The sequence below is a fragment of the Halopseudomonas bauzanensis genome, from assembly GCF_900114735.1.
Lineage (GTDB): Bacteria > Pseudomonadota > Gammaproteobacteria > Pseudomonadales > Pseudomonadaceae > Halopseudomonas > Halopseudomonas bauzanensis.
Window position 1 is genome coordinate 230,687 of sequence record NZ_FOUA01000003.1, and the last position, 56,841, is coordinate 287,527.

Sequence of the window (56,841 nt, forward strand, 5' to 3'; positions counted from 1 at the left end):
TCTGCTGCAGACCGAACAGGCCGTGGCCGCGCTGGCGCGTGTCGATACCCGCCACTGGCCGCAGCCACCAACCGCGACATCCATAACGGAGGAAACCAGGCTGCGCGTCCTCACCGAAGGTGCGGTACGTGATGCATTACTGCAGATAATCGACAGCGCCGCGCCCGGCGACCAACTCGATATGGAAGTCTTCTATCTTTCGCACCGGTCACTGATCGAGGCACTGATCGCCGCCCGCCAGCGGGGCGTGATCGTCCGCGCCCTGCTCGACCCCAACCGCGATGCCTTCGGCCGCGAGAAGAACGGCATCCCCAACCGCCAGGTCGGCTGGGACCTGCACCGCGCTGGCATCCCGGTGCGCTGGTGCAACACCAGCGGCGAGCAATGCCACCGCAAATGGCTGCGTCTGGATCGGGCCGATGGCAGCAGCGAGCTGATCAGCGGCTCGGCCAATTTCACCCGACGCAATCTGGATAGCCTGAACCTGGAAACCGATGTGCAATTGGTTGCCGGGCATGATGACCCGACCATGATGCGGGCGAGGAACGTCTTCGAGGCGCTGTGGAATAACGCGGATGGGATCGAATACAGCCTGCCCTACGAGGCTTTCGCCGATCACAATGTCGGCCGCTATGGGCTGTATCGGTTGATGGAGGCGGCGGGGTTGTCGACGTTCTGAGAGGCAAAGCCCGCCTCAGGCAGGCTTCAACGCTGCTCGCAACGAAGTGGACGCATCGGCCAGTGCTTCGACATCCACAGTCGCGCCAGCCTGCACCAACGCTTTGGCCTGGACAAAGTCCCGCGCCAGATTGACGCTATCCACTGCCAGCACCCGCCCCTGACGTAGATAGACCAGCGAAAAGCTGCGATTGGCCGGGTCGCCCCGCATTACCGTCTGGTCATGTCCCGCTGACAACCCGACCGTTTGCAGTTTCAGATCGTACTGATCCGACCAGAACCAGGGCAGCGCGGTATAGGGCTGCGGCTTGCCTGTCAGGCTATCGGCCACGACCCGCGCCTGGTCATTGGCATTCTGCACCGACTCCAAGCGGATCGGACCGTCCAGCGCCGAATGGCAGTTGCGGTGGGCGGCGCAATCACCGATGGCGAAAATATTCGCAGCACTGCTGCGACAATACTCATCCACCAGCACACCTCCAGCGGCCTGCGTCAGCCCGGCCTCGGCCAGGGGGGCCACTGACGGCTCGATACCAATACCGACGACCACCATCTCGGCGGGCAATAGAGTGCCATCCGCCAAAGCCACACCAATCACCCTGCCAGCCTCACCGATAATGCGGTCGACACGGGTACTGAGCCGTACATCGACACCTCGGGCGCGATGCTCGGCTTCATAAAAGCGAGACAGGGATTCGCCTGCGACACGCGCCAGTACCCGGTTCTGCACCTCCAGCAGGGTCACGCTCCGGCCGAGTTGCTGCAGCACCGCCGCCGTCTCCAAACCGATATAACCGCCACCGATGACTACCACCTGCCGGGTGTGATCAAGCTCGGCCCGCAGCCGATCAACGTCCTGCCGGGTCCGCACATAATGAATGCCGGCCAGCTCGTGGCCGGGACAGGTGAGAGGCCGCGGCGAGCCGCCAGCGGCCCAGATCAGATTGCCATAGCCGAAGCACTCACCCGAGCCGGCATACAGGCGCCGTGCCTGGACATCAACTCTGTCGATACGAGTGCCGCGCAGTAGCTCGATATCATGGTTGCGCCAGAAATCCTCCGCTCGCAACAGCAGGCGTTCGAATGGCTTCTCCCCCGCAAGATAGTCCTTGGACAGGGGCGGTCGTTCGTAGGGGAGTTCCGGTTCATCCCCCAGTATCCCCAGCGTTCCCGCGAACCCCCGTTGGCGCAACAGGCTGGCGGCTTGAGCGCCCGCATGTCCCGCGCCGATGATGGCCACATCGAATACTTGCATCACGTCCCCATAGCGTTTGCAGGTTGCTTTCACTCTTCAGAGTTCAGCCAGACACCCGGCCATAATAGCCATCCCCTCTTCCACTTCCGCATCCGTCGCGGTAAGCGGCACCAGGATACGAATCACGTTGGCGTACTGGCCGCAGGACAGCAGCAACAGCTGCTTCTCCCGCGCGCGCATTACCAGCCGGCTGGCCAGCTCCGGATCAGGTGCGCCGTCCGGCTTCATCAATTCAAAGGCCACCATGGCGCCGAGACCACGTACTTCGGCGATGCGCTTGTCGCTCTCGGCCAGTTGGCGTAACCGACTGGTCAACATGTCGCCCAGGGTACGGGCACGCGCCAGCAGGTTTTCTTCCTCGAACACATCCAGCACGGCCAGCGCCGCGGCGCAGGATACCGGGTTGCCGGCATAGGTACCGCCCAACCCGCCCGGAGCAATGGCATCCATCAGCTCGGTGCGACCGCAGACCCCCGCCAATGGGAAGCCGCCGGCCACCGATTTGGCGAAGGTGGTCAGGTCCGCAGTCACGCCCATCTGCTCCATGGCGAAAAAGCTCCCGGTACGGCCAGCGCCGGTCTGCACTTCATCGGCAATCAGGAGGATGCCATGCAGGTCGCACAGTGCCCGCAGGCGCTGCATGAACTGCGGCGAAGCCACGCGGAAGCCACCCTCGCCCTGCACCGGCTCGACCACCAGTGCCGCAATGTCCCGGGGTTCGGCATCGTTCTTGAAGATCTGCTCGATGCTGTCGATCGCATCGTCCTCGCTGACGCCGTGCAGCGCGTCGGGGAAGCGGGCGCGAAACACGCCGCCCGGCATCAGCCCCATGCCCGAGGCATAGGGCATGACCTTGCCGGTCATCGCCAGGGTCATCATGGTGCGGCCATGATAGCCGCCGGCAAAGGCAATCACCCCGGCGCGACCGGTGGCGGCGCGGGCGATCTTCACCGCATTTTCCAGCGCCTCGGAGCCGGTAGTGACCAGCAGGGTTTTCTTGGCGAAATCACCGGGCACCAACGCATTGATGCGTTCACACAGCTCGACATAGGGTTCATAGGCCACTACCTGGAAACAGGTGTGGGTATACAGCTCCAGCTGGCGCTTGACCGCATCGATCACCTTGGGGTGGCGATGACCGGTATTGAGCACAGCGATACCACCGGCAAAATCGATGTACTGGCGGCCCTCCACATCGACGATGGTGGCGTTTTCCGCATGTTCGATAAACACCGGGTGAATCTGTCCGACGCCCCGGGGCACCGCCTGCTCGCGCCGCTGCATGAGGGACTCATTGTTCTCTGCCATGTCGCTGTCCTCCATTCTCTGCCGGCGGGTCAGATGCCGCCCAGGCACACATATTTGATTTCCAGATATTCATCCATGCCGTACTTCGAGCCTTCGCGGCCCAGCCCGGAAGCCTTCATGCCGCCGAAAGGCGCCACTTCGGTGGAGATGAGCCCGGTATTCACCCCGACCATACCGTACTCCAGCGCCTCGGCCACGCGGAATACCCGGCTCAGGTCGCGAGCATAGAAATAAGCGGCCAGGCCGTATTCGGTATCGTTGGCCTGGTGAATCACGTCGGCTTCATCAGTAAAACGGAACAGCGGCGCCACCGGACCGAAGGTTTCCTCTCGGGCGATCAGCATGCTGCTGTTCACCTCGGTGAGAATGGTCGGCTCGAAAAACAGGCCGCCCAGGGCATGGGGGTGGCCACCGGCGAGCAGGGACGCACCGCCCGCCACCGCGTCCGCAACGTGGCGCTGCACCTTCTGCACCGCCTCGGCATTGATCAGCGGGCCGGTGGTGACACCCTCGCGCATGCCATCGCCCACCTCCAGCCGGCGCACCGCCACGGCGAGCTTCTCGGCGAAGGCGTCGTATACCCCGTCCTGCACATAGAGGCGGTTGGCGCAGACGCAGGTCTGACCGGCGTTGCGGTATTTGGAAATCATCGCGCCTTCCACTGCCGCATCCAGATCGGCATCGTCGAAGACGATAAAGGGCGCATTGCCCCCCAGCTCCAGGGACAACTTCTTCAGGCTCGGCGCACACTGCTGCATCAACTGGATGCCGACGGCGGTGGAACCGGTGAACGACAGTTTGCGCACCACCGGGCTGGCGCACAACTCAGCCCCCACGTCCCGGGAATTGTCCACCCCAGCGGTGACCACACTGAGCAAGCCGGCCGGCAAGCCCGCCTGCTCGGCCAGGGCGACCAGCGCCAATGCGGAGAAGGGCGTCTGCGGCGCGGGCTTGAGCACCATGGCGCAGCCCGCCGCCAGCGCCGGCCCGGCCTTGCGGGTGATCATCGCCGAGGGGAAGTTCCACGGCGTGATCGCTGCCGTCACACCGACCGGCTCCTTCTGCACCAGAATGCGCTTGTCGTTCTGATGAGCGGGAATCAGGTCGCCGTAAACCCGCTTGGCTTCCTCGGCGAACCATTCGATAAAGGAGGCGGCATAGGCAATCTCGCCCCGGGCCTCGGCTAGCGGCTTGCCCTGCTCGGCGGTCATGATCCGCGCCAGATCTTCCTGATGCTGCATGATCAACTCAAACCAGCGACGCAGAACGCCCGCGCGCTCCTTGGCTGTGCGCCGACGCCAGGCCGGCTGCGCCGCCTGCGCTGCAGCAATGGCCCGGCGGGTTTCCTCGACACCCATATCCGGTACGCTGCCCAACCGCTCGGCCGTGGCAGGATTGAAAATCTCGGTACGCTGGCCGCGCTCGGCCTCGCACCAGGTGCCATTGATGAAAGCCTGCTGGCGGAACAGTTCGGGGGCGTGCAATTCCATGGAGAGTCCTCATGTCCAGAAATGGCATCATGCTTTGCCATATCGGCGTTTGATATTTCAAACATGCTATGTCGCCGAGGAAATTCAGACAAGGCGCATTGTGACCCACCTCCCAACCACACGATAAACCTTTTGACCCTCCTGATGGTTCATCGGGATCATTGCAGCTCCCGGGGCATAACCGGTTTCCAAGGCACAGGGACAGTGATGATCAAGATAGGCATAGGCTCAAGGACGTCCACCGGCGGGGCGGTTATTGAAGGTAATCCCGGCATCATGTTCGATGGTCTGGTAGCGAGCTCGGTGGGACACATGGCCAGTTGCCCGAAATGCAAGAAGGGTGTCGGCCCCATTGTTGCGGTTGGCCCACGAACGATTATGCTGCCCGCCGGCCCTGCCGCCCGTGCCGGGGATTATGTAGCCTGCGGTTGCCCGGCCGGATCAAATACGCTGCTGGCAGAGGGTACGGTGTTTATCGGCAGCGGTAGCGCCGCGGGCTCTGCATCTCGCAGCGGATCTGGCAGCTCGGGCAACACGGCATCGGCTCAGACCCTTGCCAAAGCAAGTGGCGCCAGTCTATTAGCTCCTGGCACCGGCGCGCCAACGCCTGGGCAATTCCGACAAAATGCGGTTGGCGATAATCCGCCTCATTCCTTTGAAGAGGAAGAAGAGGAGGAAGAACGCGAGCTGCCGATGAAGCAACGCATCACCCTGCGCCTGGGCATGTTCTTCGACGGCACCGGCAACAATCTGGGCAACGCCGCCCTTACCGCCGAGTGCCGTCGCCAGGATCTGCATGAATTCGATGAACAGACCCTGAGTAATATCCGTCAGCTGTGCGAAACCCATGATTACCGGGACACCAATGGCGATGGGCTTTATGATCAGTTGCCCGGCAGCAGTTATGGCAATGAATTGAGTAACGTGGCGCTGTTGTATGACCTGTATGAAGATCAGGCCGATGCCCTCGTGGAAGAAAATACCAAGGCAGCAAGCCTTAAAGTCTATATCGACGGAATAGGTACAACTGGCGGCAGCGAAGATTCCACCACGGGGTTGGCAATGGGACAGGGCCGAACGGGGGTGGTCGCTCGTGTCAGCGAAAGCCCTACGCTGATAATGGCAAAGCTGCGCCGATTACTGAACGGGAATCCGCAACTGCTTATCGAAAGAGTCGAGTTCGATATCTTCGGTTTCAGTCGTGGGGCTGCCGCTGCACGGCATTTTGCCAACGAAGCACTCAAGCCCTCAGGTGGTGTAATGGCCAGCCAATTGAATCATGAACTGCCAGCAATGGCTGCCGACTTTGACTGGTCAACCCACGTGAGTATCAACTTTATCGGTCTGTTCGACACCGTCGCCGCGGTTGCCGCCCCTTTGAGCGGCAATCTCAGTGTCGGAGACAGCCACAACCCCGGCGTCAATCTGCACCTGCCGCCCGGCTGCGCCAGAAAGGTGGTTCACCTGACCGCGGCCGATGAGCACCGGCATAACTTCAGCCTCAACCGGGTGCATACCAGTCATGAAGAATTGGCGTTGCCTGGAGTACATTCCAATCTCGGTGGCGGCTATCCGGCCGTGCTACGTGAGCGCCTACTGATCGGACGGCCGCGCCTCTGCCGCGCTGCGTATTATTCGATGGAAAGCGTCGATCGGGCCAAAGTGGAACAATCACGGGAATGGCGGGCCAGAGAGGCGGAGGAGCGCGAACTACGCGCCAGAGGTTTGCCCGGAGAGGGCAAGTTCATTCATGAAAATATTGCCCTGCCGCCCTCGACGGGTAGCCAAAATGGGCACCGGCAAGCCAGGGATGTCCTCTTGGCTCTGGGGCTAGATCGGATGGTGCGGGGCGAGCTGTCGCGGGTTGCGTTGCGGGTGATGCATGCCAAGGCAATCCAGCATAATGCCCCGCTTGGCGCAATCGACGAATTGGATCGGCGAATGAACATACCCGCCGACTTGCAACCTATCGCCCATAAAGTCATCAGTTCTGCCATGACCGGTCAGAGTGCAGAACTGAGTCAAGCGGAGAAACGCTTTCTGCACAGTCGCTACATCCACAGTTCGGCCAACTGGACATCGACATATGGCTTTATGGTGAACAAACCACGCAGCGGGAATCAGCGTGCGGTTTATAGCGATCAGCCACAGAGAGGCTATCCAGTATGAGACGTTTTCTGCTGGCTTGCAGTCTGTTGATACTCATGGCCGGTTGCACCAGCCAATCTGTCCAGGATCCGCTGCATCCGCCGCCACCGGACCTGCCCTACCGCACCTGGGAAATCGGCCTGCTGGCACCCAACTATATGGAGGTCTGGGTCGAGAGCGTCGATGTGCTGGATCAGCGCGGAGTGGGCTATTACCGGGTACATGGCGGTCTCGCGTCCATCCAGAGCCCACCCAACAATCGGGGCAACCCGAGCGGTTGGCCAGCCAGACCAGGAGCCGGCGCTACCCGCCCCATGACCGGTATCGACCTACCCGAAATTGTGTTTGTACGTTGGCAATCATTGGCCGAGCCACAGACCTACCGGGTGCGGATCGATATACCAGAGGCTATACGAAAGGAAATGGTCACCACCTATCCCACCTTCTGCCATTTTGATGGTCAGTATATTCAGGACTACAGAGCCATTATTACTGTTGGACTAGCGCCGGGTGGCATTGCCAAAGCATGGTTGAGTGGGGACTGCCTAGAGCCTCTGGAAATCGGCCGCTTCACCGGCTCCATTCATCCTGAAGGGCCTTACGACGGAACGTCAGGCGGCCAGCATAGACCGCTCTCTCCCGCCGCCAAAAGCTATGTCGACACTCACGAGATCCCCTTCGACAGCTGGTAGGCTAATGCTCGCTTCTATCCGCCAGCCCGCTACACCAACGGCTCGTCATCCATCAACACATGGGAGGACTGCTGTCCTTCCTCGAATAATCCGGCCACCCGCTGCAGGCTGGCCAGCAACATCAGCTGCTCCCAGTCGGCAAGCTTGCCGAAACGCTCGAGAAAAGCGCTGGGCAGCAATGCCGGTTCGGCCTGGATGGCCGCCTCGCCTTTGGCTGTCAGGGTCAGGTGCACCTTGCGCTTGTCGCTCTGGCTGCGTACGCGTTTGAGCAGCTCGCGGTTTTCCAGGCGGTCGATGATGGTGCTGAGCGTCGCCTGGGACACGCTGACCTGTTTGGCCAGGGCGCCGAGCGTGCCTTCACCCATCGCCTGAATGCTGTGCAGGATCAGCAGCTGGATAGGCGTCAGGCCGCTATGGCGGCCCAGCCGCTTGGCGTGAATCTCGGTGGCGCGCTGCAGCCGCCGCAGGGCCAGATACAAGTCGTGCATCATGTGGTTTCGCTCCCGGCAAACAAACGGCCTCGGTGGGCGGGCATTCTGCCACAGACCCCGCTCCCTTTGGCCAAAAAACCTTTAAACCAAACCGCGCCCGCGGTTTCCAAGGATTGAGCAATGGAAAATCGGCAGATTAATTCCACTTCAAACTATCTTCATTGTAGGTCGCCATGACGACCTCACCCCAAACCAAGGAGTAGTAGATGTGTGGATTGGCGGGAGAATTTCGTTTTGATGGCCAGTTGGCGGACCTGACTGCCCTGGCCCGAATGACCGGACAAATGGTCAGCCGTGGCCCGGACGCCGCCGGTATCTGGTCCACCGGCCCGGTCGCCCTGGGCCATCGCCGACTGAAGATCATGGACCTGGCCGAAGCCTCCGGTCAGCCCATGACCGATCCGCAACTGGGTCTGAGTCTGGTCTTCAACGGTGCCATCTACAACTATCCAGCCCTGCGCGGCGAGCTGGAGATCATGGGTTACCGGTTCTTTTCCGATGGTGATACCGAGGTAGTACTCAAGGCCTATCACGCCTGGGGCGAAAAGATGCTCGAGCGCTTCAACGGCATGTTCGCCCTGGCCATCTGGGAGCGCGATACCCAGCGCCTGTTTCTGGCCCGTGATCGCCTGGGCATCAAGCCGTTGTATCTGTCCGAGACCAGCCAGCGCCTGCGCTTCGCCTCCAGCCTGCCGGCGCTGGTGCGCGGCGGTGATCTGGATACCTCAATCAACCCGGTGGCGCTGAATCACTATCTGTCCTTCCATTCGGTGGTGCCAGCACCGCTGACCGTCCTCAACGGCGTGCAGAAACTGCCGCCCGGCCACTGGCTGCGGATCGATGCCCAGGGCCAGCGCGAACAACAGTGCTGGTGGACGCTGGAATACGGTGCGCGCGCCGATGAGCGGGAATTGCCCTTCGAAGCCTGGCAGGACCGCGTGCTTGACAGTCTGTGTGCGGCAGTCAAACGGCGCAATCTCGCGGCGGTGGACGTGGGTGTGCTGCTCTCTGGCGGGGTGGATTCCAGTCTGCTGGTGGGCCTGCTGCACGAGGCGGGCGCCCGTGACCTGCAGACCTTCTCCATCGGCTTCGCCGACGTCAACGGCGAAGCGGGCAACGAGTTCCGCTACTCCGACCTGATCGCCGAGCATTACGCCACCGACCATCATCAGCTGATGATTCCCGAGCAGGAGATCCTCAGCGGCCTGCCCGATGCACTGACGGCCATGAGTGAACCCATGGTCAGCCACGACTGCATCGCCTTCTACCTGCTGTCCCGTGAGGTTTCCAAGCACTGCCGGGTGGTGCAGAGCGGTCAGGGCGCCGACGAAATCTTCGCTGGCTATCACTGGTATCCCCAGGTCGATCAGGCCGCCGATCCGGTCGCCGCCTACCAGCAGGCGTTCATGGACCGGGACTTCAACGAGTACCGCGACACTGTCCAGCCTGCCTGGGTCCAGCAGGACCATGCCGGCGATTTCATCCGCGATCACTTCGCCCGTCCCGGCGCCGCGCAGGGCCTGGACAAGGCACTGCGCTTGGACAGCACCGTGATGCTGGTGGAAGATCCGGTCAAACGGGTCGACAACATGACCATGGCCTGGGGCCTGGAAGCACGGGTGCCCTTTCTCGACCATGAGCTGGTGGAGTTGGCCGCACGCATCCCGGGGCGCTTCAAGCTGCCCGGCGATGGCAAATACGTACTCAAGGAAGCAGCGCGCAAGATCATTCCCGCCGCGGTGATCGACCGGCCCAAGGGCTACTTCCCGGTGCCGGGACTGAAATACCTGCAGGGCAGCACCCTGGACTGGGTCCGCGACAGCCTCACCAACCGCCGCGCCCGGGAACGCGGGCTGTTCAATGAAGCCTACATCGATACATTGCTGCGCAATCCCATGGATCACATCACCCCCCTGCGCGGCTCCAAGCTGTGGCAGTTGGCGGTGCTGGACCTGTGGCTCGACGCCCAAGGGGTGTGACCATGAGTCGACCGATGCCACCCGAACAACAACGCCTCAAGCGCGGCCAGACGCCCACCTGGGAGCGGCTGCAGGCCGGTCATGCCCAGCAGGGCCAACCCCCTGCCGAAGAGTTGCGCGACGTCACCCTCGATTGTGGCTGGGGTCGCTTGCTGATCGGGCATACCTTCAAGGACCCACAGCGGCTAGCCGACACGCTGCTGCAGGAAACGCCCGGCGAGCGCGATATCGCACTCTATGTCGCCGATCCGCATGTGGTGCTGTCCTTCGCCCCGCAGCAACTGTTCCTCGACCCGTCCGACACCCTGCGCCTGTGGCTGAGCAATTACCGCCCGGCGCACAACGGCATGCGCGGCTTTCACATCCGCCGCCCGCAATGCGATGCGGATTGGCAGGCAATCAATACCCTGTATCTGTCCAATGGCATGGTCCAGGTCAATCCGCAGCGCCTGACGCCACGAAAATCCGGTGGCCCGGATTTCTGGCTTGCCGAGGATGCCGACAGCGGCGAGATCATCGGCACGGTAATGGGCCTGAACCATGCCCGCGCCTATGACGATCCCGACAAGGGTTCCAGCCTCTGGTGCCTGGCAGCGGACAGCAAGACCCAGCGCTTCGGCGTCGGTGAAATGCTGGTGCGGCACCTCGTGGAGTATTTCATGAGCCGGGGCAGCGCCTATCTGGACCTGTCGGTGCTACATGACAATACCCAGGCCAAGGCGCTGTATCACAAGCTCGGCTTCCGCCAGCTGCGCACCTTCACCATCAAACGCAAGAACAGCATCAATCAGCCGCTGTTTCTCGGCCCGGAGCAGGATGAAGGACTCAATCCCTACGCCCGCATCATCACCCGGGCAGCCCGACGTAGAGGCATCGAGGTCACCGTCAATGATGCCGAAGCCGGTTTGTTCACCCTGACCCAAGGCGGGCGTAGCATCCGCTGCCGCGAGTCGCTCAGCGATCTGACCAGCGCTGTCAGCATGACCCTGTGTCAACAGAAGCAGCTGACTCATCACTGTTTGCAGCGCCACGGGCTGAACACACCCGCCTACCGTCTTGCCGCCGCCCCGGAGGCAAACGCCGCCTTCCTCGCCGAGCATGGCGCGCTGGTGGTCAAGCCCGACAACGGCGAACAGGGTAATGGCGTGGCGGTCAATATCCGTGACCCGCAGACCCTGGAGCAGGCCATCGAAGCGGCCCGCCGTTTCGACAGCCGCGTGCTACTGGAGAGCTTCCACGAAGGCGACGACCTGCGCATAGTGGTGATCAACTTCCAGGTGGTCGCCGCCGCCATCCGCAAGCCGGCGCAGATCTGCGGCGACGGCCGCAAGACCATTCGCGAACTGATCGAGAAGCAGAGCCGCCGCCGGCAGGCCAGCACCGATGGCGAAAGCCGCATCCCGCTGGACGACGAGACCTGCCGCACCGTGGCAGCGGCCGGCTTCACCCTGGACAGCGTCTTGCCCGCCGACCAGCATCTGCAGGTACGCCGCACCGCCAACCTGCACACCGGCGGCACCCTGGTGGATGTCACCGATGAACTGCACCCCACCTTGCGCGAGTGCGCCATCACCGCCGCCCGCGCGCTGGACATTCCCATGGTCGGCATGGACCTGCTGGTCCCCGCCGTCGACCAACCCGATTACGTCATCATCGAGGCCAATGAGCGCCCGGGGCTGGCCAACCACGAGCCCCGCCCTACAGCAGAGTGCTTCATCGACATGCTGTTTCCGCTCAGTCAGCCCGGTTCGTCAACCTGATGGAGGACTCATGCAACCCAGCCCCGGACCCGACATGCAATATCTGCGGCAGGTGCTACTGGAAATGCTCGCCATTCCCTGCCCGACCGGTTTCACCGACGGCATCGTGCGCTATGTCGCCGAACATCTCGACGCCATGGGCGTGCCCTATGAATTGACCCGGCGCGGCACTATCCGCGCCACGCTCAAGGGCCGCCAGCGCACACCCGACCGCGCCATTGCCAGCCACCTGGATACCGTGGGCGCCATGGTCAGCGAAATCAAGGACAACGGCCGCCTGAAACTCACGCCCATCGGCTGCTGGTCAAGCCGCTTCGCCGAGGGCAGCCGGGTCAGCCTGTTCGCCGAGCATGGCTGTTTCCGGGGCAGCGTACTACCACTGATGGCTTCCGGGCACGCCTTCAATACCGAAGTCGACACCCTGCCGGTGAACTGGGACACCATCGAGCTGCGCCTGGACATTCGCACCACCAGCCGCGCCGAAACCGAAGCCGAGGGTATCGCCATCGGTGATTTCGTGGCCTTCGACCCGTTACAGGAGTTCACCGACAACGGCTTCATCAGCGCACGCCATCTGGACAACAAGGCCGGCGCCGCTGCCCTGCTCACGGCCATCAAGTATATTGTCGACAGTGGCCAGGCCCTGCCCCTGGACTGTCACCCCCTGTTCACCATCACCGAGGAAACCGGCTCCGGCGCGGCAGGCGCACTGCCCTGGGATGTCAGCGAATTTGTGGGCGTGGATATCGCGCCGGTGGCTCCCGGGCAGGCGTCCACCGAGCATGCCGTGACTCTATGCATGCAGGATTCCAGCGGGCCCTACGATTATCATCTGAGCCGGCATCTGCTGAACCTGTGCGCGCGGGACGAGATTCCGGTGCAGCGCGATATTTTCCGTTACTACCACAGCGACGCCGAATCGGCGGTCCGCGCCGGCAACGACACCCGGGTGGCATTGATCGCCTTCGGCACGGACGCGACCCATGGCTACGAACGCACCCACCGCGACAGCCTGGAAGCCCTGACGCGCCTGCTGATTGCCTACGTCTTCAGCCCGCCGGTGTTCGAGCATGATGACCGCGACAGCGCGCCGCTGGAGAACTTCCACCTGCAGACCGATGCCGACATGCCATTGACCGGCGAAACCCCGCTGCCGCCCCTGGAACAGATATTTGCCTGTGACAGGGAGAAGGAATAGGTTGCGGCCATCCCCCGCATCCTGACAGCGATTCGGCCACCGCTGTTTGAGAAACACCCTAGTCTAAACGTGACCATCGGGTTACATTCCTCGTCTGCCTATGCAATCAAACCCAATTCGATGCCTGCTGGTCTTTGGACGATACTCTCGAGTATCCGTCAGGATGTCAGCCCGCTCCGGTCGCTACGTACCGGAGCCACGCAGCGAAACAGCGAGGAGTCTTGCTTGATGTCGCGTTTACCGGTCATTGTCGGCTTCGGTGGTTACAACGCCGCCGGCCGCAGCTCGTTTCACCATGGCTTTCGGCGCACCGTGATCGAATCACTGCCCGCCGCCGAGCGTCAGGAAACCCTGGCGGGGTTGGCCGTGCTGATGGGGCTGGTACGCGCAGAGAATGATCGTTACCTGGATGACGCGGGGCAGATTCTCACGCCAGCGGACATCGAGCAGCGCTTCGGGCAACAGATTCTCGATGGCACTCTGGTACGCCGCATCGAGAAGCGTCACCTGGACGTGGACGCGGCCCATTGGCACAAGGCGCTGCCGGTCGGCCTGGAAGCGGATCAACCCCTCTCCTTCATTACCCTGGCCAAGCAATTGCCGGAGCCCTTGCCGGCCGGCTGGACCGCGGAGGTGCTGGATAACGGCGAAGCCCGTGTCACCATCGCCGGCAATTGTGAGCTCAAGGTCGACAGCTATCGGCCCCTGGCGGTCAAATCCGCCGGTCAGCTGCCCACCGGGTTTGAGCCGGGCGAACAGTACAATTCACGCTTCCACCCCCGCGGCCTGCAGATGGCCATCGTTGCGGCGGCAGATGCCCTGCACTCCACCGGCCTGGCCTGGCAGCACATTCTCGAGCATGTCGAGCCCGACCAAGTCGCTGTGTTTGCCAGCAGCATCATGAGCCAGCTGGACGAGTTCAGCTTCGGCGGCATGATGCAGTCGCGCCTGAAAGGCCACCGGGTCAGCGCCAAGCAACTGGCCCTGGGGCTGAACAGCATGCCGGCGGATTTCATCAACGCCTATGTACTGGGCAGCGTCGGCACCACCGGCGCCATTACCGGCGCCTGCGCCAGCTTCCTGTACAACCTGCAGAAAGGCATCGAGATGATCGGCAGCGGCCGCGCCCGGGTGGTGCTGGTCGGCAGCAGCGAAGCGCCCATCACCCAGGAATGCATCGAGGGCTACGGCGCCATGAGCGCCCTGGCCACCGAAGAAGGCCTGCGCAATATCGAAGGTCGGGATGAGGTGGACTTCCGCCGGGCCAGCCGTCCGTTCAGCCAGAACTGCGGCTTCACCCTGGCCGAGTCGGGGCAGTTCTTCATGCTCATGGACGATGAACTGGCGCTGGAGCTGGGTGCCGATATCCATGGGGCGGTGCCGGATGTGTTTGTCGGCGCCGATGGGTTCAAGAAGTCCATTTCCGCTCCCGGCCCGGGCAACTATCTGACCATGGCCAAGTCCGTCCACAGCGCCATGCAGATTCTCGGCCCGGAGCGGGTCCGCCAGCGCAGCTTCGTACATGCCCACGGCTCCAGCACCCCGGCCAATCGGGTCACCGAGTCACAGCTGATCGATGAGGTGGCAGCCGCCTTCGGTATCGAAGAACTGCCCGTGGCCGCGGTCAAGGCCTTTGTTGGTCATTCCCTGGCCAGCGCCAGCGCCGACCAGCTGGCTTCGGCCCTGGGCACTTTCAAGTATCAGATCATTCCCGGCATCAAGACCATCGACAGTATTGCCGCGGATGTCCACCAGCAGCACCTGCGCTTCAGCACCACCGATGTATCACGCGCGGATAATCCGCTGGAAGTGTGCTTCATCAATTCCAAGGGTTTTGGCGGCAACAACTCCAGTGCAGTGGTGCTGGGCCCCCAGCCGGTCGAGCGCATGCTGCGCAAGCGTTACGGCGCCGAGCGCTTTGCCGATTATGAAACCCGCCGCGAGGAAGTGCGCAAGGTTGCCGCCGCCTATGAGCAGCGGGCATTGCTGGGTCAGCTGGATGTGATCTACAACTTCGGCAAGGACATGATCGACGAGAGCGATATTCAGATCAGCACCGAGCAGATGCGCATTCCCGGTTTCAGCCAGCCGCTGGTGTTCAAGCAGGACGCGCGGTTTTCCGACATGCTCGATTGAGCAGACTCATTGTAGGATCGGTCTTGGCCGCGAACAGGGTCAGCAGCAGTCCCTTCGCAGCCAAGGCCGCTTCCACACAGGCCGGCCAATACCCGAAATAATCGGGCTCAGGTGCATAACACGGAGGGCTGCGCGACAGCCTCCGCCATAGGCGGGGCGGAGACTCCTGTCAGCCTAGCACCGCGGCCACCGCCAGCAAGATACGAGCTGGCGCCCGAATCTCCCAGGAGTTCACTCCAGTCATGGCCCGCCCTGGGATTGTCGAGCACCAGCTCGACAGCTCTCCCGGATACGCGCGCAATCAGAGCTTACTTGCGCTGACCGGCCATAGCGGCAATAAAGGCGGCCATTTCGGCGTTCTTGTCCGCAGCGATGCTCTGAACATGGGGGTTCTGGTTGAGCAGCTCCAGCAAGGCCTGGGCCTCTGGCCAGTCACCCAACAGGTCGATGCCGAACAGTTTCTTGCCAACGATCTGCGCCAGGTCGATGCTGTAGAGGAACAGGATATCGGCGATGGTCATTTCGCTACCCGCCACATAGGGCGCGAAACTGCCATGGCGACGCAGGGTGGCGACGCCGGCCTGCAGATCGGCCTTGGCCTTGTCTTTCACGCTCTGTTCCACCTTGCCACCGAAGAATACCTCCGGGTAGCAGCTGCGCGCCGGCAGCTCGATATACAGTTCGACTTCCTTGGCCAGCGCCCTGACGGTCGCCCGAGCGAAGGGATCGCTTGGTAGCAGCGCCTTGCCGCCCTGGGTCTCTTCGATATATTCCAGGATGACGTTGGTTTCGCTGATGAAACCCTGCTCGGTTTCCAGAAAAGGCACCTTGCCGCGCGGGCTCTTGGCCAGAAACTCGGCATCCTGACTGCTGTGGACGGTGTTGATTTCGAAATCTGCGCCTTTTTCCAGCAGCGCCAGTTTGGCCATATTGAAGTAATTGCTGACTGCAAATCCGTGAAGTCTGAGCATCGTCGTTCTATCCGTCTTGTTTTTGAAAGATGCCAGTGTTGATCAGGAACCCGGGGCACGTCCAGTCCATCACAGCCATGAATTTCACCAGAGCGGATAGCCGCATTGCTACCGCGTTCCCTGCTGGCTAGACTGCAGATGTAGTTTACCGTCTATCAGAAAAGGTACTGCCCATGTCACTGACTTCCGAAGAAATCGACGATATCAATCTGCTGGTCCAATACGATCTCGCCAATACCCAGGCGGGGCTCAAGGTGCATCAGCGGGAGGCGTCGGCCACTACGGTGGAGACGGCCGCGCGGTTGTATCGGCGGGGACTTACCACGATGGATGATGGCGGCTATCTGACCAGCCTCGGGCTGGAAGCGGCGGAACATGCCCAGGCGCTGATGACCATACTGCGCGCGAAATAAGTCAGCGATATCTCGATGGATCGCCGCTCGGCATGAGGAGCGGCGATGGCTCATCTTACTCGTCCAGATCCAGCTCCACCTCATCTCCCGACAGATCTCCCAGCACCTGCGCCAGCACGATACCGAGTGCTTCACCGTCGCTGTCATGGATCCATCCGTGCGCTGGCTGGTAGCCAAAATGCAAGGTGCCATCCGGGGTCGCCACCCATAGCTCGCGCGAAGCCGGCTGTCGGCCGATGACCAGCCGCGGGCCGGCGGCCAGCATCAATATCAGTGACCCTTCGGTCTGTTCCATGTCCAGATCCAGGTCGGCAGCGTCCAGCGCCTGCTCGATACGGTCCTGAATCAGATCAACCTGACGGTGGAATTCGCTTTCATTCAACTCTTGCATTGCCTTCCTTTCCTGCTTCTGCGGCGGGTGCGCCGGACTCCCGGGCTGGGTATACTGCCGGATATTGTCCGTTTATCAACCAGGATTCCACCATGAAACAATCCATTGCGGCATTCTTCATGCTTCTGATCCTCGCCGGCTGTGGCCAGAAAGGCCCGCTATACATGCCCGAAGAGCCAGCCGGCCAGCCGGTTGATCCGGCCCGGGAAGAAATGACCCAGCAACCTACCGGAAACTGAAATATTTCATGAGTGAATTTCAATACCAGAACGGCGAACTGCACGCCGAAGCCGTTGCCCTGTCCGCCATCGCCGAGCAGTATGGCACGCCCTGCTACGTCTATTCGCGCCGCGCCATCGAGCAGGCCTTCCTGGCCTGGGATTCGGCCCTGGCTGGCCAGCCTCACCTGGTCTGCTTCGCGGTAAAGGCCAATTCCAACCTGGCAGTGCTGAACGTGCTGGCTCGCCTGGGCGCCGGCTTCGACATCGTGTCCGGCGGCGAGTTGGAGCGGGTATTGGCCGCCGGTGGTGATCCGGCGCGGGTGGTGTTCTCCGGCCTGGGCAAGACCGAGGACGAAATGCGCCGCGCGCTGCAAGTCGGCATCAAGTGCTTCAACGTGGAATCCACCGCCGAGCTGGAGCGCCTGCAGAAGGTCGCTGCCGAGCTGGGCGTGCAGGCGCCGGTATCCCTGCGGGTCAACCCCGATGTGGATGCCATGACCCACCCCTACATCTCTACCGGCCTCAAGGAAAACAAGTTCGGGATCGATATTGCCTCAGCGCTCGCGGTATACCGCCGGGCTGCAGCTCTGCCAAATCTGGACGTGCAGGGTGCGGACTGCCATATCGGCTCCCAACTGACCGATGACACCCCGCTGATCGATGCCCTGGATCGCATGTTGCTGCTGGTCGATCAACTGGCTGCCGAGGGTATCCAGGTCCACCATCTGGATCTGGGTGGCGGGCTGGGCGTGACCTACGACGACGAAACCCCACCCACGCCGGGTGAGTATCTGGCCAAGGTGCGGGAGAAAGTGGCTGGGCGCGATTTGACCCTGCTGTTCGAACCGGGCCGTTCGATCGTTGCCAATGCCGGCCTGCTGCTGACCCAGGTCAACCTGTTGAAGCCGACCGAGCACAAGAACTTCGCCATCATCGACGCGGCCATGAATGACCTGATCCGCCCGGCTCTGTACAGCGCCTGGATGGGCATCGATGCTGTGCGCCCACGCACCGACGTGGCGGCCAAGCCCTGGGATCTGGTCGGCCCGGTCTGCGAAACCGGTGATTTCCTCGGCAAGGACCGGGAGCTGGCCTTGGCCGAGGGTGATCTGCTGGCGGTGCGTTCGGCCGGTGCCTACGGCTTCGTCATGAGTTCGAACTACAACACCCGCCCCCGTGCGGCCGAGGTGATGGTGGACGGTGCGGCAACACATCTGATTCGCCGCCGGGAGACGGTCAGCGAGCTGTTCGCCGGCGAGTCACTGCTGCCCGAGGCCTGACATGCTGCTGCGATTCACCAAGATGCACGGCCTGGGCAATGATTTCATGGTCATCGACCTGGTGACCCAGCATGCCCAGTTGTCGCCGAAACTGATCCGCCAGTGGAGCGATCGGCACACCGGCATCGGCTTCGATCAGTTGCTGGTGGTGGAACCGCCGGGCCATCCCGATGTGGATTTCCGCTATCGCATCTTCAATGCCGATGGCAGCGAAGTGGAGCAGTGCGGCAACGGCGCGCGCTGTTTCGCCCGCTTCGTGCAGGACAAGCGCCTGACCGCGAAATCGGAAATCCGCGTGGAAACAGCCGGCGGCCTGATCACCCTGAATGTCCGCCGTGACGGCCAGGTCACGGTGGACATGGGCGCGCCGCGCTTCACCCCGGCGCAGATCCCCTTTGCCGCCGATCATGAAGCCGTGAGCTACCCGCTGGAGGTCAATGGCCAGACGCTGGAAGTGGCCGCGCTATCCATGGGCAACCCCCATTGCGTGACCCTGGTGGATGATCTCGACCACTATCCGGTGGCTGACATCGGCCCGCTGATCGAGCATCATCCGCGCTTCGCCAACCGGGTCAATGCCGGTTTCATGCAACTGGTGGATCAGCATCAGGCGCGGCTGCGCGTCCATGAGCGCGGTGCCGGCGAGACCCAGGCTTGCGGCACCGGTGCCTGTGCGGCCGCGGTGGCGGGTATCCGGCTCGGGCATCTGAAATCCCCGGTGACCATGCGCCTGCCAGGTGGCAACCTGAAAATCGAATGGGCCGGCCCCGGCCAGCCGGTAATGATGACCGGACCCGCCGCCCGGGTCTACGAAGGACAGATACGCATATGAGTAAAACCAGCCAGCCTCCAACCACTGAGCTGGATTCCAGCGTTGTGGCCGATTATCTGCTGCGCCATCCGGCTTTTTTTGTCGAGCACGACGAGCTGCTGCCCGAGTTGCTCATTCCGCACCAGTCCGGTCAGGCCGTATCGCTGGTGGAGCGGCAGGTCAAGCTGCTACGCGAACGCAATATCGACGTGCGCCATCGGCTCGGCCAGTTGATGGACGTGGCCCGGGAAAACGACCGGTTGTTCGAGAAAAGCCGCCGGCTGATTCTCAACCTGCTGGAATCGCCAGACGTGGAAGAGGTAATCGCCACCATCGAAGACAGTCTGCGTGATGACTTCCAGGTGCCCTTCGTCGCCCTTATCCTGTTCAGCGAGACACCACGCATCGGCAACGCCCGCTACACCACGCACGGCGAAGCCCGCGAGGCCATCGGCCATCTGCTGGACAGCGGCAAGACCCTCACCGGAGTGCTGCGCAGCCATGAGCTGACCTTCCTGTTCGGTGCCCAGGGCGAGGAAGTCGCCTCCACCGCTCTGGCACCGATTCAGCATCAAGGGCTGCATGGCGTGCTGGCGCTGGGCAGCCGCGACCCGCAGCAGTACAAGAGCGCCACCGGCACCCTGTTTCTCGGTTATATCGCCGACGCCCTGGCCCGGGTGCTGCTGCGCCAGCGACCGCTGAGCAGCGAGCCGCGGAGCCTGTAGTGAGCAGCGCGCCGCTGCTGACGGAGCTGGAGGCGTTCCTCGGGCATCTGCGCAGCGAGCGGCAACTGTCGCCCCGCACGCTGGAAGCCTATCGCCGCGACCTGGACAGCCTGTGCCGGTTTCTGGCCAAGCGCCAGGTCAGCGATTGGAACGCGGTGGACAGCGCCCTGCTGCGGCTCTATATCGCCAGCCGGCATCAGGCCGGATTGTCCGGTCGCAGCCTGCAACGCGAGCTGAGCGCGGTGCGCAGCCTGTATCGCTACCTGTTGCGCGAACGGCGTTGCCGGCACAACCCGGCGCTGGACCTGCGCCCGCCCAAGTCCCCCCGCAAGCTACCGCGCACCCTGGATGCCGACCTGGCGGCACAGCTGCTCGATACCGGCGAGGAAGAAGACTGGCTGACGATCCGCGACCACGCCATGCTCGAACTCTTCTATTCCTCTGGTCTGCGCCTGTCGGAACTGGCCAGCCTGGACATGGGCCGGCTGGATATCGACACCGGCGAAGTCCGGGTCATCGGCAAGGGCAACAAGACCCGGGTGCTGCCGGTGGGCCGTATGGCACGCCAGGCCTTGCGCAGCTGGTTCAAGGTACGGCCGGTAGTGGCGGACACCAACCAGCCGGTGTTCGTAGGCATGCAGGGCCGGCGGCTGACGCCACGGGCTATCCAGTTGCGGGTTCGGCGTTACGGGGTCGAGCATATCGGCCAACATCTGTATCCGCATATGCTCCGGCATTCCTTTGCCAGCCATCTGCTGGAGTCATCAGGCGATCTGCGCGCGGTTCAGGAGCTGCTGGGCCATACCGATATCAGCACCACCCAGGTGTACACTCATCTGAATTTCCAGCATCTGGCCGAGGTGTATGACAGCGCTCACCCCCGTGCCAGACGCAAGTCTGAAGGCTGACCGGATTGCTTATCATGTTTCAATTGCTGACCTTTGATCTGGACAACACCCTGTGGGAGACCGAGTCGGTGGTTGCGGCTGCCGAACAGACCCTGCTGGAGTGGCTGGACCGACACGCCCCTCTGTTCACCCAGCGGCTGGACCGGGAAGCCCGACGGGCTCTGCGCCATGAGGTGCTGGCTGGCGACCCCGCGCTGCGTCACCGCGTCACCGCGCTACGCATCGCCGTGCTGGAACATGGGCTGCGCAAGGCTGGTTATACCGCCGAGCAGGCGGCAGAGCTGTCGCTGGCCGGCTTCGAGGTGTTTCTCGAGGCGCGCCATGCACTGACCTTCTTTCCCCACTGCGAGCCGCTGCTGGAAGAGCTGGCCCGGCATTATCAGTTGGCGACCATTTCCAATGGCAATGCCGACGTGCGCCGGCTGGGGCTGGAAAAGTATTTCAAGATCATCGTTTCCGCCGATGAGGTCGGTCTGAGCAAACCCGATCCCGCGCCCTTTCTCGTCGCGCTGGAGCGCGCCGGGGTGGAGCCGCACCAAGCGTTGCATATCGGTGATCATCCGATAGACGACATCCAGGGCGCCCGTGAAGCTGGGTTGCATACCCTGTGGTTCAACCGTTTGGGGCTGGAGTGGGCGGAGGCGGAACGCCCCCATGGCGAGGTGCGCTGCCTGAGCGAGATTCCCGACTGGCTGCGCAACTATCGGGGCTGAGCCTCAGCGCCCGATGGAAATACAACGAGCCCGCGGCGACCGACGGGCTCGTCAATACCGCGATACGTCAGATCGGCCGGCTGCCGTACTTCCCTTCTGGCTTTTTCGGCGGATCACCCAGTGCGTTGTTGTCGACTTCCTGGACCTTGCCGCCGCGTGCAAGGAACTCCTCCATCTGCCGCGCCAGCATTTCACGCTCCCGAGCCTTGGCTTCCAGGGATAACCCTTCCAGAGGGTCTTCCTGATTGGCCGACTTCTTGCGCGGTTTTACCGCGGGCTCATCATCGCTCTCCATGGCATCGGTTTCATCAACATCACTGTTGTCCACCTCTTCTTCCTGCAGGTCATCATCTTCGATATCGTCTTCACTCATGGCGTTCCTCCGCTTGAAACTTGGCTATATATAGCGCAACAGAGGGATTTGAACAGAGGGTAAGGAAAAAAATTTGCCTCATCGAGATGATGTTGCCTGCCCGGCAGGGGCCCGGCCCGTGGATCAGAGGTCCTGCAGGCGCCCGCATTGCTCGGCCAGGCGGCGGGTCTCCCCTTGCTCCAGCGCCAACATGTTGCGCATCAGTTCAGCCGCCGCCGGGATCGCCGCGCGACCGGTCATCGAGGTGTACACTTCGATCAGCTGACCATGCAGCTCGAACAGCTGTTCATTGATTTCATTGAAATCCTTACCGACGAAGCTCAATTCCCACCTGGCTCTTGGCGGCAGGTCTTCGCCAATATGCTCATACAGCCAGGTCCGGCTTTCCGCCTTGCCGGCCTGCGCCCGGAACTGATCCACCTTGCGGGCGATATCACGCTCATGGCCGGCCACGTACTCCATCAACCACCGGCTGCGCTGGTCGGTATCAGGGGTGATGGCCTGTTCCAGACAGTCAGCAATGATGGTGTGCAGATCGCTAGTCCATTCCAGCAGATAATCGAACGTCTCGGCTTTCATGCAAATCTCCCTTGGCGAATGATGCGTTCACAACTTGTGACTCTGTCGGAGCCGGCAAGTTTTGCAGTTTTTGCCCAGGTAAAAACGCAGACAGGGCGCATATGCGCCCTGTCTGCCATCAGCCATCACTTGTTGCCGGTGAACTCGGGGTAGGCTTCCATCCCGCATTCGGAGATATCCACACCTTCGTATTCTTCCGCCTCGGAGATCCGGATGCCGATCACCGCCTTGATAACGCTCCAGATAATCAGGCTGGCGAGAAACACCCAAGCGAAGATGGCGATCACGCCCAGCAGCTGCCCACCGAAGGTCGCCTCGGCATTGCTCAGCGGTACCGCCAGCACGCCCCAGATACCAGCCGAGCCGTGGGCGGAGATGGCACCGGCCGGATCGTCGATTTTCACCCGGTCCAGCGCCAGCACGCTGAAGACCACGATCACACCACCCACCGCACCGACCAGCAAAGCACCGAAGGCCGTGGGCGACAACGGATCGGCGGTGATGGACACCAGCCCCGCGAGCGCACCGTTGAGCAGCATGGTCAGGTCAGTCTTGCCGAACAGCAGGCGCGACACGATCATCGCGGCGATCAGCCCACCCGCTGCCGCCAGGTTGGTATTGACCATCACCTGGGCCACGTTATTGGCCGACTCGATGTCGGAAATCTTCAGCTCGGAGCCGCCGTTGAAGCCGAACCAGCCCATCCACAGGATGAAGATACCCAGGGTGGACAGGGCCAGGTTACACCCCGGAATGGCATTGATCTGACCATTCGGGCCGTACTTGCCCTTGCGCGGCCCCAGCAGGATGACCCCGGCCAGCGCTGCGGCAGCACCTGCCATGTGCACGATGCCGGAGCCTGCGTAATCGGAGTAGCCCATCTCGCTCAACCAGCCGCCACCCCAGCTCCAGGCGCCCTGAATGGGATAGATGAAGCCGGTCATGATCACCGCGAACAGCAGGAATGCCCACAACCGCATACGCTCGGCGACGGCGCCCGAGACGATGGACATGCAAGCCCCGGCAAAGACGATCTGGAAGAAGAAATCGGCGCGGCTGGAATAATACGGCGCGTCGTCCCCTCCGGCCATGACTGCATCAAGGGTGTTTTCCTGCCCAATCAGCATGCCCAGGCTTGGAAAGATCGGCCCCGTGGATGAGTACATGATGTAGTAGCCGACCATCAGGTACATGATCGACGCGATGGCGAACAGTGCGATGTTCTTGGCAAGAATCTCGGTTGTACTCTTGGTGCGCACCAGGCCGGCCTCGAGCATGGCAAAACCGCAGGCCATCCACATTACCAGCACGGCACACATCAGAAAATAGAACGTATCAAGCGCGTACTTCAGTTGTACGATGTCTTCCATAATCAAGCCCCCCAGATAGGCTTTATTACTTTGTAAGCGAATGCAGCGACGCGTTAGATAGCGTCGGTGCCGGTCTCGCCTGTCCTGATGCGGATGGCCTGCTCCAGCGCCACAACGAAGATCTTGCCGTCGCCGATCTTGCCGGTGTTGGCCGCCTTGGTGATGGCTTCGATGACGCGGTCGAGCATGTCGTCGCCGATGGCCACTTCAATCTTGACCTTGGGCAGGAAGTCCACCACGTATTCAGCACCCCGATACAGCTCGGTATGGCCCTTCTGCCGACCAAATCCTTTTACCTCGGTGACGGTAATGCCCTGAACGCCGATCTCGGAAAGCGATTCCCGAACGTCGTCCAGCTTGAATGGCTTGATTACAGCCGTTACTAATTTCATGTTGATACTCCCGTTAGATGGACTGCCCTGGGGGACAGGACAAGTCTATGCCGAGTTAAAGCCTTTTAAAATCGGACTTTGCACGGATGCGTGCAGAAAACCCGCAGCACACCGCCCCGCGCGGCCTGATGCAGTTGCCCACCGCATCGTGCACCGGATCACATTTTCGGCACTGCGCTATTCGGTTCCGCGGGTGATCCGGATACTCTGGCTCTTTGCAGAAACCCTGCCATATTTGAAATATCTTTTATTTTCAATTGGTTGAATAAATTCCGGGATGAGAATGGCAATGATGGCGGCCGGAGCCGCACCAGCGTGGTGCGCTGCAGTCGCGTCAATGCGCCAGAGTCGGGCAGCGCAGCGGGTGCCGTTTTGGGGCGTGGGGCGGCGGATGTTAGACTCGCACAGCCAGACCGGCCGCGGCCGGCTCCTTTCAATTACCGGAAACGGAACGCATATGCTGCATAAAGTCTTGTTTGATACCGTCGGCAATCAGGCAGCAAAACTGCTGATGAGCGATGGAACACGGCCCACCGCCGAAGTCGAGCGCCAGCTCAAGGCCATGCTGCAAAGCGCACTGGCCAAGCTGGATGTGGTGAGCCGGGAGGAATTCGATACCCAGCAGACCGTCCTGCTGCGCACCCGGGAACGCCTGGAAGCGCTGGAGAAGCGGGTGGCGGAGCTGGAACAGCAACCCTGACGGCACCGCCGTCGCAGCCTCCCGGGCGGAGGCGATCAAGGAGTGATCATGTCCCTGGCGATTGTCCACAGCCGCGCCAAGCTGGGTATCCAGGCGCCACCGGTGATGGTGGAGGTGCATCTGGCCAACGGCATGCCGAGCCTGACGCTGGTCGGACTGCCGGAAACCGCCGTACGGGAAAGCAAGGACCGGGTGCGCAGCGCCCTGCAGAATGCCCGGCTGGAATTTCCCAGCCTCAAACGCATCACCATCAACCTGGCGCCGGCCGACCTGCCAAAGGAAGGCGGGCGCTTCGATCTCGCTATCGCCCTTGGATTACTGGCCGCCAGTGGCCAGATACCTCCCGCCAGCCTGGAGCGCTGCGAAGTGTTGGGCGAGCTGGCCCTCTCCGGCGAACTGCGCCCGGTCCAGGGCGTGTTGCCTGCCGCTCTGGCCTGCCGGGATAACCAGCGCACCCTGCTGCTGCCCCGCGCCAATGCGGCCGAGGCGGCGCTGGTGCAGGGGGTGGAGATCATCGCTGCCGAACATCTGCTGGAGCTATGCGAGCATCTGCGCGGCGAGCAGCTGTTGCCAGCGGTGGCGGCCGGCTCACGACCACCACCGGCCGGCAACCTGCCCGATCTGCGCGACGTGCAGGGACAGGCCCAGGCCAAGCGCGCGCTGATCGTGGCCGCCGCCGGTTCCCATAATCTGTTGCTGTTCGGCCCACCGGGTACCGGCAAAACATTACTCGCCAGCCGCCTGCCCGGTATCCTGCCGGCGCTGGAGGAAGAGCAAGCGCTGGAAGTGGCGGCGATCCAGTCCGTCTGCGGACGCGGCATGTTGCAGCATTGGCCGACCCGCCCGTTCCGCGCGCCCCACCATGGGGCATCCGCCGCGGCGCTGGTGGGCGGCGGCAGCCAACCACGGCCGGGGGAGATCAGCCAGGCACATCACGGCGTGCTGTTTCTCGATGAACTGCCGGAGTTTGATCGCAAGGTGCTGGAGATGCTGCGCGAGCCGATGGAGTCGGGCGAGATCCATATCGCCCGGGCACGCGAGCAACTGACCTTTCCTGCGCGGTTTCAGCTAATCGCCGCGATGAATCCGTGCCCCTGCGGTTATCAGGGCGACCCGTCCGGGCGCTGCCGCTGTTCACCGGAACAGGTGGAACGTTACCGCAGCAAACTGTCCGGCCCGCTGCTGGATCGTATCGATCTGCATCTGGCCATGCACAACGAGGCGTTCAGTCTCACCGGGCAGACCGTCGGCAAACCCGACAGCGCCGAGGCTGGCGCTGCAGTCGCTGCCGCCCGTCAGCGTCAGCTCGACCGTCAGGGCTGCCTGAATGCCTATCTGGATCTGTCCGATGTGCGCCAGCATTGCGCGCTGCCAACGGCCGACGCGAGCTGGCTGGAAAAGGCGGTGGCGCAGCTGGGATTATCGCGGCGGGCCAGCCATCGCGTCCTGAAGGTGGCACGCACCTTGGCCGATCTCGAACAGCAGCCGGTGATCGGGCGGCCGCACCTGGCCGAGGCATTGCAGTATCGGCAACTGGATCGCCAGCCGCTGGATCGCCTGCCACTCAGCTAGCAGGGGAGCACTGAGGCGTGCCGCTCAGCACGTTATCCCGGCCCATACTGTAGGCATCGGCGAAATAACACAGTTCGTCAAAGGGCAATGCCGGACTGATGAAGAAACCCTGGATCTGGTCGCACCCCATCCCCCGCAGGATTTCCATTTGTACCCGTTCTTCCACCCCTTCGGCCACCACCTGCAAACCGAGGCTGTGGCCCATATCGATCATCGCTGCGACCAGTTGCCGGTCTGCCGGGCGCTCGGCGATGCCGCGAACGAAGCTGCGATCGAGCTTGAGCAGATTGATCGGCAAGCGGTGCAGGTGTACGAAGGAGGAAAAGCCGGTGCCGAAATCATCCAGCGAGAAACGAACGCCTAGTCCGGTCATGCCCACCATGGCCTGCTGCACTTGCTCAGGGCGCTGCATGACGGCGGTTTCCGTCAGCTCGAACTCTAGCTTGCGCGGATCGATACCGGTCTTGGCAACCAGCCGCTCGATGGTCGCCAGCAAGCGCCCATCGAGAAACTGCCGGAAGGACATATTGACCGCCACGTGCAGATCTATCCCTTGCCGCTGGAGGATGCTCAGGTCATGGCAGGCGCGGGCGATGACCCAATAACCCATCGGCACGATCAGGCCGTTCTCCTCGGCCAGTGGAATGAACTCGTTGGGCCCCAGCAACCCCCGTTCGGGATGGCGCCAGCGAATCAGCCCTTCCACCCCAACGATCCTGCCACTGCTGAGCTCAACGCGCGGCTGATAATGCAGCTCCAGTTCGTTATTGCGCAACGCCCGCCGCAGCTCCCCCTCGAATTCGATCTGGCGGGACGCCTGCAGATTGATGCGTTCATCATAGAAATGGAAATGACAGCCACTCTGCGCCTTGGCCTGCTGCATGGCCAGGCCAGCACGCAACAGCAAATCATCGACTGTCTGCCCCCCTTCGGGGAAGGTCGCGATACCGATACTGCAGCCCAGCAGCAGGCTTTCCTCATCCACCCGGTACGGCTCGGCCAGCCCGTCGATAACCTTTTTCATCACATGCATGAGGTTGGCGTGAGAGTCGTAATCTTCGAGGATGACGGTGAATTCATCACCGCCCATGCGTCCAACCGTATCGGTGGAACGCAGGAGATGTCGCAGCCGATCGGCTACCTCGCGGATGATGGCGTCGCCGGCCACATGACCGAGGCTGTCATTAACATGGCTGAAATTGTCCAGATCCAACGACAATACGGCCAGGGGCTGGTTGGTGCGCGCCGCGCGACACATGCCCTGTTTGAGACGATCCTGCAGCACCTGCCGGTTGCAACAGCCGGTCAGCGGATCATCACTGGCGGCACGGGTGAGTGCTACCTGCAGGGCGGCTCGTTCGCCGGCATAACGCAGACAGCGGAACAGTTCGCCGTCGCTGGCCTGATCCGAAATGCTATCCACCACGCCAACGGGCAAAGCATCGGCAGTCCCGTGCGTCAACAAAATCACTGGAACACGGCATTGAGGGATGGGAAGGAAGGTCTCGCGGGCCAGTATCACTGACTCCAGGTCGGGCACCAGCAGGTCCATCGCCTGTTGCCAGTTCCGGGCAACAACGACCGAAGGAACGCCGTCTACCGCCAGACGAATGGACAGCTGTTTCGCAGCGGCGCCATTGTCTTCCAGCAACACAATCCGTTGTAGCGGCCTTTCCACAGACAGCAATTTCACCTCATCTCAGACCTGGAAAAAACAAAGCCTGCCTCAGACTAGCTTTTGGCCATTATCATGTCGAGCGTTTCCGGCCCGGCCAGTAGCATACCCTATGCTAGAATCGCGCACCCGGTTTTGCGTGAGGTCAATGTGTCGCAACTCAATCCCCGTCAACAGGAAGCAGTCCACTATATCGGTGGCCCCATGCTCGTGCTGGCCGGCGCCGGAAGCGGCAAGACCAGCGTGATTACCCGCAAGATCGCTTACCTGATCAAGGAATGTGGCCTGCGCGCGCAAAATATCGTCGCGGTCACCTTTACCAACAAGGCCGCCCGGGAAATGAAGGAACGCGTCGGCTCACTGCTGCGCGGCGCCGAGGGGCGGGGCCTGACGGTATCGACCTTTCATAACCTTGGCCTGAACATCATCCGCAAGGAGCACAAACGCCTGGGCTACAAGCCCGGCTTTTCGATCTTCGACCAGAACGATGCCCAGGCGCTGATCAATGACCTGATGCACAAGGACTACGGCGCGGACGACGGCGTCGAGGGCATCCAGGCGCAGATCTCCGCCTGGAAGAATGACCTGATCACCCCCGAAGAAGCGCTGGAGCATGCCAAGACGCCGCAACAGCAGACCGCTGCCAGCGTCTACATGCACTACAACCGCACGCTGAAAGCCTACAACGCTGTAGATTTCGACGACCTGATCCTGATCCCGGTGTTGCTGTTCCGCGACCACCCTGACGTGCTGGAAAAGTGGCAGTTTCGCATCCGCTACATGCTGGTTGACGAGTATCAGGACACCAACGCCAGCCAGTACCTGCTGGTGAAGATGCTGGTGGGCAGCCAGGCGCGCTTCACCGTGGTGGGGGATGATGACCAGTCGATCTATGCCTGGCGCGGCGCTCGCCCGGAAAACCTCGCCCAGCTGAAAGAGGATTTCCCGGCGCTGAAGGTCGTCATGCTGGAGCAGAACTACCGCTCCACCAGCCGCATCCTCAAGGCCGCCAACACCCTGATTGCCAATAACCCGCATGTGTTCGAGAAACAACTGTGGAGCGAGCTGGGCTATGGCGATCCGATCCGGGTGATCCGCTGCCGCAACGAGGATGCCGAGGCCGAGCGGGTGGCCACTGATATCCAGAATCTGCATCTCAAGCAGCGGATTCCATGGAAGGACATTGCCATCCTCTACCGGGGCAACCACCAGTCCCGGCTGATCGAACTCAAGCTGCAGCACCATCAGATTCCCTATCACCTGTCGGGTGGTACCAGTTTCTTCAGCCGCCAGGAGGTCAAGGACGTGATGTCCTACTTCCGCCTGCTGGTCAACCCGGATGACGACAACGCCCTGCTGCGGGTGATCAACGTACCGCGCCGGGAAATCGGCCCGGCGACCCTGGAAAAGCTCGGCACCTACGCCAACCAGCGCGAGATCAGCCTGTTCGCCGCCTGCACCGAAATGGGCCTGGCCGAGCATATGGAACCGCGTTACTGCGAACGCCTGCAGCGCTTCGGCCACTGGCTGGAAAAGGTCCGCCAGCAGTGCGCCCAGAACGAGCCCATCGCCGCCCTGCGCAGCATGGTGATGGATCTGGACTATGAGAACTGGATACGGCAGAACTGCTCCAGCGACGAGATCGCTGCCAAACGCATGGGCAACGTCTGGTTCTTGCTGGACTCGCTGAAAACCACCATGGATCGTGATGAAACCGGCGAAACCACCTTCGAGGATGCCATCGCCAAACTGGTGCTGCGCGACATGCTCGAACGCCAGGAAGAGGAAGAGGACGCCGATCGCGTGCAGCTCATGACCATGCACGCCTCCAAGGGCCTGGAATACCCACACGTCTATGTGCTCGGCATGGAAGAAGAGATCCTCCCGCACCGCTCCAGCATCGAAGCCGACAGCGTGGACGAAGAACGCCGGCTGGCCTACGTGGCCATCACCCGCGCCAAGCGCAACCTGACCTTCACCTTCGCCGCCCGCCGCCGTCAGTTCGGCGAAATCATCGACTGCCTGCCCAGCCGCTTTCTCGACGAGCTACCGCCAGATGATCTGGAATGGGAAGGCACCGAGGACGTCCCGGTGGAAAAGAAACAGGCCCGTGGCAATACCGCCCTGGCGGACATCCGCAGCATGCTCGGGCGCTAATTGGTTTAGCAGATTGCTTCTTGTGGGAGCGGCCTTGGCCGCGAAGCTTTTCCATCAGCCCTCACCCATTCGCAGGCAAGCCCCGGCCCCATAATCCAGCCGCCAGAAACAGAAAAACCACCGCAATGGGTGGTTTTTCTCAAAGCACAGCTCGGCTCAGTTGAGGGACAGAATCCACTCAGCCAGCGCAGCGGCTTCTTCATCATTGACCGCATTCGGCGGCATCGGGATCGGACCCCAGTTACCGCTGGAACCGTTCTTGATGCTGGCAATGATATGGTCCGCATCACCCGCGTACTTGGCCGCCACTTCCTTGAGCGCCGGGCCTACTACCTTGTTGTCGACGCTGTGGCACGCCACACAGGCCTTGGCACTGAACAGCGCCTCACCCTCAGAACCACCACCGGCAGCCGCATCGCCACCGGCCGCAGCAGCAGGTGCAGCGGCGACTTCGTTCGCGCACTCATCACCGGTCACGCACACAGTACCGTAAGGCTTGATGCGCTCAGCAATGGCCTCGTCGGTGGCCGCAAAAGAGTTGCCGGCAACCAGGGCAAGCATGGCGGCGGACGCAGCCAGATATTTTTTCAAGATCGTCACTTATACATCCTCATCATGGCTATAGGTATGAGCCCAAGTACAGTGCCCGGACAATTGCGCGAGTATACCGGTAAACCCATAAGCAGCAAAACAGCAACCGCGTGCAGCGACAAGCCGCCGCACCTGGGCGGGGCTCGGCGACACGGCCGGTATTGTACCGAAACCATGGACGAATGCCTTATCTATGCGTATCATGGCCGCGCTTACGCACCCGTAGCTCAGCTGGATAGAGTACTGCCCTCCGAAGGCAATACTCATCGACTTGAACCCCGGTGCGGCTAAGTGTCAGAATGCAGCGTTTCTTCTATAACGCACCCGTAGCTCAGCTGGATAGAGTACCGCCCTCCGAAGGCGGGGGTCACAGGTTCGAATCCTGTCGGGTGCGCCATTCCCCTTTAAAATCAACAACTTACATCCTGACCACCCTGTTTTCATGGGTCCAAAATCTCTGATCACAGAAAATAAGTACTCATTTTCTTCTTTCAACCAGAACACTCCCCGTGACACCTGCCCCAAACTGATAAAAATCAGCTGAAAATGCCCTGTGTCCAAAATGTGTCCATTCTGTGGCCGCGTATTTTTTTGCCCTGTCGTCGTCTTGGCGGTTTTGAGTATTGCCCTCAAAACCCACCGCGATACAAATGGCCACCGAGTATTGACCGCTTCACAGCAAAACCTACGCACAGTCACCCGTAAACTTATTTTACACTGAATCGCCCCTAGTTTCGTAGACACCTCCAGGCCTTATACTGAAGGCACCTAGGAGGGCCCATGAGCCGAGTACGATACACAGAAGAATTCAAAATCGAAGCCGTCAAACAGGTGGCAGACCGAGGTCACCGTGTTGCTGACGTGGCTACTCGACTGGGCGTTTCCAGTCACAGCCTGTACCAGTGGATAAAGCTTTACTCCAAGCCCGCCGAAGCGCGCCAACAGGATGCTGACTTGCAGGCCGAGAACCGTCGATTGAAAGCAGAGCTGAAGCGCGTTTCAGAAGAGCGAGATATTTTAAAAAAGGCTACCGCGTACTTCGCCAGAGAGTCCGACTGAGGTACGCGTTCATTGAAGCCCATTCGGATCAGTACCCGGTACGTCGGCTGTGCAGAGTGATGTCTGTTCATCCAAGTGGTTATTACACCTGGTGCCAGAACAAGCTGTCGCAGCGCGCCCAGGAAGACCAACGTCTTCTCGGCCAGATAAAGCACGCGTGGCTGGAAAGCGGCGGGGTGTATGGGTACCGCAAGATCCATCAGGATTTGCGTGAAGAAGGTGTTCGCTGCGGTAAGCATCGAGTCGCCCGCCTCATGCGCAGCGAAGGGCTGCGATCGCAGACCGGTTATCGACGCCGTCCAGGGCACTACAGTGGCAAACCGGCGGTTGTTTCCCCCAACCATCTTGATAGGCAGTTTGATGTGTCTGCGCCCAATGTGGCCTGGGTTACCGATATCACCTACATCCGCACCTATGAAGGCTGGCTCTACCTGGCAGTCGTTATCGATCTGTTCTCTCGGCAGGTTGTCGGCTGGTCGATGAAACCCCGGATGACTTCCGATCTGGCGCTGGATGCTCTATTGGCGGCCATGTGGCGACGAAAGCCGTCAGGCCAGGTCATGGTTCATTCTGATCAGGGCAGCCAGTTCAGCAGCAGTGACTGGCAAAGCTTCCTGAAAGCCAATCGCCTTGTAGGGAGCATGAGCCGGCGTGGCAACTGCCATGATAATGCTGTGGCCGAAAGCTTTTTCCAGTTGCTCAAACGTGAGCGAATCAAACGGCAGATATACCCAACACGGGAGGCTGCCAGGCGCGATGTGTTCAATTACATCGAAATGTTTTATAACCCGAGACGGCGCCATGGTACGACCGACAACCTGTCACCGGTTGAATATGAACGTCGCTATTTCCAGAGCCTGACGGGTGTCTAGAATACTAGGGGCGATTCACCAGTAAGCTCGCAAGCGTTCGCCTTATGCTTAACGGCCTGCGACACTATCAAATTGACACTTTTTGAATTTATGTCTACTTTCATCGAACCAAAATCCAAAACCTGCTTAATTCGAGGACATCAATGCGTACATGGCTAATCACGGGTGCAAATAGAGGCATTGGTTGGCACATAGCTAATGCCGCCATTTCGGCCGGTGACAACGTGGTAGTAACCGGAAGGACACTGGCGAAGATAATCGAAGCGTTTCGCGGCTACGACGTAAATAAAGTCCTGCCGCTTGCACTTGATGTCACAGCAATGGATCTGATCGAGAAGACAGTGGAAGCTACTGTCGCCACTTTCGGTAAAATCGATATTTTGGTAAACAACGCAGGCTATGGCCAGTTGGGCCCGTTTGAAAACAATAGCATTGCCGATGTTGAGCATCAGTTCGCCACCAACGTGTTTAGCGTGTTCAACATGTGCAGAATGGTATTACCTGTGATGCGCAAAGAACGCTCTGGGCATATTTTCAATATCGCGTCGATCGCTGGCCTTGTCGGAATGCCAGGTGCTAGCGTGTATAGCGCCTCCAAATTTGCCGTCGCTGGTTTTTCAGAATCCTTGGCCCAGGAAGTTGCAGGCTTTGGCATTAAGGTTACTTCGGTGGCACCCGGCGCCTTCCGCACGGACTTTCTGGACGACAGTTCGGCTCATTTTGGCAGCGTGCCCCTTCCGGAATATAAGACATTCTCTGATAAAATTTGCTCATCATCTGCTAATAACAACCATAAGCAACCCGGAGCACCCGAGAAGCTTGGCCAGGCTTTAGTCGAGTTAGCATTGGATCCGGAAGCTCCGCTCCATTTTATAGTGGGTTCCGATGCCGTCGGACTGGCTGAAACCCAGTTAGCCTCGAGAAAACTGGAAATGCAGCGCTGGCGAAACTTAGCTACTTCTACTGACGCCTGACATCTCAGCAAACTTGGGCCGGTTAGCCCCGGCCAATCAGTTGCAGGAACTCCTGACGAGTGTTACCTGATGCACGGAAAGCACCCAGCATAACCGAGGTGAACATAGTGGAATTTTGTTTTTCAACTCCGCGCATCATCATGCACATGTGCTTAGCTTCTATCACTACGGCCACCCCTTCAGCCTGAGTCACCTCCTGCAGTGCCTCCGCGATCTGACGAGTAAGGTTTTCCTGTATCTGCAGCCGTCGAGCAAACATGTCGACAATGCGCGCCACCTTTGAAAGGCCAATAACCTTACCTTTGGGAAGGTAGGCAACATGCGCCTTGCCGACAAACGGCAACATATGGTGCTCGCAAAGGGAGTAAAGCTCGATATCCTTGACGATCACCATCTCGTCACCCTTGGCATCGAACAGTGCATTATTGACGATTTCTTCCAGCGATTGCTCGTAGCCCTTGCACAGAAACTGCATGGCTTTGGCTGCTCTTAGCGGGGTCTCTGCCAACCCGCCCCGCTGCGGATCCTCTCCAATGCCGCGCAAAATCGCCTCATACTGGAGAGCAATATTCTCTGTACTCATTCTGTTTCCTTAAGCAAATTTGAGCATACCGCCGCCGTTCAGATCTTGGCACGTACCGGTTATATAGGGATTGCCCATAACATAGCGCGCAGCTTGATAAACCACGTCGGGGCCCGGCTCTGTGCCAAGAGCCGAACGGGACAGGATATACTTTCTGAATTCTTCACTATCATTATCGTTAAACATGATTAGCGCAGGGGCGATACTGTTGACCTTGATGTCCGGCGCGAAACGAGCAGCGAAGGAACGCGTCATGTTTTCCAGGCCTGCTTTTGTGGCCAGGTAGGCTACGTGATCAGCGTTGCCCCCGAGCGCATCATGATCGGTAATATGGATGATGTCAGCCGGGCCTGAATCGAACCAGTCTGCAGCCGCCATATTGATCATGTAGGGAGCCTGCATATGCACCATGCACATCTGCTGAAACTGCTCGGGCGTCAGCCCCTCGTCTTCCAGCCACAATGAGGCGTTGTGAATGATGGCTCTTAAACGTAGCCTCTTCGCCGCGACTGCCGCTATGAACTCTGCAATGCCCTCCACGGTTGAAAAATCAGCCACGATGACGTCAATACCCTGTAACGGAGTGGCTTGCCACTCCGTTCTCAACCGGCGGCAGCTGATTATCACCTGAAAGCCATCCTCAACCAGGCGACGAGCGCAATACAAGCCCACACGCTGACCGCCACCGGTGATCAGAACGGTTGGCCTGGACTTTATGGGCGCATCAGGCATATCAGCACCCTCGCTACTGTTCTTCGTCCAGGTAGTACCCCACGGCAACGATATAGCTGTCCGTCGCCTCAAACAGGGTCACTTTCGGTTCGTTCTTGCGGGTTACTGGGTTGGGCCACAGATAGGGAATACGACCACTTCCGCTCTGCGCAGTGGCCTCCAGAATTTGGTTACCAATTGGATGCCGGTCGGCGGAGTGCAGCTTGCGAAAATCGCTGCCGACCAAGCGCAGATTGTAACCATGGGCAATGAAGCGCTGAGTTTCTCGATCAACAACAAAGGCGTAAAGATCATCCCGAAGGTACTTAGCATCCAGCTTATTGATTCGCTCGAAGGTCTGCTGGGAATTTTCCTTCACCGCCTCCACGACATTATTGAGCAGCGCTTTCGCTTCTCCCTCGCTTGAACGAGGCATGTAATAGCCCACCGAAAAAACCTTGCCACCAACGCGTTGGAAAAAGACTCGCTTGCGCTCTTCGCGGCCATCCTGCCAGTTATGCCAACGATAGTCGGCATGATGTATTGTGTCGCTTGGCGGCAGAGCTAGCGCTTCCTTGAAGCCCTTGTTCAAGTCGTCGTTCAGCGCCTGACTGACGTCTCGCCCAATCAGATTGGCCGAGGGCCCACCACTGGCGAGCATAATGCCCTCGGTATCGATGACATAGACATAGAGCTCGTCATCCATGAACTCTCCTTGCCGACTGAACGCAGCGATAGCCTTTTCGCCATTCTCCTGATAGTGGTCGACGGCTTTGCGCAAAAGCGACTTTGCGCGATCCGCCTCGTCAGCGTAGCGATCTTCCGGGATGCCCTGACCAAATACGTTGGCAATCAAAAACATCGTGGCAACCAGAGCGACATTTCGGCAGATCAGTAACATAGCCTATCTCCTACTTGTTGTTTTGGACGGCAATATTTCAAGACCCAGGCCTCATCAAAGATTCCTGCTGATAATCTCCTTCATGATTTCCGAGGTTCCACCGTAGATCCGCGCAACGCGAGCATCAACCCAGGCACGCCCTATCTTGTACTCGCTCATGAAACCGTAGCCACCATGAAGCTGCAGCAACTCGTCAAGCATCTTTCCTTGCATTTCCGAGCCGAGCAATTTTGCCATTGCCGCCACATCGGCGGTCAGTTCTCCAGCCATGACCTTTTCCAGACAGTCGTCCACGAATACCCGCAACATTGTCGCGTTGGCTTTCACTTCAGCCAGCTTGAACCGAGTATTCTGGAAATCAAATACAGTGTTACCGAACACCTTGCGCTCACGGGTATAGGTAATTGTTTCTTCGAGCAGTGTTTCAATCGACTGTGCCGCGCGCAACGCAATGATCAATCTTTCCCAAGCAAGCTGATGGGTAAGGTACTTGAATCCCCGATTCTCTTCGCCGAGCCTGTTGCTTACGGGTACACGCACGTCATCGAAAAACAGCTCGGCGGTGTCCTGACCTTTAAGACCGATCTTGTCGAGCAGCCGGCCCTTGGAAAAGCCGGTCCGGTCTGCCTCCACGCACACCAGTGTAAGATCCTTGCCTGCAGGATCCAGCTTGGTAGCCGTTACCACCAGGTCGGCGTTACCGCCATTGGTAATAAAGGTCTTCTGACCAGACACTACGTATTCATCACCTTCCTGGCGTAGTACGGTGCGCATGGATCGCAGGTCACTGCCGATTCCCGGCTCGCTCATGGCAATCACGCCGATCATCTCACCGCTGACCATTTTGGGTAGCCATTTATGTTTCTGCTCTTCTGAACCGTAGGCGACCAGATAGGGGGCGACGATCTCCGAATGGGTAGTGAAACCCACAGCGGTGGCGTTGGCACGTGCCAGTTCTTCGATCATCACTGCCGAATGCCCGAAATCACCACCCGCACCGCCGTATTCTTCAGGCACAGTTGAGCACAGCAAGCCCATTTCGCCGGCTTTCAGCCATACCGCCTTGGGCACGATACCGACCGTTTCCCATTCGTGCAGATTCGGAACGATTTCCCGCTCGATGAAGCGACGAGCCTGCTCTCTGAACATGTTGTGGTCTTCACGAAATACTCTTCGCATCGTGACGCTCTCCTTGACGGCGTGTTACTGATCTTTGTAATCGGGCTTGCGCTTTTCCACGAAGGCGTTGACCGCCTCCTGATGATCGGCGGTGTGGTGCGCCAGCGATTGATACGCGGCGGACAGCTCCAGCAACGAATCCAGCCGCATATGCTGACCCTCGCGCAACAATCGCTTGCACAGGCGCAGGGCATGGCCGGGATTCGCAGCGATGCGCTCGGCCAGCGCCAGAACCTCGGACTCGAGATCCTCGGGAGCACAGACCTTCTCCACAAGCCCCCATTCAAGCGCCTGTGCCGCATCAATAGTATCCCCGGTAAACGCCATCAGACTCGCCTTGGGAATACCGATAATCCGGGGCAGCAGCCAGGCACCGCCATCACCGGGAACAATACCGAGTTTGACGAAGCTTTCAGCGAACAGCGCCTTGCTGCTGGCATAACGAATGTCGCACATGCAGGCCAGATCCAGCCCGGCACCAATAGCAGGCCCGTTGACGGCCGCAATGATCGGAATATCCAGCTCGTAGAGCGCCAGCGGGATTTGCTGAATACCATTGCGGTAGGTATCACGAAGTTGATACGGCGAACCACCGAAAATACCGTCCCGGTTCTGCATGTCCTTGATATTGCCACCGGCGCAGAACGCCTTGCCGTTGCCGGTCAACACCATCACCCTGGCGCTCTGGTCACGCCTGAGCTGCGCACAGAGATCGACGAATTCCTGCATCTGCGCAGGGTCGGACAGCGCGTTGCGGGTATCCGGACTGTTCATCCTCACCACTACTACACCGCCGTTTCTTTCAACTTGAAGAAATTGCTCCATGGGTGTAATCCTTATTCTGAAATAGGACGCTGTTCGTTGTGTGATTGCGTGATGAGCGGCCAGAAGCCTTCCGCACCGGCATTGCACACAGCCTCTCCGAGCAACTTGCTCCAATAGGTGGACGAGCCGAATTCGCTGCGCCAGGCCCACAATCTGCGGGTCAGCAAATGGAGCGAGTATTCCTGCGTAAAGCCAATCGCACCGTGCACCGAATGCCCGATACTGGTGGCCTGGCTGGCCGCATCGGAGGCGCTGACCTTGGCCGCAGCGATGCTGAACGTCGCCAACGCTGTATCAGACTGCGCAAATGCTGCTTCGGCTGCAATATTCGCCGCAGCAGCCTGTTCAGCCAGTACCGCAAGCTGTTGCTGGATGGCCTGAAACGCGGAAATGGGACGACCAAACTGTTTTCGCTCGCCTGCATAGGCCGAGGTAAGCGTCATTATTGCCGTCAAGGCACCTGCAATCTGCGCAGAGCGCAGCATCGCACCGCCAGCCAACAGCACCGAAGGCGACAATCCGGCAGGCAATGGCGCCGAAGCCAAGGGCAGCGCGGCGGAAAAGTGCAATATATCGCGCGGCTCACCGGCAACGTTCACACCCTCCACAATACGTTCTGCGGCGGCCGGCTCCAGCAACACCACGTCATACCCCGCGTCGCTGGTCACGACAGTAACCACCAGTTCGGCGTTACGTCCCCAGGGGACATAACGCAGTTCACCTGACAGCGCACCAGCAGAACATGTCAGGGTGGAGTCAGTGGCAACAGTCAGGATTCCACTGCGCGAACCGATACCGCATTGCTCGAGCAACCAGTTACCCAGCAGCATTTCGACCAGCGGCACTGGTGCGGCATGCTGACCGGCCGCACGCACGATAACAAAAAGGTCAGCCCAGCTGGCCTCGGAACCGCCCACTTCCTCCGGCGCTCCGGCAAGCGTAATGCCGTTTTCCTCGAGCGCTCGCCAAAGATCGGCTGGCCACACGTTCTGTTCAGCCGCGCGGACATATTCCGGCGTAGCGATATCACTCAACAGACGCTCTATAGTCGACTCAAAAAGTTCTCTCATTATCGAAGCCCCAGTCCACGTGCAATGATCCCGCGGAGGATTTCACGAGTACCTCCACGCAGCGAGAAGGAAGGAGCCATCTGGGTCAGATACGCCAGCACCTGCGCGTGGTCGGATCCTCCTCCCACCTGCGGCTGATCTTCAAGCAGCAACTGCAGTATTTCGGGTAGATCCTGTTCAAACACGTTGCCCAGATCCTTTACGCAGGAGGCGGCCCAGGCCGGGTTTTGTCCTTCGCTGAGTTGTCTCGTGACGGCCAGGGACATATTGCGCAACGTGACCAGTCGTGCGGTGATGCGCCCGATATCGCGCGCCTGCAACGCATCAGGCTGTTTGCCGATGGCGGCAATCCCCGTGTGTATGAGGGCGATACTGCTCAGGAAGCGCTCCGGGCCGCTACGTTCGAATGCCAATTCGGCGGTCACCTGGCCCCAGCCGTTGCCTTCCGCACCAATCAGCGCATCGTTATCAAGCTGGACGTTATCGAAGAACACTTCGTTGAAATGCTCGTTGCCGGACAGATCGGCAATCGGCCGTATCGTAACGCCAGGCAAGGACAGGTCGATAATGAACTGCGACATACCGCCGTGCCGACCGCTCTCCTCTTTGTCACCTGTACGCACCAGGGCAATCATGTAATGCGAATGCTGGGCGTTGGTAGTCCAGACCTTTTGCCCATTGAGCAACCAACCTGCCTCAGTCTTCTGTGCGTTAGATGTGATCGACGCCAGATCGGAACCGGAGTTGGGTTCGCTCATTCCGATACAGAAATAGCTCTCTCCGCGACAGATCGGCGGGAGATATTTTTCTCTCTGCGCTTCGGTACCAAAGCGCAGTATCAAGGGTGCGCTCTGGCGATCCGCGATCCAGTGCGCCGAAACCGGCGCGCCAGCGGCGAGCAATTCCTCGATGATCACGTAACGGGCAAAGGGTGACGCTTCGCCACCACCGTACTGCTTCGGCAGGGCCATCCCCAACCAGCCTCTGGAACCAAGCAAACGACTGAACTGCGCGTCGAATCCCATCCAGGAATAGGCACGCTTCACTGCGGGATAACCTTTCAGCGCTTCTGCCAGAAACGCTCTGACTTCCCGGCGAAGCGCCTCTGCCTCATCGGGAATAGTGCTGTATTTAAACTGGGAGATACTCATCAACAAGTCACTCTTGGCTACTCAAAGCACCTCAGGCAGCAACCGGCGGGGCTGCCCGCCGCCACTCCAGCGGGCGCCCCGCTGGAGCGGCAATATCAGCTGCCGGTCAAATTGCCGTTTTTGCGTCTGCTGCGTCGAACATCGCGTTGATATCGCCGGATGTAACGGGCTTGCCATCCTTGCGCGTCACCTCTGCACCACCCAATCCCAACGCCGGCTCGATGCTGACATGCGTAGCCTGGGCACGCAGAGCAGCAACTGTGCAGTTCTCGCGACCCAGAATCGAGAACGGGTCATAAGAAAATTCCCGCATGGCGTTGAGGTGAGTGACCTTGTCGATCTGCTGACGGGTCAGGTGCTTGAGGCCAGCCCAAACAGTCTCGGGCGACTCAGGCCAAGTGCAGTCAGAGTGCGGGTAATCGCTTTCCCAAGTGACCATGTCTTCATTCATGAAGTGCAGGTTCTGCAGGCCGAAGTTGTCTTCGATGAAGCAGGTAATGAAATGCTTGTAGAAGATATCGCTTGGCATCTTTCCACCGAAATCCGCGTTGGTCCAGGCTTTATGGTGACGGTGAGTAAAGTCAGCGCGCTCGAGCAGGTACGGCACCCAGCCAATGCTGCCCTCGGACAACGCCATACGTAACGTGGGGAACTTCTTCCACATAGGTGCCCAGATCCAGTCAGCCGCCGCATTGGCGATCGAGATCGGCATGGTAGTGATCCAGGCATCAATAGGCGACAGATCCGAAGCATGCTCAGCCTTGCCCCCCGAGCCGATGTGGCAGCAGATCACTACGTTGTTGTCCGCACATGCCTTCCACATCGGATCCCAATACTCGTCGTGGATCGACGGATAACCCAGGCGGGCAGGATTGTCAGAGAAAGACAGCGCATGCACACCTTGCGCCGATAGCCGCTTGATCTCAGCAACTGCTGCGTTCATGTCCCAATAGGGCACCAGCATCAGGGGGATGAAACGGCCCGGCATGGCATTACACCAGTCATACAGATGCCAGTCGTTATAGGCGCGAATCGCCGCCAAGGCGACATCTCTGTTCGAATGGGCCTGGAAGCGCTGACCGGCAAAGCCAGGAAAGGTTGGAAAACACAGGGAGCCAAGCACCCCGTTAGCATTCATGTCATCCACCCGGGCCTTGACGTCCCATGTGCCACGGCGCATCTGGTCGTAGCCAAGCGGCTCCATCCCGTATTCTTCCTTCGGGCGTCCTACAACGGAATTAAGCCCCATGTATCCAGTGGCTTCATCCTCGAAGACCCATACATCGCGCTCACCCCGTTTCTCAACGCGCGGCTCGCGACCTTTGAATTTTTCTGGCATGTGGTGCTTGAACGCGTCCGGCGGCTCAATGGCGTGATCGTCCACACTTACGAGGATGAGGTCGTCGAGTTTCATGGTTGTTCCCCTTCGCTTTTCGCGGATTGTGATTGTTGACTCATGATAGACCAAGATACATAAAACTTAAACACTTTTTTGATTTGTGTATATATAGCATTTTTGCGGGACTGCCAGCGGAGCCGGCCGGCTGCAGAAAAGGGGTAAGAATGGGAATCTGAACGAAAAAAAAGGCCGCCAGCAGAGCTGGACGGCCTGTTCAAGCCTCTAGAAAGAGAGCATCAATCCCAGATAACGTGCAACTGATGCGGGCCGCGCAATTGCGCACCGGTGATCTCGGGGGCAGGCTTCGACGGGTCGAGCCGTATATTAGGCATCATGTCCAGTACAGTATTGAGCGCGCAGTTGATTTCCGTCTTGGCCACGAACTGACCGATACACATGTGGGGGCCGAAACCAAAACCGAACGAGGGACGCGGACGACGGTCAATATCAAATACGTCCGCATTCTCATAGACGTCTTCATCGCGGTTGGCGGAGCTGACGATGCAGGAGACCATCGCGCCCTTTGGAATCTTGACGCCACGAATCTCGGTGTCCTCTGCGGCCTGGCGAACCTTGAAGGTCGCTACCGGTTCATAGCGAATGGACTCATCGATGGCCTTGTTGACCAGACTGCGATCATTGCGCACGCGCTCCAGCAACTCGGGATTCTCAAGCAACAACGTCATCAGGGTGCCAAACGTACGCGTGGTAGTCTCCCCGGCGGCCGGTAACAGTGAACGCACAAAGGTAGTAATTTCGTGATCATCCAACGAGCGGCCCTCATATTCAGCCTGGATGAGACGACTGATCAGATCATCGCCTGTACCACCCTCGGCGCGACGCTCGGCGACGACCAGCTTGATCGCGTCATACAGGGCACCCACGGCTTCCATCGCTGCCTTCTTGGCAGCCTGGGCCTTGGCCGGGTCTACCTGTGGCCCAGCCAGAATGGCCAGGGCCCAAGCGGCGTACTGTTTGATCTTCTCAGGTTGGTCGCTGGGGAAGCCTATGAGCGAATAAATCACCCTGATAGGAAAATACAGAGCGAAATCCATCAGATCCGCACTCTTCTGCGGAACCAGGGGTTTGATGAATTCTTCCCGGATGACACCGTCTATACGATCTGCTTTCCAGCGATTGACCGTGTCCGGCATGAACACTGGCTGCAAAAGGTTGCGCATGTTCCGGTGCTGATCGCCGTCCATTGCTGTAAGGATCAGTCCGTCGAAGAACGCACCCAGACCTTCAGCGATAAACCCGCTGGTAAATTGCGAAGCGTCTCGCATTACATGCATGACGTCGTCATATTTGAACAGCGTGAAGCATGGGCGATTCGGATCCACCCCTGCTATGGATGGCACCCCCAGTTGCTCCATGAAATTACCTTCCATGACGGGGTTGGTTTTCCGCATCTTCGCGTAAACGGCGTGAAGGTCGATATCACTACCTTGATAATTGCTTGCCACATCGGCAAACACCTTCTCCAGCTCGCTTTTGGGCGCATTGGACATGATCGTCTCCCTTTAATATTCTATTAATTTTGTCAGGCTAGCTACAGGGTCTGAAGTTCGGTCGCTGACTAAAGCTTAAGCTCCGCGGCAGCGTAATTGAACCCTTTTAAATATTTTGATTAACTTCCATCCCCCCACACTACCACTTGGGATTGGCTCATTCCCATAATCAATATGCCTGCTGGACATAGGTCATACGCCCGCCCGCCAGCATCAGAGCACAATACATATTGAGCTCGGTAATCTGAGGCTCACTGAAATATGGTGCCAGCGCCGCATAGTGCTTGTCGTCCAGCTCCATGTAGTCGCCGGCGAAAAGACCGGCAAATGTCAGGGCAGCCTGCTCGGCGGGAGTAAACCGATCACTGTCCGTCGCCAGGCAAGCGATATCCTCTTCGCTTACCTCCTCCGACTTTCGTGCCAGTTGGCAAACTTGGCAGGTAGTAACGCTGGCGACCTTCAGCCGCACCAGCTCGCGCACACGCTCGCTCAACAGACTGTGGAAATGAAACTGTTCTAGCAACGCGAGCCAGCCTTGCGCAAGCGCTGGACGATGCGCCCATACCTGTACTGGCACGCTGGAGCTGAGCATTCCTGACTGCAGCCCCCGCTCCAGGGTATCTGCCAGGCTATCTGGTAAAGCCGACAGCGGAACGGGTGAAATTCGTGACATAAACCACCTCGCGCCGACCCTGGTCGGCATACTTGTCAGACCAGGCGTTCGATCAGCGTAGCGGTTCCCATGCCACCAGCGCAGCATATCGCCTGCATGGCGTAGCGACCGTTACGACGTTCCAGCTCATTCAACATTGAAGTCATGATCCGTGCGCCACTTGCACCTAGAGGGTGGCCAAGGGCAATGGCACCGCCATTCACATTCAGGCGATCTGCCGACACGCCTATTTCCCTGAGCCAGGCGATAGGTACGGATGCAAAGGCTTCGTTGATCTCGAACAGATCTACATCGTCGATCTTCAGATCGGCTTTGGCCAGAATTTTACGCGTAGCCTCAATGGGACCCGTGAGCATCAGCGTTGGATCCGCGCCCACCGTTACAGTCGCTCTGATCCGCGCCCGGGGCTTCAGGCCCAAACGGGACGCCGTCTCCGCGGACATCAGCAGCAGCGCAGCAGCACCATCAGAAATTTGCGACGAATTACCTGCCGTGACTCGCCCGTTCTCCGGACGGAAGCTGGTCTTCAGGCTAGCCAGCTTTTCAAGAGAGGTGTCGCGCCGAATGGTTTCATCGGCAGTAAGCAGCCCGGTGAAACCCTCATAGCCCTTCTCGCAGTATTCGCCTGCCGGTACTGGAACAATCTCTTGTTCGAAATACCCAGCATCCGCAGCAACGGCCGCACGACGATGGCTTTCAAGAGCGAATGCGTCCAGCTCATCACGGCTGATCTGCCATTTTTCCGCCACGCGCTCCGCTGCCTCGCCCTGGGAGGTCAGCTCGTGTCGCTCCAGCGCCATCCAGCCGAACGCTTCGCCATGTATCTCGCGGTTGCTGCCCATAGGCACCCGGCTCATGCTTTCCACTCCACCGGCAATCACGATCTCTGCAGCTCCGGCTGCAATGGCGCCCACTGCAGCATGTACCGCCGCTTCACCGGAGCCGCACTTGCGATCCAGCGTCAGGCCCGGCACAGAAGCGGGCCAACCCGCGCCCAACAGGGCCGTGCGCGCGACGTTGGCCGACTGCTCTCCGATCTGCGTCACACAACCGAAGATGACGTCATCAATCTGCTCGGCGGAAAGCCCCGTGCGCTGCAACAGCTCATTGATGACCAACGAGCCCAGGTGGTCGGCACGGACGCCAGCCAGGCTGCCGCGAAAGCGGCCAACCGGCGTGCGTACTGCGTCGACAATGACGATATCATTCATAACGCACTTCCTTTGAGCCCGGAACCGGGAACTCGATTGCCTTCATGGTACTGATATACGCCGTGCCCGGTCTTGCGCCCCAGCCGTCCGGCAGCGACCATCTTGATGATCAGCGGGCAAGGCCGAAACTTCTCACCCAGCGTTTCATGCAAGTAACGCAGTACGGACAGGCGCGTGTCCCAGCCTGTGAGATCGCCCAGTTCGAGCGGACCCATAGGGTGATTGAAGCCCATACGGAGCGCAGTATCGATATCTTCGGCGGTAGCGGTGCCCTCCTGAAGCATATACATCGCCTCATTACCCAACAGCGCAGACATGCGACTGGTAGTCAGGCCGGGAGATTCGTTGACGGTGATTGACGTCTTGCCAATCGCATCGCAAAGATCCTTGACCCTCGCGACAGTTTCATCGCTGGTAGCCAGTCCGCGAACCAGCTCGACCAGCTTCATCTTGTGCACCGGATTGAAAAAATGCATCCCTATGAAGCGCTCGGGAGCAGGAACCGATGCTGCAATTTCGGTGACACTCAGGGCCGACGTGTTACTGGCGATGATGGCGTTATCCACCATCAGACTGGCGGCCTGCATAACCACCGCTTTCTTGATTGCAAGCTGTTCGGAAACGGTCTCCACCAGCAGGTTGGCGCCTACTGCCGCCTCGGACAAGTCTGCATTGACCGTCAGCCGATCCAGGGCAGCCCGCCCCTTCTCTTCACTGACCTTGCCCAACCGGACACCATCACCCAATATTTTTTCAACACTTGCATAGGCTTTCTCGAGGGCAGCGGCATTGGTATCCACCAATACTGTCTCGAAACCTGAGCTCGCGAAGGCATGGGCAATACCGGTGCCCATCAGACCTGCGCCCACTACCACTACCTTGTTGCTTTTGTCAGCACCCATGATAAAGAGCCTCTTATACGTTTTTTTCACTGACCACGTTGCGGAGCGTACCAATACCCTCGACGGAGGCTTCCACGACATCCCCTGGACTCAGGAAACGTCCGGTTCCCATGCCAACACCGGCAGGTGATCCGGTGAAGAGAATATCTCCGCAGGCGAAACTGGACCGCGCATGCACGAAAGCGATCAGCTCGCCCACATCCCAGGTCATGTCGGCCGTTGTTCCGTCCTGACGTACTTCGCCGTTTACCGCCAGTGTCAGACGCAGCTTGGGCGAGCCCTGTGGGAACTCATCCTTGGTGACAATCCACGGCCCTACACCCGTGGTGCGATCCTGGCTTTTGGCAGAAAACAGATCCATGCCAATACCTTTAGGGCCGCTACGCTGCAGATCTCGCGCACTGACGTCATTGCCCACGGTATAGCCGAGCACACAAGCAAGCGGGTTCTGCAGATCGATCTGGCTGCTGCCGATCACCGCCACAAGCTCCACCTCATGATCCAGCTCCTTGGTGAGTGGTGGGTAACGGATTGGATCATTCGCGCCAATCAAGGCACCGTAGGCCTTGAGGAAAGCGACCGGCTGGACGGGTGCGTCAAGTCCGAAATCATCCTGCAGATGCGCAAGATAGTTGGCACCCGCCACCACCACACGATTGGTCGGATCAACTGGTGGCAGGAGCACGATATCAGCCATCGTCACTGGCTTGGCAGCCAGTGACAATGCGCTGATCCCGGCACCACCGGCGACTCGGGGTGCCCATTCCTGAAAATCACCCAGGATCGGATTGACTTCGTCATGCTCGAGATCGACGACCGCCCAGAAGGGCTTGCCGCCGTTAAAAGAGCAGCGTGCCAGTTTCATCAGGCACCTACCTTACCGGCTGATTTGGCGGGGTCTCCCACCTTGCCGACCTTTGCCGGATCCAGGTGCAGCAGCTCACAGGCATTCTTCCACCGGATGCGATCCATATCTTCCTGGGAAAGCTTCAGATCCGAGGTCAGGTCATGACGTACTGCATCACTGCCGCCAAAATTGGAACCGTAAAGCACCCGGTCAGCACCAATCACTTCCACCATTGCCTGGCGCATGGGCACCTCGTGCAATTCGACGTCAAAATAGAAGTTACGCAGATACTCCAGGAAAGGCTTCTTGTTATAGGACACGTCAAGGTTCGGGTTGGTCTGCGCCATCCGACCGAGCTGATAGGGTACATAACCGCCGCCGTGCGTAATGTAGACCTTCAGGTTCGGGAAGCGATCGAATACACCACCGTTGATCATGTACCAGAAACATTTGGTTTCGTCGTAGTTCATGCCGAGGATCGCGGTTGTTTCGTAACGGTCGGTATTGGCTTCCTTGCCCCAGGTCACTGACTGGTTGTAGCCGTGCACAAACATGGGCACATCCAGGTTACACAGCGCCTCCCAGACGGGATCCATTTCCGGCGAATCGAACTCCAGTCCGCCGAAGTTGGAACCACCGGCTACCAGGCCTTTGGCGCCCAGCTCGGTGACCGCCCGACGAATCTCCTTGGCCGCCTCGACGGGCACGTTCAACGGTGCATGCGCCCAGAACATAAGGCGATCAGGTGCTCCGGAGCAATACTTGGCCAGTGAGTCGTTCACCGTTCTGGCAAAGGGAACGCCAAACTCGGGTTCAGCCCAGTACATGTAGCAGTGACTTGGCACGGAGATGACCTGGGCATTCTGACCAGCGGCGTCCATCCCGGCGAGGCGGTGCTGGGGGTCAGCCCATTTGGCCATGTACTCGGCTACCTGCAGCGTTTCGCCGCGGGCGTGGGCCTCGCGCAAGGCCTTTTTCCGTTCCGGCGCGCCCAGTGTCAGAATCCATTCGCCAACACGCAGCTTTATATCGCCATCAGACTGCGATTCAAAAGCCGGCCCCCAATGCGGGTGCTGGTCGTAGTATTCCGGGTGCGGCGCATGTGCATGAAGATCGATAAGCATGAGATAAATCCCTGTTCTGATTGTTCTGGGTGAAAGCGCGCAGGCGTTGAATATCTCAATACGCCTGGCTTGCATGCGACAGCATAATACATATTGAGCATAATTCAAAAATCTGTTCAATTTTTTTGTAGTCTGAACAGGTTTCTGGCGTAAAGCATCAAGTCGATTCTACCGCTCCCAACACTGGGGGAAACCAGATAACCAATTGTTTTTTAACAGATTATTTTACCAACCATGAACAAAACGCGCAGCAGTCAGCAGCGTTTCGCGGGGAAAGGTGCAGAGAAACATACGAAAAGATTAGCGAAGCGGCTTGCTACAGATTCTGTAGCAGTGTTCAAACATCGTAAACCGGAGCACTACAGCTATAACGCAAAGCGCATTCCAGGCCCCCAGGGCCGGGGGCGGGAATGTTCCGGGGCAGCAGGTCCCCGAATTCAGCGACGGGTTCGGGAGGTGGAACCCATGATCAATGAAGCGAAAAGTCTTTTCACCCGCACGGGCAACAGCCGCCGACCAGCTCTCTCCGGAACTAGCACCTCGCTCAGCACATAACGAATAATCATTTCGCAGATCAACTCCCTGTCCAGCTTGACCCCAAGCCTCGCATCCCAGTCATCGAAGACGATATCCAGCGTATCCTGAAAACGAAGGATCGAATCATGAAAGATACGCCTGAAGAAACCCAGCGCATATTCCGGTGCCACAACCAGCAAACGCTGTGCCCGGCTTTGCTCCAGGTAGTCATCGATAAAGCTGATCAACGCATTGAGCCGCGCTTCAGGCTCCTCGACAGTGCTGATCGTATTGAGCAGAACCTGATGGAAATCATCCCGCTTGTGGCGGGAGAACGTATCAAGCAGATCCTCCTGGGAGGAAAAATAACGGTAGAAGGTACCGCGGGACACACCTGCCAGCTTGCACACCTCAAGAATGGAAATACGATCAGCACCAGAAAGCAGCACCACTTCTTCGGTGGCCCGCAAAATGCTGCTGATCGTTTCTTCAGATCGACGGTTGGGCTTCACTACCCGCGTTTTCCCCCCCGTCAGAACTGAATCCGGCCTACGCGCGGCACCCGAACGGCTTACTGACTCCCCCTTCCCCCTCATTACTTCAGTCTCTGCAGCTTCCTTATCAAGCATCATGTCCCCCTCCTGTCAGCGTCATCAAAGGCTACTCTATCAGTTTAACTGGTCACAATCAGCAATTTCTGTTCAACTCAGGCTAGAGACAACGCGAAAAATACAATATAGAATTAAATTCTGTATTAAAAATAAAACCACCAGACTCCCATAGTGAGCTGGCCGGAAGGAGATTTCGTATGAGCGGTACTGGAAATGCAGAGACGTGGTTCGTTGGAGAGCAGGACACGGTGATCGCAGCGCTGGATCGAGCTGTTGCACGCCATCCAGAACGAGTCTTCCTCGACTTTAGCGGAGAGTTATACACTTTTCGTGATGTTGATTTAATTTCTACCAAGCTTGCCCACTCCCTGTCTGAACTGGGTGTTCAGGCTGGCCATACGGTCGTCACCATGCTGGACAACAATATTGACGCTGTTGTCTGCTGGCTGGCAGTTAACAAGCTCTGCGCTGTCAGTGTGCCCATCAATACCGCCTTGCGCGGGGAGTTCCTGCGCCACCAGATAGCCGATGCCGACACCCAGCTGCTGATTTGCGAAGCGTCTTACCTGGAACGCGTAGCCGCCGTCGCCGGTCAGCTTGATGCCCTCAAGCTCGTTCTTCATCGCGATACACTTGAGACAGCTATCGACTGTGCAGTTCCCGTTGCCGCGCTTGATGAGCACAGAGGTCAGGATGCGACGCCGTTTGAAGTGAAGCCAGCGCCGTCTGATCTGTCCTGTTTGATCTACACCTCAGGCACCACCGGCCCCTCCAAAGGATGCATGGTCAGCTACAACTTCATGTGCAATCTGGCGCGCTTGCAGCTGCGTTCCGGCTCGGCAAATGAAAATGACGTCACCATCACTCCCTTGCCCCTGTTTCATATGAATGCTCTGTGCGTGACCATCATCGCCAGCATCATGGTTGGCGCCCGGGCCGCCATCCTCCCCCGCTTCTCCGTTTCCAACTTCTGGCCGGAGGTGGAACGCAGCGGTGCGACCATCGCCTCCATTCTTGGTGGCATGGGTGGGCTTCTGGCAAAAGCTCCAGACAACGATGCAATGAAGCGCTGCTACGGGCAAATTCATACTGCCCGCGGCAATCCTTACACGGAGGAAACCAAGGAAATATGGCGTTCACGCTTCGGCACACAGCTCGTTGGCGGCAACGGCTACGGCCTTACCGAAGCCTGCGTGATTACCTCGCTTGCCGCTGGCGAGTATGCCAAACCCGGTTCATCCGGCAAGCGCATTCCGGATTTTGACGTGCGTATCGTGGACGATAATGATCATGAAGTTCCGCCCAACGTACCGGGGGAAATCGTTGTGCGCCCGCTACGCCCGGATATCATGTTCCAGGGGTACTGGCGCCGACCTGAAGCAACATTGGAACTGATGAGGAATATGTGGTTTCACACCGGAGACATCGGGAAGTTCGATGAAGACGGGTTTTTCTTCTTCGTTGATCGCAAGAAGGACTATCTGCGACGCCGTGGTGAAAACATATCCAGCTTCGAAATGGAGTCAGCCTTCGCCGTCCACCCGGCCATTTCAGAAGTGGCAGTACACGCGGTACTGTCAGACAAGGGCGAAGACGATGTGAAAGTTACCGCCATTCTGCACGAGGGCGCGCAACTCGCGGAGGAGGAGCTGTTTCACTGGGCCATGGATGCAGTGCCCTATTATGCCCTCCCCCGCTATATCGAATTTCGCAGCACCTTACCCAAGAACCCCCAAGGCCGCGTGCTCAAATACCAGTTGCGAGATGAGGGCAAGACAGAAAACACCTGGGATCTGGAAGATACCAACATCAGCGTCAAGAAACGCTGATCTCCCCTATAGCTCTGCGCAATGCGCAGAGCTATCACTCTCATGACCGCTGCCCACAGCTCCGCAGCTGTCTGAAGCCAAGAGTATCTGAGGCATGAGTTACTACCAGGCAACAGAAGATCTGCGAGAAAGGCATTAAGGGCCTCGGATCCTTCTGATCCAGACCCTCCACACAACCGAACTCAGTACTCCTTCACGGGTATATCGGCGGGTCTTGAGTTGTAGCCCGGCAGGTGTAGGCCGCCATCCACATGAATCGACTCTCCCGTCACGAACCGCGCCATCTCGGAAGCGAGGAAGGCTACTACCGGGCCAATATCCGCTTCAGGCTCGCCGCTGCGCCCCAAGGGTCGCATGGATGCGGAGCGCTCTGCGAACCCCGGATTCTCGGCCGCCAGCTTGTGAAAGGTGGCACCCATTGCGGTCGGTGCGATGGCGTTCACTCTGATATTAAAGCGCCCCCACTCGGCAGCCGCGCTGCGCGTAAGACCGAGGATCGCCGACTTGGCGGTATTATAATCGGCATGCAGCCAGGCACCGATCTCCGTATCGATGGAATAGAAATTTATGATGGCTCCACCACCCCGTTTGCGCATCAATGGCAACGCCGCGCGCATGGCCCACCAGGCTGCCCATACCGTCGTGCCCAACGTCTGCTCGAGCATCTCATCGGATTTATCTTCCATCAGCACATTGGGTGTGGGGGCAAAAGCGTTGTTGACCAGAATATCCAGCCCGCCAAAGTGCTCCTCCGCAGCCTGAACCGCATCAATTATATTCTGCTTATCCGAGACATCTGTCTTGAAGAACAAGGCCCGGCCACCTTGCGCGCGCAGATCGGAGACGACCGCTTCGCCCAGGGCCGGGTTCAGCTCGGCAACCACAACAGCCGCGCCTTGTTTGACAAAATAGCGCGCGACGCCTTCCCCGATGCCTCCGCCGGCACCGGTGATCAGGGCAACCTTGTTCTCGAGCAGTCTCATAATCAGCAGCCTTCTTAATAAACACTTTTTTTGTTAATGTTCATATTATCCCACATTTATCGGTTCTTCCACTTCAAATCCATTTCGTTTTCCAAGGGCATATATAATGATTTTTCGTCGTCGCGTGGAAATCCACACACAGCATAACGGTGAAGTTCGAGCGGCTCTGGAAGATGACTTCCACCATTTCAGAGTCAGCATTCAACACCAGCACGGGACTGTCACCGCAGTGAAAGGTTACGCTGTCCGATACCCTTTCACAGCCTGCCCGGCCGCTGCAAAACCACTCGAGTCACTGATAGGCATGTCCCTATCCGACATAGCCCACAGCGTCACCAGGGTAACGGACAGCCGCCATCAATGTACCCATATGCTTGATCTGGCGGGACTGGCTATCGCTGCCGCAGCGCGGAGTACATTGCACCGCGTATACGACATCACCATCGCCAAACGGGTGGCTGGCCGCACGGCACCCCAGCTACTGCGGGATGGCCAGCTGGCTCTTCAATGGCAGACTCAGGGAACGCTCATAGAGAGCCCTGCCCTCTATGCCGGAGTTGATCTGAATCATGGCATGGCTGGCTGGGCGATCAAGACCCTGCCGCCGGAAGAGGCCGAAGCCGCTTTGTTATTGCGCCGCTGCACGATCATTTCACGGGGGCGTGAATTCGACCTGGACGCAGAACAACATGCCCGCAGCACCGGGCTCTGTTTTGCTCAGCAACCTGAGCGCGCCGAGCACGCCTTGCGCATGAAAGGCTCGACCCAGGATTTTACCGGCCGCGGCGATCAGCTTTGCGCCGGAGATCGGGACTGGCTCGCGGGACTTGAAGACCAGATCCGTCCTGCCACCTGACTGACCCTTCTCAAGCCGCACTTCAACCCATCAAGAAGAAGCCCGCCAAATAGGCGGGCTTCTGTACTGTCAAAGCAACCGAGCCGCCTCTTACAGGAACACGGCCAGATTGGCGGTTCCGAGTACTGACTGATCCAGCAGGGCTTCACGCTTGGCCAGTTTGAAGCTGCCATCCGTCTCCCGACGAATGAGATCCCGACGCTCGCAGCTGATCACATCCACATGATGATCACTGAAACGACTGCGTGTCAGCAGCAGGTAGCTGGTGACGGCAAACTCATTCGGATTGGCCGTTTCACGAATCAGAACGTTGGTAATCAGACGTCGTGTACGCGACGGTGGATCCTCAGCCCAGGCGCTCTGACCGGAAAGCCGCAGGATGCGCCCCATTACCGAACGATAATCATCATGAAAATGCATCACCGACCGCACAAAGCTCTTGGCATGATCCACGCCCAGACGGGTATGGCGTAACGGTGCGGTATAGACCAGATCGGTGGCCAGACGCGCACCCCACTCGTTCAGGCGTAACTGGTCGAGCAGCGCCGCCTCTTCGTATAGAAAAGTGAGGATGGCACTGTATTCAGCGGATCCAACAGCTACATATTGACCCTGACTCACATCAGAGTTCTGTTCTTGAACTTGCTGCATGAGAAGCTCCTGTTCTTGTTGATCTGGGTTTATTCGGCGTTCATCAGCTCGTTCCAGTACAGCCACCAATGCCACTGAGTATCGTCCTTGGTGAAGCCTTCGTTGACGATCCCCGGGCCAGGCCAGCCTTCAGGTTTGCCGGTTTCATATACAGCCTGATACTTCAGCGTCATGTGGCGACCCATAGCCCCCTTGGCGGACAATGTCATATGCGGCCAGGTATCAGAGTCGTCCTGTTCAACCATGCCGGAGGTGCCGAAAAGTTGAATAGTCTGCTTCAACATCTTCTCACGCAATTCTTCCGGAGCGTCTTTCTCTGCGAAAATCCAGTTGCAGAACTCAAGCTTGTTGGGGCCGCGCGGGATATAGGTATGCATGGTCATGGAGCCGACCACTGACCCATCCGGCTGTGGAATATAGACAAATCCGAAGAGAATATTCGGGAACATGCCGCCCACCTGCGGAGGCATGGACGTCAGAACCTTGAGTTGATCCTCTGTCAGGTTGTTCGACAACTGCGCGACCATATCTTTGGTCATGCCTGCAGGCGGCAGTGCATCGAGCTTCTGTTGAACGGTCAGATCGTCAGGCTCCAGGCCTGTCAGACGGCGGATCTTGCGCGCCAGGTCGATGCAGCGGAGCGCATGACCATGGGGAGAGCTGACTTCCACGCCATACATTTCCGGGGTCAGATCGGGCTCATCACTTTCCTCTTCTGCAGGCCCCTTCTTCGAATAGTTACCGACCTCTCCGAGCCAGCGGTGCAGAGTGAGCGTATGGAAACCATCCGCTGCAGACTGCTCACCGGCCGTTTTCCAGTTCGCATTGACGATAAAACGCTGTGGTGGCCCGAGAACCTCCATGCCTTTGTCGCTGCGCAGGAAAAGCATGTCGTAGTACCACTTGGCATCACCAAGAAACTCATCAAACGACGGGCCATCGATATTCCAGGTGGCGAAGATCAGTCCACCATAAGAAACGGAGCGTGCTTTCTTCAGACCAAGCTCGGATTCTTCGAGTATCGTGCCGTGCATACACTCGCGCTTTACCGGTGAGCCGATAAAGTCACCGTTAGGACGGAAAGCCCAGCCGTGATAAATACATTTATGGATTGTGGCGTTACCGCAATCAGTCAGCGCTACACGCATGCCCCGGTGTGGGCAGACGTTCAGAGTGACATGAATTTCACCGTTCTTGTCACGGGCAACGATAACGGAATCGGATCCCATATCACGTACAATGAAATCATTGGGCTCAGGAATCTCTGATTCGTGACCCAACATCACCCAGGTACGACCGAAGATCTTTTCCATCTCCAACTCGTAGATTTCAGGATCAGACAACACGCGCATCTGTACTTCGCGGGTTTCCGGGTAGATTAGCTCTGAAATCTTGGTGCCATCAGAGAGCACCGGGCTGGAATTAGTGAGCATATTCGCCTCCAATTATTAAGGATCTTATTCAGGCTTCTTCAAGCACAAAAATAAACACTTATTCAATATTTGTACACTAAATTACAGATTCATTTGTTACGAAACTTAGTAAAATCAATTAAATCTGCGTTAACACACACTCCCTGAGCAGCTTGGCTACTCGTACCGCTGCAAGCATCAGAACGGATTGCCAGGCGAGCCTACCTGTGTGCTCAGCTTACCGATGCCATCTATCTCCAGCTCCACCACATCCCCTGGCTTGAGATACCGCAACTGCTCGAGTCCGCAGCCGTTGCCTACCGTACCCGACCCCAGGAACTCACCCACATGAAGGGTTTCGGATTGCGAGATGTGTGCAATAACGTCCTCGAACTGCCAGCGCATATCCCGGGTATTACCGCGCCCCCACTCTTCGCCGTTGACGCGTGCGATCATGTTCAGATCGTAGGGATCACCCAGCTCGTCTGCAGTGACCAGGCAAGGCCCCATGACGTTGGCCGTATCGAAATCCTTGCCCTTGGCCGGACCGAGCATGCCGCTCATCTCCTTGGCCTGGGCATCACGGGCACTGATGTCGTTGAAAATGGTGTAACCAAAGATATGTTCGCGCGCATTTTCACGCTTGATATCCTTGCCCTTCCTGCCGATGTAGCAGCCGAACTCGAGCTCGAAGTCCAGCGCCTTGCTGAAGGCGGGCCACTCGAACTGGTCATCAACGCCTACCACGGCAAACCGGTTGCATTTGTAATAGATAGGTTGACGATTAAAGGTATCAATAACCCGATCATCGGCGCTGGTACTCATCGCCTTGAGCGTCGCCTCGGGGTCAGGCGTACGCATCGCACGCAAGCGGCGCGCGGCCGCAAAACTCTGGCGCAGATGCAGCTCGAAGCAGGAACAGTCGCGCATCTGTGGCGGCGGCTGAATGGGCGCACGCAGGTGCACGGCAGCCCGCTGACGTACAGCCTCGACAGGCGCTTTTGCAAGCAGCGACCGCGCCAACGACAACCCCTCCTCACCGGCCTCGGCCAGCGCCAGTACACTGCTCAGCGCGGCCGAGCGGCCACCTTTGAGAAGGGTATAGGCCTGCTGCAGATCAAGAACCGCCTGATCCTGGTCAAACAGAGCACCTGCCAGTTCCAACCCCTCGTCATTGACAAAAGTGACCAACCTCATGGGTGCAATCTCCTTGTTGTGATGCCGTTCATACCCGGCCGCTCACCGGCAAACAGGCACCCGTGATGACCTGCCCTTCCGCAGTCAGCAGGAAGGCGATGACAGCGGAAAGCGCTTCAGGCCTCACCCAGCTGGAAAAGTCTTGATCCGGCATATCCGCCCTATTGCCAGGCGTATCGATGATGCTTGGCATGACGGCATTTACCGTCACATCCCGGCTCTTGAGCTCTTCGGCCAGGGATTCGGTAAAGCGGGAAACGCCTGCCTTGGACGCTGCATAGGCCGCGACCCCACAGCCTGCCTTGAGTGCAGCGAGGGCGCTCACATTGACCACTCGCCCGTTGCTTGCCTTCAGAATATGTGGCAGCGCCGCGTGGGTACTTACCACTGCGGTTCGCACGTTCATCTGATACATGCGATCCCAGGTATCAAGCGCCCCGTCTTCAAAGGCTTCCCAGGCAAAGCCGCCCGCCACGTTGACGATCGCGTCGATATGGCCGAAGGCATCAGCAACCTGATGCATCGCTGACTCTGCTGAAGCAGGGTCGGTGAGATTGACTTCACCCAATGACAGAAAATCGGAGTGACCGGGAATGGCAGTGGGAGCCGGATTCAGATCCAGCGCGGCTACACGGGCACCGCGCTCAAGAAGCAACCTTGACAGAGCATTGCCGAGCACGCCAAAGCCGCCCGTCACGATTACTACGCGGCCTTGCAGACTAAGGTTCATCTAGAGGTCCTCTACGAGCTAATCTTATCTTTATTAACGCGAACCAAACAGCGCGGCTCGACCCAAATTATTAGAACACTTTTTTAA

General features: G+C 59.0%; 53 protein-coding genes and 1 tRNA gene (1 of these 54 running past the window's edge). 22 read left to right on the plus strand and 32 right to left on the minus strand.

Going from position 1 to position 56,841, the window contains the following annotated elements:
- Window positions 1–679, plus strand: the end of a protein-coding gene (locus BM267_RS09440; RefSeq protein ID WP_083392480.1) for a phospholipase D-like domain-containing protein. 782 nt of this gene lie to the left of the window's left edge; 679 of the gene's 1,461 nt are visible here — the last part of the coding sequence; the start codon falls outside the window, past its left edge; it ends in the stop codon at window positions 677–679.
- A 15-nt stretch (window positions 680–694) separates the two neighbouring features.
- Here the strand turns inward: BM267_RS09440 and BM267_RS09445 are convergent, their stop codons facing one another.
- Genes BM267_RS09445 through gabD form a run of 3 tightly spaced genes read right to left on the minus strand, consistent with a single transcriptional unit; the run spans window position 695 to window position 4,731 of the window.
- Entirely contained in the window at window positions 695–1,933 is a 1,239-nt protein-coding gene (locus tag BM267_RS09445; RefSeq protein WP_074779528.1) for an NAD(P)/FAD-dependent oxidoreductase, read from the minus strand.
- A gap of 36 nt (window positions 1,934–1,969) precedes the next feature.
- Window positions 1,970–3,241 carry a 4-aminobutyrate--2-oxoglutarate transaminase gene (gene gabT, locus BM267_RS09450; RefSeq protein WP_074779529.1) on the minus strand — a complete coding sequence of 424 codons (1,272 nt, stop codon included), beginning with the start codon at window positions 3,239–3,241 and terminating at the stop codon, window positions 1,970–1,972.
- 29 nt (window positions 3,242–3,270) lie between these two features.
- Window positions 3,271–4,731: an NADP-dependent succinate-semialdehyde dehydrogenase gene (gene gabD, locus BM267_RS09455; RefSeq protein ID WP_074779531.1), complete on the minus strand. Its 1,461-nt coding sequence runs from the start codon at window positions 4,729–4,731 to the stop codon at window positions 3,271–3,273.
- 207 nt (window positions 4,732–4,938) lie between these two features.
- Here gabD and BM267_RS09460 point away from each other — a divergent pair, with 207 nt between their 5' ends.
- Complete coding sequence (locus BM267_RS09460) at window positions 4,939–6,900, plus strand: phospholipase effector Tle1 domain-containing protein (RefSeq protein ID WP_074779533.1); 1,962 nt, start codon at window positions 4,939–4,941, stop codon at window positions 6,898–6,900.
- Window positions 6,897–7,571 (plus strand): DUF2931 family protein, encoded by a 675-nt coding sequence (locus tag BM267_RS09465; RefSeq protein ID WP_074779535.1) that lies wholly within the window; start codon window positions 6,897–6,899, stop codon window positions 7,569–7,571. The genes BM267_RS09460 and BM267_RS09465 overlap by 4 nt, the downstream gene beginning before the upstream one ends.
- A gap of 29 nt (window positions 7,572–7,600) precedes the next feature.
- On the opposite strand, the gene BM267_RS09470 is transcribed toward BM267_RS09465, so the two are convergent.
- A complete protein-coding gene (locus tag BM267_RS09470) occupies window positions 7,601–8,062 on the minus strand; it encodes a MarR family winged helix-turn-helix transcriptional regulator (protein ID WP_083392482.1) in 462 nt (153 codons plus the stop codon).
- Between the two features lie 206 nt (window positions 8,063–8,268).
- Here BM267_RS09470 and BM267_RS09475 point away from each other — a divergent pair, with 206 nt between their 5' ends.
- The 4 genes from BM267_RS09475 (at window position 8,269) to BM267_RS09490 (ending at window position 15,135) form a co-directional block, all read left to right on the plus strand.
- Complete coding sequence (locus tag BM267_RS09475; protein ID WP_074779537.1) at window positions 8,269–10,041, plus strand: N-acetylglutaminylglutamine amidotransferase; 1,773 nt, start codon at window positions 8,269–8,271, stop codon at window positions 10,039–10,041.
- 2 nt (window positions 10,042–10,043) lie between these two features.
- Window positions 10,044–11,801, plus strand: a complete 1,758-nt coding sequence (ngg, locus tag BM267_RS09480) for an N-acetylglutaminylglutamine synthetase (RefSeq protein ID WP_235818262.1) — start codon at window positions 10,044–10,046, stop codon at window positions 11,799–11,801.
- Between the two features lie 10 nt (window positions 11,802–11,811).
- Window positions 11,812–12,999 (plus strand): osmoprotectant NAGGN system M42 family peptidase, encoded by a 1,188-nt coding sequence (locus BM267_RS09485; RefSeq protein WP_036988969.1) that lies wholly within the window; start codon window positions 11,812–11,814, stop codon window positions 12,997–12,999.
- A 228-nt stretch (window positions 13,000–13,227) separates the two neighbouring features.
- Window positions 13,228–15,135 (plus strand): beta-ketoacyl synthase, encoded by a 1,908-nt coding sequence (locus BM267_RS09490; protein WP_074779541.1) that lies wholly within the window; start codon window positions 13,228–13,230, stop codon window positions 15,133–15,135.
- Window positions 15,136–15,443: 308 nt separating this feature from the next.
- Here BM267_RS09490 and BM267_RS09495 read toward each other — a convergent pair whose 3' ends face one another.
- Entirely contained in the window at window positions 15,444–16,106 is a 663-nt protein-coding gene (locus BM267_RS09495) for a glutathione S-transferase family protein (RefSeq protein ID WP_074779543.1), read from the minus strand.
- A 173-nt stretch (window positions 16,107–16,279) separates the two neighbouring features.
- On the opposite strand from BM267_RS09495, the gene BM267_RS09500 reads away from it, so the two are divergent.
- Window positions 16,280–16,519 (plus strand): TIGR02647 family protein, encoded by a 240-nt coding sequence (locus BM267_RS09500; RefSeq protein WP_036988966.1) that lies wholly within the window; start codon window positions 16,280–16,282, stop codon window positions 16,517–16,519.
- 55 nt (window positions 16,520–16,574) lie between these two features.
- Here BM267_RS09500 and cyaY read toward each other — a convergent pair whose 3' ends face one another.
- Window positions 16,575–16,910 carry an iron donor protein CyaY gene (gene cyaY, locus BM267_RS09505; RefSeq protein ID WP_036988965.1) on the minus strand — a complete coding sequence of 112 codons (336 nt, stop codon included), beginning with the start codon at window positions 16,908–16,910 and terminating at the stop codon, window positions 16,575–16,577.
- 92 nt (window positions 16,911–17,002) lie between these two features.
- Between cyaY and lptM the strand changes: the two genes are divergently transcribed.
- From lptM to BM267_RS09535, 6 genes are read left to right on the plus strand one after another with little or no spacing between them, the layout of a single operon-like run.
- Complete coding sequence (gene lptM, locus BM267_RS16590) at window positions 17,003–17,149, plus strand: LPS translocon maturation chaperone LptM (RefSeq protein ID WP_083392483.1); 147 nt, start codon at window positions 17,003–17,005, stop codon at window positions 17,147–17,149.
- Window positions 17,150–17,157: 8 nt separating this feature from the next.
- Window positions 17,158–18,411, plus strand: coding sequence for a diaminopimelate decarboxylase (lysA, locus tag BM267_RS09515; protein ID WP_036988964.1), 1,254 nt, complete (start codon window positions 17,158–17,160; stop codon window positions 18,409–18,411).
- 1 nt (window position 18,412) lies between these two features.
- The gene (dapF, locus tag BM267_RS09520; RefSeq protein WP_074779545.1) at window positions 18,413–19,243 is read left to right on the plus strand and encodes a diaminopimelate epimerase; all 831 of its coding nucleotides are present in this window, start codon (window positions 18,413–18,415) and stop codon (window positions 19,241–19,243) included.
- The gene (locus BM267_RS09525; RefSeq protein ID WP_074779547.1) at window positions 19,240–19,947 is read left to right on the plus strand and encodes a DUF484 family protein; all 708 of its coding nucleotides are present in this window, start codon (window positions 19,240–19,242) and stop codon (window positions 19,945–19,947) included. The genes dapF and BM267_RS09525 overlap by 4 nt, the downstream gene beginning before the upstream one ends.
- Window positions 19,948–19,961: 14 nt before the next feature.
- Complete coding sequence (gene xerC / locus BM267_RS09530) at window positions 19,962–20,855, plus strand: tyrosine recombinase XerC (RefSeq protein WP_074779763.1); 894 nt, start codon at window positions 19,962–19,964, stop codon at window positions 20,853–20,855.
- Window positions 20,856–20,869: 14 nt separating this feature from the next.
- A complete protein-coding gene (locus BM267_RS09535; RefSeq protein ID WP_074779549.1) occupies window positions 20,870–21,568 on the plus strand; it encodes an HAD family hydrolase in 699 nt (232 codons plus the stop codon).
- A gap of 67 nt (window positions 21,569–21,635) precedes the next feature.
- Here the strand turns inward: BM267_RS09535 and BM267_RS09540 are convergent, their stop codons facing one another.
- The 4 genes from BM267_RS09540 to glnK all read right to left on the minus strand — a co-directional run bounded on the left by BM267_RS09540 (window position 21,636) and on the right by glnK (window position 24,282).
- A complete protein-coding gene (locus tag BM267_RS09540; protein WP_036988960.1) occupies window positions 21,636–21,941 on the minus strand; it encodes a hypothetical protein in 306 nt (101 codons plus the stop codon).
- 123 nt (window positions 21,942–22,064) lie between these two features.
- Window positions 22,065–22,520: a hypothetical protein gene (locus tag BM267_RS09545; RefSeq protein WP_036988958.1), complete on the minus strand. Its 456-nt coding sequence runs from the start codon at window positions 22,518–22,520 to the stop codon at window positions 22,065–22,067.
- A gap of 125 nt (window positions 22,521–22,645) precedes the next feature.
- Window positions 22,646–23,890, minus strand: coding sequence for an ammonium transporter (locus BM267_RS09550; RefSeq protein WP_074779551.1), 1,245 nt, complete (start codon window positions 23,888–23,890; stop codon window positions 22,646–22,648).
- Window positions 23,891–23,943: 53 nt separating this feature from the next.
- The gene (glnK, locus tag BM267_RS09555) at window positions 23,944–24,282 is read right to left on the minus strand and encodes a P-II family nitrogen regulator (protein WP_036988956.1); all 339 of its coding nucleotides are present in this window, start codon (window positions 24,280–24,282) and stop codon (window positions 23,944–23,946) included.
- A 457-nt stretch (window positions 24,283–24,739) separates the two neighbouring features.
- On the opposite strand from glnK, the gene BM267_RS09560 reads away from it, so the two are divergent.
- Together BM267_RS09560 and BM267_RS09565 are read left to right on the plus strand one after the other, a co-directional pair.
- The gene (locus tag BM267_RS09560; RefSeq protein ID WP_036988954.1) at window positions 24,740–24,982 is read left to right on the plus strand and encodes an accessory factor UbiK family protein; all 243 of its coding nucleotides are present in this window, start codon (window positions 24,740–24,742) and stop codon (window positions 24,980–24,982) included.
- A gap of 48 nt (window positions 24,983–25,030) precedes the next feature.
- Window positions 25,031–26,554 (plus strand): YifB family Mg chelatase-like AAA ATPase, encoded by a 1,524-nt coding sequence (locus BM267_RS09565; protein WP_074779553.1) that lies wholly within the window; start codon window positions 25,031–25,033, stop codon window positions 26,552–26,554.
- On the opposite strand, the gene BM267_RS09570 is transcribed toward BM267_RS09565, so the two are convergent.
- A complete protein-coding gene (locus tag BM267_RS09570) occupies window positions 26,547–28,238 on the minus strand; it encodes a putative bifunctional diguanylate cyclase/phosphodiesterase (protein ID WP_407920274.1) in 1,692 nt (563 codons plus the stop codon). The two genes, BM267_RS09565 and BM267_RS09570, sit on opposite strands and share 8 nt — an antisense overlap.
- 141 nt (window positions 28,239–28,379) lie before the next feature.
- Here BM267_RS09570 and rep point away from each other — a divergent pair, with 141 nt between their 5' ends.
- The gene (rep, locus tag BM267_RS09575) at window positions 28,380–30,386 is read left to right on the plus strand and encodes a DNA helicase Rep (RefSeq protein WP_074779765.1); all 2,007 of its coding nucleotides are present in this window, start codon (window positions 28,380–28,382) and stop codon (window positions 30,384–30,386) included.
- A gap of 156 nt (window positions 30,387–30,542) precedes the next feature.
- Here rep and BM267_RS16890 read toward each other — a convergent pair whose 3' ends face one another.
- Complete coding sequence (locus BM267_RS16890) at window positions 30,543–30,863, minus strand: c-type cytochrome (protein ID WP_407920275.1); 321 nt, start codon at window positions 30,861–30,863, stop codon at window positions 30,543–30,545.
- Window positions 30,864–31,297: 434 nt separating this feature from the next.
- Between BM267_RS16890 and BM267_RS09585 the strand changes: the two genes are divergently transcribed.
- The 3 genes from BM267_RS09585 (at window position 31,298) to BM267_RS09600 (ending at window position 33,882) form a co-directional block, all read left to right on the plus strand.
- Window positions 31,298–31,374: transfer RNA gene (locus BM267_RS09585), tRNA-Arg, on the plus strand.
- A gap of 383 nt (window positions 31,375–31,757) precedes the next feature.
- A protein-coding gene (locus tag BM267_RS09595) for an IS3 family transposase (protein ID WP_143063052.1) occupies window positions 31,758–32,908 on the plus strand; the annotation gives its coding sequence in 2 pieces (ribosomal slippage) (window positions 31,758–31,995 and window positions 31,995–32,908; 1,152 coding nt in all).
- Between the two features lie 143 nt (window positions 32,909–33,051).
- Window positions 33,052–33,882 carry an SDR family NAD(P)-dependent oxidoreductase gene (locus BM267_RS09600; protein ID WP_074779564.1) on the plus strand — a complete coding sequence of 277 codons (831 nt, stop codon included), beginning with the start codon at window positions 33,052–33,054 and terminating at the stop codon, window positions 33,880–33,882.
- Window positions 33,883–33,904: 22 nt separating this feature from the next.
- Here BM267_RS09600 and folE read toward each other — a convergent pair whose 3' ends face one another.
- From folE to BM267_RS09675, 15 genes are all read right to left on the minus strand, one after another.
- Entirely contained in the window at window positions 33,905–34,465 is a 561-nt protein-coding gene (gene folE, locus BM267_RS09605; RefSeq protein ID WP_074779566.1) for a GTP cyclohydrolase I FolE, read from the minus strand.
- A gap of 9 nt (window positions 34,466–34,474) precedes the next feature.
- Window positions 34,475–35,197, minus strand: coding sequence for a dihydromonapterin reductase (gene folM, locus BM267_RS09610; RefSeq protein ID WP_074779567.1), 723 nt, complete (start codon window positions 35,195–35,197; stop codon window positions 34,475–34,477).
- Between the two features lie 13 nt (window positions 35,198–35,210).
- Window positions 35,211–36,077, minus strand: coding sequence for a cache domain-containing protein (locus BM267_RS09615; RefSeq protein ID WP_235818264.1), 867 nt, complete (start codon window positions 36,075–36,077; stop codon window positions 35,211–35,213).
- A gap of 54 nt (window positions 36,078–36,131) precedes the next feature.
- Window positions 36,132–37,256 (minus strand): acyl-CoA dehydrogenase family protein, encoded by a 1,125-nt coding sequence (locus BM267_RS09620; RefSeq protein WP_074779571.1) that lies wholly within the window; start codon window positions 37,254–37,256, stop codon window positions 36,132–36,134.
- Between the two features lie 24 nt (window positions 37,257–37,280).
- Complete coding sequence (locus BM267_RS09625) at window positions 37,281–38,081, minus strand: crotonase/enoyl-CoA hydratase family protein (RefSeq protein WP_074779573.1); 801 nt, start codon at window positions 38,079–38,081, stop codon at window positions 37,281–37,283.
- An 11-nt stretch (window positions 38,082–38,092) separates the two neighbouring features.
- Window positions 38,093–39,151 carry an acyl-CoA dehydrogenase family protein gene (locus tag BM267_RS09630; RefSeq protein ID WP_074779575.1) on the minus strand — a complete coding sequence of 353 codons (1,059 nt, stop codon included), beginning with the start codon at window positions 39,149–39,151 and terminating at the stop codon, window positions 38,093–38,095.
- Window positions 39,151–40,302: an acyl-CoA dehydrogenase family protein gene (locus tag BM267_RS09635; RefSeq protein ID WP_074779577.1), complete on the minus strand. Its 1,152-nt coding sequence runs from the start codon at window positions 40,300–40,302 to the stop codon at window positions 39,151–39,153. The genes BM267_RS09630 and BM267_RS09635 overlap by 1 nt, the downstream gene beginning before the upstream one ends.
- Before the next feature lie 106 nt (window positions 40,303–40,408).
- A complete protein-coding gene (locus tag BM267_RS09640; RefSeq protein WP_074779579.1) occupies window positions 40,409–41,716 on the minus strand; it encodes an amidohydrolase family protein in 1,308 nt (435 codons plus the stop codon).
- Between the two features lie 221 nt (window positions 41,717–41,937).
- The gene (locus tag BM267_RS09645; protein ID WP_074779581.1) at window positions 41,938–43,212 is read right to left on the minus strand and encodes a cytochrome P450; all 1,275 of its coding nucleotides are present in this window, start codon (window positions 43,210–43,212) and stop codon (window positions 41,938–41,940) included.
- Between the two features lie 169 nt (window positions 43,213–43,381).
- A complete protein-coding gene (locus BM267_RS09650) occupies window positions 43,382–43,885 on the minus strand; it encodes a carboxymuconolactone decarboxylase family protein (protein ID WP_074779583.1) in 504 nt (167 codons plus the stop codon).
- Window positions 43,886–43,920: 35 nt separating this feature from the next.
- Entirely contained in the window at window positions 43,921–45,096 is a 1,176-nt protein-coding gene (locus BM267_RS09655) for a thiolase family protein (protein ID WP_074779585.1), read from the minus strand.
- Window positions 45,093–45,998 (minus strand): 3-hydroxyacyl-CoA dehydrogenase, encoded by a 906-nt coding sequence (locus BM267_RS09660; protein ID WP_074779587.1) that lies wholly within the window; start codon window positions 45,996–45,998, stop codon window positions 45,093–45,095. The genes BM267_RS09655 and BM267_RS09660 overlap by 4 nt, the downstream gene beginning before the upstream one ends.
- Window positions 45,999–46,011: 13 nt before the next feature.
- Entirely contained in the window at window positions 46,012–46,863 is an 852-nt protein-coding gene (locus BM267_RS09665) for a fumarylacetoacetate hydrolase family protein (protein ID WP_074779589.1), read from the minus strand.
- The gene (locus tag BM267_RS09670) at window positions 46,863–47,969 is read right to left on the minus strand and encodes an amidohydrolase family protein (RefSeq protein ID WP_074779591.1); all 1,107 of its coding nucleotides are present in this window, start codon (window positions 47,967–47,969) and stop codon (window positions 46,863–46,865) included. The genes BM267_RS09665 and BM267_RS09670 overlap by 1 nt, the downstream gene beginning before the upstream one ends.
- Window positions 47,970–48,406: 437 nt before the next feature.
- On the minus strand, window positions 48,407–49,117 hold the full coding sequence (locus tag BM267_RS09675) for a TetR/AcrR family transcriptional regulator (RefSeq protein WP_074779593.1): 711 nt from the start codon (window positions 49,115–49,117) through the stop codon (window positions 48,407–48,409).
- 176 nt (window positions 49,118–49,293) lie between these two features.
- On the opposite strand from BM267_RS09675, the gene BM267_RS09680 reads away from it, so the two are divergent.
- Window positions 49,294–50,925 carry an ATP-dependent acyl-CoA ligase gene (locus BM267_RS09680; protein WP_074779595.1) on the plus strand — a complete coding sequence of 544 codons (1,632 nt, stop codon included), beginning with the start codon at window positions 49,294–49,296 and terminating at the stop codon, window positions 50,923–50,925.
- A 182-nt stretch (window positions 50,926–51,107) separates the two neighbouring features.
- On the opposite strand, the gene BM267_RS09685 is transcribed toward BM267_RS09680, so the two are convergent.
- A complete protein-coding gene (locus BM267_RS09685; protein WP_074779597.1) occupies window positions 51,108–51,908 on the minus strand; it encodes an SDR family NAD(P)-dependent oxidoreductase in 801 nt (266 codons plus the stop codon).
- Window positions 51,909–52,014: 106 nt separating this feature from the next.
- On the opposite strand from BM267_RS09685, the gene BM267_RS09690 reads away from it, so the two are divergent.
- Window positions 52,015–52,764 (plus strand): DUF2889 domain-containing protein, encoded by a 750-nt coding sequence (locus BM267_RS09690; RefSeq protein ID WP_074779599.1) that lies wholly within the window; start codon window positions 52,015–52,017, stop codon window positions 52,762–52,764.
- A 90-nt stretch (window positions 52,765–52,854) separates the two neighbouring features.
- Here the strand turns inward: BM267_RS09690 and BM267_RS09695 are convergent, their stop codons facing one another.
- The 4 genes from BM267_RS09695 to BM267_RS09710 all read right to left on the minus strand — a co-directional run bounded on the left by BM267_RS09695 (window position 52,855) and on the right by BM267_RS09710 (window position 56,754).
- On the minus strand, window positions 52,855–53,415 hold the full coding sequence (locus tag BM267_RS09695; protein ID WP_074779601.1) for a 3-phenylpropionate/cinnamic acid dioxygenase subunit beta: 561 nt from the start codon (window positions 53,413–53,415) through the stop codon (window positions 52,855–52,857).
- A gap of 29 nt (window positions 53,416–53,444) precedes the next feature.
- Window positions 53,445–54,848 carry an aromatic ring-hydroxylating dioxygenase subunit alpha gene (locus BM267_RS09700; RefSeq protein WP_074779604.1) on the minus strand — a complete coding sequence of 468 codons (1,404 nt, stop codon included), beginning with the start codon at window positions 54,846–54,848 and terminating at the stop codon, window positions 53,445–53,447.
- Between the two features lie 177 nt (window positions 54,849–55,025).
- Complete coding sequence (locus tag BM267_RS09705; RefSeq protein ID WP_074779606.1) at window positions 55,026–56,024, minus strand: fumarylacetoacetate hydrolase family protein; 999 nt, start codon at window positions 56,022–56,024, stop codon at window positions 55,026–55,028.
- Between the two features lie 28 nt (window positions 56,025–56,052).
- Window positions 56,053–56,754 carry an SDR family NAD(P)-dependent oxidoreductase gene (locus BM267_RS09710; RefSeq protein ID WP_074779608.1) on the minus strand — a complete coding sequence of 234 codons (702 nt, stop codon included), beginning with the start codon at window positions 56,752–56,754 and terminating at the stop codon, window positions 56,053–56,055.
- Window positions 56,755–56,841: the final 87 nt, after the last annotated feature.

What these genes read in the sequence shown, in the direction of transcription:
- BM267_RS09445 (WP_074779528.1), bottom strand. Translation starts at nt 1,933, where the DNA reads ATGCAAGTATTCGATGTGGCCATCATCGGCGCGGGACATGCGGGCGCT.
- gabT (WP_074779529.1), bottom strand. Translation starts at nt 3,241, where the DNA reads ATGGCAGAGAACAATGAGTCCCTCATGCAGCGGCGCGAGCAGGCGGTG.
- gabD (WP_074779531.1), bottom strand. Translation starts at nt 4,731, where the DNA reads ATGGAATTGCACGCCCCCGAACTGTTCCGCCAGCAGGCTTTCATCAAT.
- BM267_RS09460 (WP_074779533.1), top strand. Translation starts at nt 4,939, where the DNA reads ATGATCAAGATAGGCATAGGCTCAAGGACGTCCACCGGCGGGGCGGTT.
- BM267_RS09465 (WP_074779535.1), top strand. Translation starts at nt 6,897, where the DNA reads ATGAGACGTTTTCTGCTGGCTTGCAGTCTGTTGATACTCATGGCCGGT.
- BM267_RS09470 (WP_083392482.1), bottom strand. Translation starts at nt 8,062, where the DNA reads ATGATGCACGACTTGTATCTGGCCCTGCGGCGGCTGCAGCGCGCCACC.
- BM267_RS09475 (WP_074779537.1), top strand. Translation starts at nt 8,269, where the DNA reads ATGTGTGGATTGGCGGGAGAATTTCGTTTTGATGGCCAGTTGGCGGAC.
- ngg (WP_235818262.1), top strand. Translation starts at nt 10,044, where the DNA reads ATGAGTCGACCGATGCCACCCGAACAACAACGCCTCAAGCGCGGCCAG.
- BM267_RS09485 (WP_036988969.1), top strand. Translation starts at nt 11,812, where the DNA reads ATGCAACCCAGCCCCGGACCCGACATGCAATATCTGCGGCAGGTGCTA.
- BM267_RS09490 (WP_074779541.1), top strand. Translation starts at nt 13,228, where the DNA reads ATGTCGCGTTTACCGGTCATTGTCGGCTTCGGTGGTTACAACGCCGCC.
- BM267_RS09495 (WP_074779543.1), bottom strand. Translation starts at nt 16,106, where the DNA reads ATGCTCAGACTTCACGGATTTGCAGTCAGCAATTACTTCAATATGGCC.
- BM267_RS09500 (WP_036988966.1), top strand. Translation starts at nt 16,280, where the DNA reads ATGTCACTGACTTCCGAAGAAATCGACGATATCAATCTGCTGGTCCAA.
- cyaY (WP_036988965.1), bottom strand. Translation starts at nt 16,910, where the DNA reads ATGCAAGAGTTGAATGAAAGCGAATTCCACCGTCAGGTTGATCTGATT.
- lptM (WP_083392483.1), top strand. Translation starts at nt 17,003, where the DNA reads ATGAAACAATCCATTGCGGCATTCTTCATGCTTCTGATCCTCGCCGGC.
- lysA (WP_036988964.1), top strand. Translation starts at nt 17,158, where the DNA reads ATGAGTGAATTTCAATACCAGAACGGCGAACTGCACGCCGAAGCCGTT.
- dapF (WP_074779545.1), top strand. Translation starts at nt 18,413, where the DNA reads ATGCTGCTGCGATTCACCAAGATGCACGGCCTGGGCAATGATTTCATG.
- BM267_RS09525 (WP_074779547.1), top strand. Translation starts at nt 19,240, where the DNA reads ATGAGTAAAACCAGCCAGCCTCCAACCACTGAGCTGGATTCCAGCGTT.
- BM267_RS09535 (WP_074779549.1), top strand. Translation starts at nt 20,870, where the DNA reads ATGTTTCAATTGCTGACCTTTGATCTGGACAACACCCTGTGGGAGACC.
- BM267_RS09540 (WP_036988960.1), bottom strand. Translation starts at nt 21,941, where the DNA reads ATGAGTGAAGACGATATCGAAGATGATGACCTGCAGGAAGAAGAGGTG.
- BM267_RS09545 (WP_036988958.1), bottom strand. Translation starts at nt 22,520, where the DNA reads ATGAAAGCCGAGACGTTCGATTATCTGCTGGAATGGACTAGCGATCTG.
- BM267_RS09550 (WP_074779551.1), bottom strand. Translation starts at nt 23,890, where the DNA reads ATGGAAGACATCGTACAACTGAAGTACGCGCTTGATACGTTCTATTTT.
- glnK (WP_036988956.1), bottom strand. Translation starts at nt 24,282, where the DNA reads ATGAAATTAGTAACGGCTGTAATCAAGCCATTCAAGCTGGACGACGTT.
- BM267_RS09560 (WP_036988954.1), top strand. Translation starts at nt 24,740, where the DNA reads ATGCTGCATAAAGTCTTGTTTGATACCGTCGGCAATCAGGCAGCAAAA.
- BM267_RS09565 (WP_074779553.1), top strand. Translation starts at nt 25,031, where the DNA reads ATGTCCCTGGCGATTGTCCACAGCCGCGCCAAGCTGGGTATCCAGGCG.
- BM267_RS09600 (WP_074779564.1), top strand. Translation starts at nt 33,052, where the DNA reads ATGCGTACATGGCTAATCACGGGTGCAAATAGAGGCATTGGTTGGCAC.
- folE (WP_074779566.1), bottom strand. Translation starts at nt 34,465, where the DNA reads ATGAGTACAGAGAATATTGCTCTCCAGTATGAGGCGATTTTGCGCGGC.
- folM (WP_074779567.1), bottom strand. Translation starts at nt 35,197, where the DNA reads ATGCCTGATGCGCCCATAAAGTCCAGGCCAACCGTTCTGATCACCGGT.
- BM267_RS09615 (WP_235818264.1), bottom strand. Translation starts at nt 36,077, where the DNA reads ATGTTACTGATCTGCCGAAATGTCGCTCTGGTTGCCACGATGTTTTTG.
- BM267_RS09620 (WP_074779571.1), bottom strand. Translation starts at nt 37,256, where the DNA reads ATGCGAAGAGTATTTCGTGAAGACCACAACATGTTCAGAGAGCAGGCT.
- BM267_RS09625 (WP_074779573.1), bottom strand. Translation starts at nt 38,081, where the DNA reads ATGGAGCAATTTCTTCAAGTTGAAAGAAACGGCGGTGTAGTAGTGGTG.
- BM267_RS09630 (WP_074779575.1), bottom strand. Translation starts at nt 39,151, where the DNA reads ATGAGAGAACTTTTTGAGTCGACTATAGAGCGTCTGTTGAGTGATATC.
- BM267_RS09635 (WP_074779577.1), bottom strand. Translation starts at nt 40,302, where the DNA reads ATGAGTATCTCCCAGTTTAAATACAGCACTATTCCCGATGAGGCAGAG.
- BM267_RS09640 (WP_074779579.1), bottom strand. Translation starts at nt 41,716, where the DNA reads ATGAAACTCGACGACCTCATCCTCGTAAGTGTGGACGATCACGCCATT.
- BM267_RS09645 (WP_074779581.1), bottom strand. Translation starts at nt 43,212, where the DNA reads ATGTCCAATGCGCCCAAAAGCGAGCTGGAGAAGGTGTTTGCCGATGTG.
- BM267_RS09650 (WP_074779583.1), bottom strand. Translation starts at nt 43,885, where the DNA reads ATGTCACGAATTTCACCCGTTCCGCTGTCGGCTTTACCAGATAGCCTG.
- BM267_RS09655 (WP_074779585.1), bottom strand. Translation starts at nt 45,096, where the DNA reads ATGAATGATATCGTCATTGTCGACGCAGTACGCACGCCGGTTGGCCGC.
- BM267_RS09660 (WP_074779587.1), bottom strand. Translation starts at nt 45,998, where the DNA reads ATGGGTGCTGACAAAAGCAACAAGGTAGTGGTAGTGGGCGCAGGTCTG.
- BM267_RS09665 (WP_074779589.1), bottom strand. Translation starts at nt 46,863, where the DNA reads ATGAAACTGGCACGCTGCTCTTTTAACGGCGGCAAGCCCTTCTGGGCG.
- BM267_RS09670 (WP_074779591.1), bottom strand. Translation starts at nt 47,969, where the DNA reads ATGCTTATCGATCTTCATGCACATGCGCCGCACCCGGAATACTACGAC.
- BM267_RS09675 (WP_074779593.1), bottom strand. Translation starts at nt 49,117, where the DNA reads ATGATGCTTGATAAGGAAGCTGCAGAGACTGAAGTAATGAGGGGGAAG.
- BM267_RS09680 (WP_074779595.1), top strand. Translation starts at nt 49,294, where the DNA reads ATGAGCGGTACTGGAAATGCAGAGACGTGGTTCGTTGGAGAGCAGGAC.
- BM267_RS09685 (WP_074779597.1), bottom strand. Translation starts at nt 51,908, where the DNA reads ATGAGACTGCTCGAGAACAAGGTTGCCCTGATCACCGGTGCCGGCGGA.
- BM267_RS09690 (WP_074779599.1), top strand. Translation starts at nt 52,015, where the DNA reads ATGATTTTTCGTCGTCGCGTGGAAATCCACACACAGCATAACGGTGAA.
- BM267_RS09695 (WP_074779601.1), bottom strand. Translation starts at nt 53,415, where the DNA reads ATGCAGCAAGTTCAAGAACAGAACTCTGATGTGAGTCAGGGTCAATAT.
- BM267_RS09700 (WP_074779604.1), bottom strand. Translation starts at nt 54,848, where the DNA reads ATGCTCACTAATTCCAGCCCGGTGCTCTCTGATGGCACCAAGATTTCA.
- BM267_RS09705 (WP_074779606.1), bottom strand. Translation starts at nt 56,024, where the DNA reads ATGAGGTTGGTCACTTTTGTCAATGACGAGGGGTTGGAACTGGCAGGT.
- BM267_RS09710 (WP_074779608.1), bottom strand. Translation starts at nt 56,754, where the DNA reads ATGAACCTTAGTCTGCAAGGCCGCGTAGTAATCGTGACGGGCGGCTTT.